Source organism: Rhodopirellula sp. MGV (genome assembly GCF_002251265.1).
Classification (GTDB): Bacteria; Planctomycetota; Planctomycetia; order Pirellulales; family Pirellulaceae; genus Stieleria; species Stieleria baltica_A.
The window spans coordinates 57,672-115,342 of record NZ_NPDI01000040.1 but is presented as its reverse complement, the minus strand read 5'-3'; the positions used below and the strand labels follow the sequence as shown (position 1 = coordinate 115,342).

The following is a 57,671-nucleotide window of genomic DNA, read 5'->3' as shown; positions in this document are numbered from 1 at the left end:
CTTCCATGCGAAGCAAAACGTCCAATGCGCTTTCACGAGCGGCGACGGTTCGAAGGCGTGCCAACCGTAATGCTTCCGGGTTGCCGATATGACCGGCGATGGCATCAACCGGGTCGCGTCGCCAGACGTCGGCGGTCGGTGCGCTGCAGTAGCGCTTTAGCAATAGGTCCAGCGATTGGGTGTCCATGTTGCTGCCGAGCGCGACGCGGACACGTTGCAGTTGGTACAGTCGCGGCATGGTGATCAGGTTGCGACGTCGCAAACGCGTGTTGGTCGCAAAGTTGATCAGCTGGCCGACCGGTTCTTCCCACGGACGAACGATGGTTTTGCCGTCCGCGATGATTCCATTTCGGGCGGCCAATCGGGCCGCGATGTAAAACCCATAAGCGTCCAATCTCGGTTGGGCCACGTCGCGTCGAACAGCGATCGCCTTCGCTTCGGCCAGTCGGGCGTTAGCACTCGTCACATCACCCGCGGTGATTGCGGCATCTGCGGCAGCCAGAAGGCTATGGAGGGCGGCAAGACGCGATTTGCGGATCAAGTTTGCAGCTGCGACCTGGGCAGATTGTTGGACCAACACCGCATTCGATTCATCGGCGCAACCGGCGGCCAATTGGAGTGCTTCGCCAATCAATTCGAAGTACCCAAGCGCAGCGGCTTGGTTGACAACTTGGATACAGATTGGCACCGCCGCGGCTGGTTTGTCGGTGTCTGCGATTGCCGATGCCGCGCACAAGCCGACGATGGGTGCGAGGGAGTGGACCCGGCCCATTTCGTTGGTGACTTTGGTCGCGTCGCTGATCGTGCGTTCGTCCTCCATCGCGCCGAAACGTTCAGCCGCTCGCATGCAACCGATCAAGTTCATCGCGATCGGTACGTTCAGCCCGGCAGGATACTTGGTGCTGTCGATCACCTGAGTCGCCAGGGTATCGTTTTCGGCCAAGGGGCCGAGAATGATCCGGCGTCGATACGATGCCAAAGCCAAGCCGCGCATGACTTCGACCATATCGATCGTTTTGATGTTCAGTTCTTCGATGACGCCGGGCTTTTGGAAGGTTTGCTCAGTCAGCTGTTCACCGGAGTAATACTTGACCGAACGGGCGAGCGGCGCGAGGTTGACCGCTTTGGCATCGGGCCAAAGGTACTGCGGCGTCGCCTGGACGGATTGACCCTGCAAAACCTCCGTCCAAACGGGGCGAGCCAGCCAACGTTGGGCGCGATACCGAATCGCGATTTTGAGCGCCATATCGACACTCGCCATCGCCCCTTCCAAGTCACCCATGTAATACTGTGCTTCGGCCATCATCGCATACACGGGAATGGCATCGATCCAGTGCCCGTTGATATCGCGGCGTGTACGACCAATTGCAAAATCAAACGCATCGACAGCCGCTTCCAAATCGCCGGTGCGATAGATTTCCAACGCGGCGTAGTACTGCGGCGAAGGGTAAGAAACGCCGGTCGGTTCGATGCCCATGCTGGGGCCCAGCCCGGCACCCTGGCCAAAACTGATACTCGGGACAGCAGCAATCGTGACGATCCAAGCGATCATTCCGAGGGCGAATTGTCGGCAGGTTTTGCTAGTCACTGTGTTTCCAATCACTTTGTGAGGTTTCCAATCACTCTGTGCGGCTTTGTCTTTCGCATCGGCCCAAGCTCAAGTCACGAAGATGCGTCCAACGCGACACCGTTGAACTTGAAGCATGTTGAACGGCAAACGTTCGGCCATTCAATTGATGAAAAATACATCCCCGTTTGGGAATCGCGAAACGATAAGTGGCGTCATCGGAGATGGAAGACGCAACGACGTTACTGAATGGAGGTCGCCAACGAAACGGAACCAAGCCGATTTAACGTCCCGGACAACGTTTTGAAATGCGACAACGTTTCTGTAACACAAGGAATAGAAAAGGCGAACGATAAGGTTCGAACCTTCATTCTAGGCCATTGTTAGCAGCATAGCAAAGAAACTAGCCCCCTCATTTGGCTGGCAATACATGCTGGTGATCAACTGTGCCGTTTATCTGATCGCTTCTTAACGCGTCAGTTTTTCACGACTCCAGGATTCTTCTTCGAAAAAATCGATCTTGCCGCTGGCAATGTCATAGACCGCCCCGACAACGCGAACATTTCCTTCGACAACCGCCGCCGCGATCGCATCGCTGCGACGTAGGATCTGTTCCGTCGCCATCAAGACATTGCGTTTGACAACTTCATCGACAAAGGCATCACGCTGCGATTCTGGCATTGCTAGCGATTGACGGCATTCTTCTTCGGTCACGCAGGTCGCGACTTCATCGACGATCGCCCCCAGATGCCCACACCCGGTCGCCTCGGCAACATCGACACCGCGTCCGACCAGTTCAATACTGCTCGTGACGGCGCCACAGCGAGTGTGTCCGAGTACCAACACCAATTTGACTCCGCTGACGGCCACGGCATATTCCAAACTGGCGATCGTTTTGGTTCCAACGATATTTCCCGCCACGCGAATGCTAAACACGTCGCCGATCCCTTGGTCGAGGATCAACTCCACAGGCACACGAGAGTCGATGCAGCTAAGCACCGCCGCGAAAGGATTTTGGTCCAGTCGTGTCGCATTGATTTGGCGACCAAGATCGCGAGTCAATCGCTGCCCTGTATGAAACCGTGCGTTACCTTCGCGAAGCATCATCAAAACTTGTTCGGGGCTGATGCGTTCTTTCAGTTGTCGTGTTGCGTAGTCGGCGAATAGCACTTCGTCACGTAACTTGTATTTTTCGCGAAAACCACGAAGCGAAACCTTAATGCCGCGCGCCGGTGCGGTCGCCGATTTGAATTCACGGATCATGCTCAGCACGTCCGGATCGATGTAGTCGGAATGCGTCGCGTCGATCAATAAGTTGCTGTTGGGTTTGGCATCGGAGAACAGCTTGTCGAGCGCACCGCGATTCAAAAAACTGACTTGAGGGGCAAGCTCGATATAGGTCACTTCGCCGTCCAAATGCGATTCGATCACACGTCGAAGCGGGTGGCGCAAGTTGCTGTTGAGGATGAATAACGCACTGGTCGTTAAACCGATCAGGATACCGATCAATAGGTCTGAAAATACGATCGCAACAAGCGTGATGATAAAGGGCAAGAACTGGTAGCGACCTTCGCTCCACATCTGTCGAAACAACGACGGACTGGCCAACTTGAAACCGGTGACCAAGAGGATCGCCGCGAGGGCAGACAGCGGAATCAAATTCAAGTACTGCGGGATCAACACTACGCTGAGCACAAGCAGCGTTCCGTGAAAAATCGTGCTGACCTTGGTTTTGGCACCGATCCCGACGTTCACGCTGCCACGCACAATCACACTCGTCACCGGTAGCCCACCAAGCATTCCCGAGACAATGTTGCCCGCACCTTGTGCGAGTAGTTCGCGGTTGGCCGGAGAACGGCGACGTAGCGGATCCAACTTGTCGACCGCTTCGAGGTTCAGTAGCGTTTCTAAAGAAGCAACAATCGCGATCGTTACTGCGGCTCCATAGACGGCTGGATTGAGCAGCGAGGCAAAGTCAGGAAATGTCAAGAAACCTGATAGGTCACCAAGTGATGTGGCGACGGGAATCTGGACCAAGTGATCTGACCCGATCGCCCAGTTGCCACCTAGCGAAAGAAAGAACAGGTGCAATGAAACTCCGAATAGCACCGCTGCCAGTGGGCCTGGCACGATGGACTTGCGGAGCGGTTCGACGCGCTGCCAAAGCACCAGCAATCCGACCGACAACATTCCAACCGCTGCGGCGCCGAGGTGAAAATCGTCCAGCACCGAAATCAATTCACTGAATGTGTTCTCACGGTCCGGTTGTTCGAACGACATATCGCCTTCGGGGTCGCGGTCATGTCCGACCACGTGCGGGATCTGTTTCAAAATCAGGATCACCCCAATCGCAGCCAGCAGTCCCTTGATCACGCTTGACGGAAAGAACGCCGAGAGCGCGCCGGCTTTCATTGCGCCCATTCCCAACTGCAAGATGCCAGCGATAACCACTGCCAGCAAAAATGCTGGCACCGTGCCGCACTTTTCGACTTGAGTGATGACGATCGCGGTCAGGCCAGCCGCCGGCCCGCTGACACTGGTATGTGACCCGCTGATCGATCCGACCACGATTCCGCCGACTATGCCTGCGATCAGACCGCTCATCAAAGACAACGCCCCCGGTTCGCCAGTCGCACCCGATGCCAGTGCAATCCCCAAGCACAGCGGCAGCGCAACCAGGGAAACGACGAGCCCACCACGGAGGTCAGCAAGCAGCGTTCCGGAAGAGAATGGCGTTGGCGGCAAAGCGACTGCTGCCGAATCGTCAACTGATGCACACATCTTCACACACCGATAAACCGAGTGAATTGGACAGCGACATCATAGTGTTTCTTCTCGAGCTTTGTCCGGTTGGGGGGCGAAGGGCGTCACCGGATCGCCCGGCCCGATCAATTGGCGTTCAATTTCCCCGTCCAGCAAGACGCAAATTCAGATCGGTACAGCGTTTGCATCCTCTCGAACGCGATTTATATCAGCCCGAGAGCGATCTGACGGAAAGCAAACTGAAACCGAACGATCTGCTTACCATCATCTAACTTTTGTCTGAGGTCCTCACCATGACGCTTTCACCGCGACGAATCTTTGCCTTGCCCGTGATCGCTTTGCTCTGCTTCACAAGCAACTCCTCGGCACAGAACACCGCTTATCCAGGAACGACTCGGGAGGTGGTTATCACTCCGGCGGGAGACATCGTTGTTGCGCTCGACGCGATTGAAAAAGATCTCGACAGACTTCAACGAGAACCCGTTGCCGCGAGTACGATCAACGGACGGCCGGTATTAGGAGTCGTGGTGGAGGATTCGCCGCTCGGCGTCGAAGTCGTTTCGGTGGTCGAAGGCAGCGCCGCGGCTCTTGCGGGCCTGATGCAGGGTGACAAAATCATCGAGATCGATCAGTTCGAAATCGAGCTGCCGACGGATATGAAGCGGGCTGTCGAAATTCATCCGACAGGAAAAAAGATGCGGCTCAAATGGATCCGTCACAATCGTGAAATGGATCATGAAATTGTCTTTGTCGCACCTGCGATCGAAGATGTCGTCGAAAGGCCTGCGGTTGTGCAAATGCATCATGACGAATTGCACCACGAGATCGCCGAACTGCGTCAGCAAGTCCGTGTGTTAACACAAGCCGTCAAAGCACTCGCGATGCTTCAGCAACAGAACGCGGTGATTCAATAGGACGCTGTACCGAGGAGCGTTTAATGCTCGTGTCCTACAGGACTGGGCCGACGGTCCATGGCACGAATTCGTGATCGCCAAAACCATTGCGCTCGCTAGCGGTTGTTTCGCCGCTCGCAACCCGCAACGCGAATTCAAAAAATTCGTCGCCGAGTTCTTGAATCGACTTCCCAGCGACGGCTTCACCGGCATTCAGATCCATGTCGTCACGCATGTTTTCAAACAGTTCGCTGTTCGATGCGATCTTGATGACGGGCGTTGGCTTGCACCCAAAGCAGCTTCCGCGACCGGTGGAGAAAAGAATCAGGTTCGCACCCCCGGCAACCTTTCCGGTCACGCTGGATGGGTCGAACCCTGGTGAATCCATGACGACCAACCCAGGCGTGTTGACTCTCTCGGCGTAGTCATAGACTGCTTCGAGCGTTGTACTGCCGCTCTTCGAAACGGCCCCCAGTGATTTTTCGGTGATCGTGGTCAAGCCACCTGCTTTGTTGCCGACTGATGGGTTGTTGTCCAACCGTCCGCCATAGAAGGCGACATAGTCTTGCCACCAACGGATCAAGTCGACCAATTTTTGACCAACTTCAGGCGAACGGCTGCGGTCGCAGAGCAAATGTTCTGCGCCGTACAGTTCAGTGGTTTCCGAGATGATCGAGGTCCCACCACAGGCAACGACACGGTCGGAAACCGCCCCGATTGCCGGGTTTGCCGTGATTCCGCTGTACCCGTCGCTGCCCCCACACTCGACACCGATCATCAAGTGCGACGCATCGACGGTGGTGCGCCGGACCTCGTTGGCTTGGTCGAGTAGTTGTTCGACCAGGCGTTCGGCCCGGTCGATCGTCACCGCCGAGCCGCCTTCGGTTTGCATCGTCAACACCGGAACACGTTGGTCGCGCGTCAGCGTTGTTCCGTCAGGCGCGTGAAGCGGAACGACGCCATGATGTTCTGCTAAGTACCCGGTCGTGTTTTGTTCACAGCCCAGCCCGATGATCAAGCGACCGCCTACGTTGGGATGTTGAGCATAACCCGCCACCGCTGTTGCAATCATTTGATGTTTGCGACCACCAAGTGCGAGTGCACAACCGGTGGTATGCGTCGCGGCAAAGACGCCATCGACGTTTGGCCAGCGTTTCATCCGATCGGGATCGAAACGTTGCACAACTTTATGACAGACGGTTGCGCTGCAGTTCACTGTCGACAACACGGCGACGTAATTGCGAGTTCCGACTCTGCCATCAGGACGTACGAAGCCTTCGAAAGTCCGGCGGAGGGGAGTCGGTGCTGGTGGTGGCGAGGTTTCGGTGACCTTCTCAGTTACGTCGTGATGGTCCACCAAGTTATGGCTGTGGACGTGGCTGCCAGCGGCGATTGTGGTGCTGGACTTGCCGATCGGTTGGCCGTATTTAAGCACCGGCGTGTGGACGGGAATTTCGCAAACGGAAACTTTATGACCACGTGGGATAATCGATTGTGTTCGAAAATGATGTGACCCAAGACTGACATCGGTGCCAGCGGAGAGATCGGCAACAGCGATTGCGACATTGTCGCTTTCGTGCAGCAGGATCAAGTTGGGAGGGGTGTGGGGAGCCATTTCGATTCGGGAGGCGGGATGATTGGCGAAAAGGGGCGTGTCACCTCGGTCCCGTGTGGTTCCGATCGCCACGCGCTAGGCTTATATTCCCGCAATTGGTGCCTTCATGCCAGGGCGCCACAATCCAAGAGTTCAATCTCATAGCGACCCACCAACGCGATCGGACGACCGATGAAAATCCACGAATTCCAGGGCAAGGAACTGTTTCGAAAAGCCGGGGTGCCGGTTCTGGAGGGCATCGTCGCCAAGACGCCCGAAGAAGCGGCCCAGGCCTACGACAAGCTCGGCGGCAAAATTGCCGTGGTCAAATCTCAAATCCATGCCGGCGGCCGAGGAAAAGGCACCGTCATCGATAACCCCAAGCAACACGGCGTCGTGCTGTGCAAAAGCGCCGACGAAGCTCGTGCGGCCGCCGAAGGATTGCTGGGGAAAAAGCTGGTCACGATCCAAACCGGTCCCGAAGGCCAAACGGTCAACCAAGTCTTCGTCGAAGCAGGCTGCGACATCGCACGCGAATTGTACCTGGGTATTGTCCTGGACCGCGGCGACAAGAAACCTGTCTTGATGGTCAGCACCGAAGGCGGGATGGAGATCGAAACGGTCGCCGAAGAAACCCCCGAACTGATTTTCAAAGAGCACTTCGACCCACACGTCGGCTTGGAGCCTTACCAAGTCCGCAAGCTTTGCAAGAAGCTAGGCATCACTGGCGCGGCTGCCAAAGCGGCGTCACGCTTTATGCCCGCCATGTGCCGTTTCTATGTCGACTATGACTGCGAGATGGCCGAGATCAACCCGCTGGTGATCACCGGCGATGATCAAATGGTCGCCCTGGACGCCAAGATCACCTTCGATAACAACGCACTGTACCGTCACCCAGAACTCGCCGAGTTCCGTGACTTGAGCGAAGAAGAGCCCAGCGAAGTTCGTGCGACCGACGCCGGACTGAGCTACGTCAAACTGGAAGGCAACATCGGCTGCTTGGTCAACGGTGCCGGCTTGGCGATGTCGACGATGGACATCATCAAGTACCACGGCGGCCAGCCAGCGAACTTCTTGGACGTCGGCGGAAGTGCCAACGAAGAGCAAGTGACTGAAGCGTTCCGCATCCTCTTGTCGGACCCCAACGTCAAAGGCGTCTTGGTCAATATCTTTGGCGGGATCGCTCGCTGCACCACGATCGCGGCTGCCGTGATCGCGGCCAGCAAAACGGTCGGATTTAAAGTGCCGTTGGTCGTTCGACTCGAAGGCACCGAAGTTGAAGAGGGACGAAAGATGCTCGCCGAAAGTGACGTCGACATCATTACCGCGAGTGACATCACCGATGCCGCTCAGAAAATTGTGGCAGCGACCGGGGTGTAATCCTTCCCGCGGTCCTCTGGTTTATGACAACGACAATACACACTTCGCTAAATGCATAAGATTCAATGAGTATCCTAATCAACTCCGACACCAAAGTGATCTGCCAAGGCATTACCGGAAAGGCCGGTACCTTTCACAGCCTTGGTTGTCGCGACTACGGCACGAAGATGGTCGGTGGGGTCACTCCCGGAAAAGCTGGCCAAGATGTCGACGGCATCCCAGTGTTTGACACCGTCGAAGACGCGGTCAACGAAACCGGCGCCAATGCCACGATGATTTTCGTCCCGCCGCCGTTCACCGCCGACGCGATCTTGGAAGCCCTCGACGCGGGCATCAAAGTCATCGCCGCGATCACCGAAGGCGTACCGGTCATCGACATGGTGCGTGTTTATGAAAAAGTCCGCGCCAGCGACGCCGTTTTGATCGGCCCCAACTGCCCCGGATTGATCACCCCCGGCGAATGCAAGATCGGCATCATGCCCGGCTACATTCACCAGCCCGGCAAGGTCGGTGTGATGAGCCGCAGTGGAACGCTGACGTACGAAGCCGTTTGGCAAACGTCGTCGCTGAAGTTGGGCCAAAGCACCTGCGTCGGTTTGGGTGGTGACCCGATCGTCGGTACCAGCTACATCGACTTGCTGAAGCTGTACCAAGAAGACGACCAAACCGAAGCGATCTTGATGATCGGCGAAATCGGTGGCTCGGCCGAAGAAGAAGCGGCTGCCTACGTCAAAGAACACGTGACCAAACCCGTCGCCGCGTTCATCGCCGGTCGTACCGCACCTCCCGGCAAACGCATGGGACACGCCGGCGCGATCATCAGCGGTGGCAAAGGAACGGCAACGGAAAAGGTCAAAGCCCTGGAATCGGCCGGCATCGTCGTCGCACCGACTCCCGCCGACATGGGCAAAGCCGTCGTCGAAGCGATGGGCAAGTAAGACGTCGCAAGACGATCTTCGAACCATGCAGCCAAGCTTGGCGCAAGAGCAACGCTCTCGCGCCAAGCTTTTTTGTTGATCGCGTTGGGGCATGTCTGTTTTCGACTCCGGAGGACGCATCCCAATCGATTCGGACCTCTGTCTTTGACTCCGAAGGGGGCCACGTTGGTAGCTTGGGGCGGGAGCCCCAAGACCTCGTCGAGCCATCAATCATTCGCCCCGGAGGGGCCGTCGTCGGTCTTGCAACGAACCACCGTCGGCCCCTCCGGGGCGATGCGCTCGCGGGTGACACGCAACTCGGGGTTAACACCCCGAGCTACCCAAGGCGGCCCCTCCGGGGCGATCAATCGTGCGTCGTCGTTTGACGAATGCGGATTGGCGGCTGATCTCGCGAACTCCGTCTCAATCGAACACACGCTCATCCTCTCCGAGTCGACGTGTTTCCGTTGCCCCTTTATCATGGGCCGCTCCCAATTTCATTTGACGCGAACTGAATCAGACAACCATGGAATATCGACGGCTTGGACGCAGCGGAATTGTTGTGAGTGACATCTGCATGGGAACGATGACGTTCGGCTTGCAGTGCGACGAAAAACTGAGTCACGAAATCTGTGACACCGCTTACGACGCCGGGATCGACTTCTTCGACGCCGCCGAACTGTACCCCGTACCGCCATCGGCCGAACTGTTTGGCGTGACCGAAGAAATCGTTGGCCGCTGGATCAAAACCAAGCCTCGCGAAACCGTCATCGTCGCCACCAAAGTCACCGGGCCCGGACACGGTTGGTTCAAACCGCCCGTCCGCTACGGTAAGACCACGCTTGACCGGCATCAAATCTTCAAAGCATGCGAAGACTCGCTGCGCCGATTGGACGTCGACTACATCGACCTTTACCAAACGCACTGGCCAGATCACGGGATGCCTTACGAGGAAGTCCTGGGGGCGTTGTCAGACCTGCGCGACGCAGGCAAGATCCGTGCGTTCGGAGCCAGCAACGAAACCAGTTGGGGCATGATGAAGGCGTGCTGGACCGCGGACGTCAGCGAAACTTATCGCTACGAAACCGTGCAGAACAATTTCAGTCTGATCAACCGCCGCTGTGAAAGCGAATTGGCACAGGTCTGTCGTCAAGAAGGCATCTCGCTCCTGCCGTACTCGCCACTGGGCGGTGGCGTGTTGACTGGCAAATACCAAGATGGGCCGCCAGAAGGCGCTCGCTTCACCGCGTACCTAAAAGGCGACGCCGAACGGCAACTTCGGATGGCCAAACGCTTCGTGAACGACCGCACGCTCGAAACGACTCGTCGGTTGACGGAGATTGCAACGGACATCGGCACCACCGTCACCGCACTGTCGGTCGCATGGAGTCGCCAACATGACTTCGTCGGCTCAACCATCATCGGTGCGACATCGGTCGAACAGCTCAACGAGTCACTGGAAGCGAAAGACTTGATCCTCGACGACGAAACACTAGAACGTATCGACCAAGTCGACTTCGAAATCCCAACGCCGATGACAGAAGACGGATTGCGTCGTCTGTAAACAGCTTTGTCGCAATAGACCGCGATTGCGATTTGGGGCTGGGACTCGGCTTGGGAAAAACACTGCTGCATTGAACGTTGGTAAAATCGAACGTTGGTAAAATCAGCGTAACGAAAAGCGTTGGTTAGACGATCCTGCGTTTCCCTTCCCTGCTCTACCCCGCCCCGCCTCAGGTTTTCGACATGAACCGACTCGCCGTGCTCGCGGTCTTGGTCGCAACGTTCGCGTTGCCGGTGAACGCGCAAAAGAAAAAGGCTGCGAAAGACAAACCGCAGCCGGATCAAACGGTCGTCTACAAGTCGGTCGGCGAGGTGGATTTAGAGCTACACCTTTTCGAGCCGCCAAAAGCGTCAGATCCGACGCCACGTGCCGCGATCGTATTCTTTTTCGGTGGCGGATGGGTCGGCGGCAGTCCCTCGCAGTTCTACGGTCAATCGCGGGCCTTGGCCGATCGTGGGATGGTCGCAATCTGTGCCCAGTACCGCGTCAAGAAACAACATGGCACCTCGCCAAAAGAATGCGTGGCGGACGGCAAGTCTGCGATTCGCTGGGTACGCGCCCATGCCGACGAATTAAACATCGACCCGCAGCGCATCGCCGCCGGCGGTGGCTCGGCAGGCGGGCATGTGGCCGCAGCAACCGCAACGGTTGATCAGTTCGATGACCCGGCAGACGATCTGGCGGTCAGTTGTCGGCCAAACGCGTTGGTGCTGTTCAATCCCGTTTATGACAACGGGCCGCAAGGTTATGGATACGACCGCGTCAGCGAGTTCTACGAAGCGATTTCGCCACTGCACAATTTGGACGCCGATGTCCCACCGACGATTGTGTTCCTGGGAACCAAAGACAAGCTGATCCCCGTCGAAACGGGCGAGGCGTTCCGTGACAAGCTGACGGAACTGGGCGTACGCAACGAACTGCACCTCTACGACGGCGCGCCGCACGGTTTCTTCAATTCGGGCGATGCTTATGAAGATACTCTGGCCAAAGCGTCCGAGTTCTTAGGCTCTCTCGGGTACCTCGAGAACTGAACGTTATTTAGACAGAGAACGCCGAGATTGAATCGACCACTTCAGCAGTCGTTCGCCGTAGCAGCACAATTTTTATTGTCGGCTGCTTTGGTGTTGTCGATCCGGTGGAAGCCGTTTCCGGTGTTGGCATTCTTGCTTGGCGCACCGGGAATGGGGCTCGCCGTCTGGGCTTGGTTCACGATCGGCTTACGCAACATTCGCATCCACCCGTCAGTCACCGAACGGACAGAGCTTGTAACCAGCGGCGCCTACCGTGTCGTACGCCATCCGATGTACAGCGGGCTGCTGTGGTTCACCGCCGCGACGTTGGCATCACCGCTGGCGATCAGTCGCTGCCTGATGTGGGGCGTCTTGGTGATCGTGCTCGTGCAAAAGTCGAAGTTTGAAGAACAGCAGATGCAGCAGCAGTTTCCAGGCTACAAGGACTATCGCAAGCAAGTCGGTGGGCTAGTCCCTCTATCGCCGTTTGCTTCACGAAAGTAGCGCAGCAGCAAAAAGCAACGAAGGCAAAACACACGAAAGGCTTATCGTGTGGAGATCCATGCGTGAATTAACCCGGCTTGGAAAAACGGCGTCGCGTTTTCAAAGCCGGCTGACTTGATGATCGACGTGACTTCGTCGATCGGGCGGACAGCGACATCGTTGACGTAAGCCTTCCTGATACGTGCGACGACGGCTTCATCGTTGGTGCTCATCGCCAGCATCCGCATCCAACTTTCAAGCAGCACGTCGTAGTCGGCGGCGGCTTGATCGCACGATAGGTCGGAACTGGCAAGCAGTCCGTTCGGTTTTAATCGGCTGGCGATTTCGGCAAAGAAGGCTCGTCGATCGTCGCGGTCCAAAAAGAATTGCGAGACCAAGAAGCTGGTTGCCGCATCGTGTTGTTCGGCCATCTCAAGCGTTTCCAAGTAGCCGTGATGGAAGACGCAGCGATCTGCAAAGCCGCCTGCTTCGGCACGCTCGCGACAAAGTTCCAGCATCTCGCCCGACGGTTCGACGACCGTGAAGCTCCAGTCCGGTTGCGCTTTCGCAAAGTGCTCCATCTCGGCGCCCGTGCCGGCACCGACGCAAAGCACGCGCGAGTTCTCAGGCAGTTCGGCAAAGTGTGAATCCAGCAGCAGAAATAGGCAGTTGCGAATCGCTTCCGTTTTCGCCCACTGTGCGTCGTAGTTTGCAGCTTGTTGATCAAACAGGTCGGTCAATTCTTCGGGAGTCATCGGCATCTTGTCGAAGCGGGAAAGGCATCGTTACGAAGGCAGTCGCCCGCTATACCCAGCCGAGAAAGAAGTCTTACACGCCCAATTCAAGGTAGTGGATCTTGTTAAAGATCCGGGTGTGTTGGAGCGGGATTTTTAACAAAATCCACTACGAGAGAGGCGGGTGCGGGGTGAATTGCAAATTGCAAATTTGGAATTGCGAGGCAGGTGGACAGCTCGCCGGTTGCTGGTGATTTATAGTCTTCCAATTTGCACATTGCAATCGATTCGTGCGTCTCCGGTTTGGCGCGAGGTAGTGGATCTTGTTAAAGATCCGGGCGTGTTGGAGCGGGATTTTTAACAAAATCCACTACGAGAGAGGCGGCTGGTGGGACGATTGCAAATTGCAGTCTAGACTGGGTTTTGCCGCAACCATTTTAAGATCATCAAATTTGTTTCCTCCGGTTTTTCTTGCTGGATCCAGTGGCCGCAATCCAAGTTTGCTACATCAACCCTTGGGACAAATTGCGTCAAATTCTTCGATTTGGGGATCGCATCTTGGTCTCCGTAGATCATCAGTGACCGATGACGAATGACCGGATCGATATCCGCCAAAATCTGCCAGTTGCGGTCAAGATTTCGATACCAATTGATACTCCCGGTGAACCCGGTCGATTCGAATGCGGAGACAAATACCTCTAATTCAAGGTCGCTCATCAACGGATCACCAAGTGGAATTTCTGCTTTGGCGAGGTTGATCAAAAACATGCCGGCTTCAGGTTCTTGCGGCGGTACATTTTGACGATACAAGTTGCGTAAAAATCGATGCGTGTTGTCGCTGAGTACTTTGTCGGCAACGCCGGGTTTTCGATTGAAATGGACGAAGTAGTGGTCAACACCAAACATCTGCTCCATCAACTCGATCCAAGGAATGACTCCACGCTCTTGGTACGGCAAGCTGAGATTGATCAGTCGATTGATCCGAGCAGGATGCATTAATGCCAGTCCCCAGACAACCATCGCACCCCAATCGTGACCAACGAACGTTGCGTCTCGATAACCGTAGTGATCAAGGAGCGCCGCCAAGTCGTTCGTCAGATACCTGATGTCGTAGGCGGTGGTCTCAGTCGGTCGAGTCGAATTTCCGTAGCCTCGCTGATTTGGGACGATCACGTGGTAGCCTGCCGCAACAAGTGCTGGAACTTGGTAGCGCCAAGAGAACGCGTGTTCTGGCCAACCGTGGCAGAGCACGATCGGGTTTCCAGCATTTTGCTGTCCCGCCTCGAAAACTTCCAAATGGATATCGTTTAGCGGGACAAGAGTGGGGACGGGGAAATCGGTAGGATCGAACACTTCAGCTCCGGCCATTTAGTTACGAATGATTGCCAACGTGTACGTGATGGCTTTGATGCGATCGGGTGACTTTACACGACCCTCCTGACAGCCTACTGTCAGCAGCATTGCGAGAATTCAGAGGTTTCGTTTTCACCGAGTAGTGCATTGCGTCGTGCGGATCGTCTTTTTCGGATTGTGGAGTACCTCAAAGCACGCCGGAATGCGGTGACTGCGAGCGAGTTGGGGCAAGAGCTTGAAGTTGGTGTTCGGACGATCTACCGCGACATCGCCGACTTGAAAGCGTCTGGCGTACCGCTGACCGGAGAAGCGGGTGTAGGCTACCTAATCAATCCCGACTATGTCGTACGCCCACTCTTATTCGACGACGAAGAGTTGGAAGCACTCGCCCTTGGTGCGCAGATGGTGCAGAGCTGGGCTGACCCAGCGATGGCATTGGCGGCTCGAAAGACACTCGACAAGATCACCGCGGTGCTACCGGATGACCTAGGTGAAAGCATCCGTCAAGCGACTTCTTTTTCATACCCTAGTCCAAGTAAACCTACTCTTCAGATCGATTTTACTTCCCTGCGGCGCGCAATCCGCACCCAACACGTCGTTGAGATTTCCTACGTCGACGGTGTGGGAGCGGAGACGATTCGAAAGCTTCGGCCGCTCGGGTTGACTTTTGTCGCACCGATCTGGTTCTTGGCGAGTTGGTGCGAATTAAGGAGAGACTTCCGCAATTTCCGCATCGATCGCATGCAATGGATGGAAGTCTTGGACGAAGTGTTCGTCAGCGAAAACGACAAGACTCTTGAAGCGATGTATCGGAAAAACGAGAAAGAGTTCAGGCAATGACACGCAGAGATCACCAGGTTTCAAAGTAGTGGATCTTGTTAAAGATCCGAGTGTGTGATGGAACGGGATTTTTAACAAAATCCACTACGGGAGAGGCGGGTGGAAGGAGGATTGCAAATTGCAAATTGAACGTTGCAAATTTGGAATTGCGCGGCAGGTGGACAGCTCGCCGATTGCTGGTGATTTATTTTCTTCCAATTTGCACTTTGCAATCGTTCGTGCGTCTCCGGAGTGACGCAAGTAGTGGATCTTGTTAAAGATCCGGGCGTGTGTCAAAGATCCGGGCGTGCTGAAATCCGGATCTTTGACAAGATCCACTACGTTTAGTCGCTGGCGCTAGTCGACGTTTCCTCGCAGGATGTCGAGGCGGTTTTCGGGTGCGTCAGGGGATAGAAATTCGGGAATCGTTTGCTCGGTCCTCGCCGGGCGGGCGAGGAATTCGACGGGCCATTCGGTCATCCGCGATTCTTGCACGTGCACGTATTGGCCTTCTTCCACTTCGTCGATGTATTGACGTTGCAAGATCAATGCGACAGGCGATTCGGCTCCGAGTGTCGCTTCCGAAAACGCTCTCGCATCGCGGTAGCAACGAAACACGTTCACGCAATCGTCGGCGTCATCACTGTGAACCCAGACTCGATATTCGAGCACGGCATCCCAGACAAGCCCGCCGCCGGCAAACGTCTCTGTTTCAAAGAAACCGACCAAGTCTTCATCGAGAACCGGGGGATACTCTCTATCGTTCATCGCAAAAGATGAAGGCATTAATTCCTTCATCGACCAGGGGTGCATCACGCGATTACAGGGAAGCGGTCAACAGGAAACGCTACCCGGCGGGCATTAGAACTGATGGGGGGGCAGCGTGGTATCTGGGAAAGCGACGAATTGGTGTAAATTGTTTGCCCGGTGACCGGGAAAGGATCGTCCGCCGCAACGTCTGCAAAGCCAGCCAGAATGTATTTGCCGAAGCTGATCAGATCGGAAACGAGTTTTACGCCAATCAGAATGCACGCTACTGCGGAGCCAATCATCCAGACTCCGGAGCAAAGTTGGATCAGCCGACGTACGTTTTTGATAAACAGCCGACGGCGACCCTGAAGCTTCTTTTCGCTTCGTTTTAGCGTGCGAAAAATCGTCGTGCGTCAGAGGGCAAGTCTAGAAACATGAATCGGAACGTTTGATTGCGAACGAGTTCATGGTGGCAATTGGAGAGTGGCGATGAACGAAGGCGTGCAACAGGTTGCTAAAGTTTGCCTTGATAGGCATCGCGAAGGATTTGCACCGTGTGCCGAACACGCACGTGGCTGCCCTTTTGTTGCAAGTGGTTTTCGATCTGTGTCATGCATCCGATGTTACCCATTGCGACCAAGCTCGCACCGGATTCGATGACACGGTCAGCCTTTTGTTGGCCAAGCGACGCAGCGATTTCTGGTTGATCGATGTTGTAGGTACCGGCAGAACCACAGCAGAGATGGCCGTCGCGTACTTCGACCAGCGTGATTCCCGGAACGGACTTCAGCAGGTGTCGGGGTTGTGCACGGACGCCTTGTGCGTTGGCAAGGTGACAGGCGTCGTGATACGCGACAGTGATCGGCTGTGTCGGTTCGGGGATTGGTGCCAGTTCCCCGAGCGACGCCAAGTAGACTGATACGTCCATCGTTTGTTTGGCGAATCGCGAGGCTGCTTCTTCGTGCTCGGTGCCTTTCAAGATCAGCGGGTATTCATGAATGCCGCTTCCACATCCGGCCGCGTTGGTCACGATCGCGTCAAAGTTTCCGGCGAACGCTTTGATGTTTTCGATTGCCATCTTTTGGGCGGCTTTCAAATTCCCAACGTGCCATGACAACGCGCCACAGCAGCCTTGTCGTTGCGGCACGACGACTTCGATGCCGTTGCGGTTGAGAACTTCGATGGTGGCGAGGTTGATGTCAGGGGCGAGAACTTGTTGTGCACAGCCGGCCAACAATGCGACCCGTCCACGCTGCTTCGTCGTTGCGGGATAGACGGCATCGAGTCGCTGGGCGGCGGGTAATTCATCTGGCAATAAATCCAGCATCACCCGTAAGGCTTCGGGCAACAGTCCAACAATCGGCTTGGCAAGCTTGCCGGTTTTGGCTGCCAAGCGAAAGCGATTCGGAAACGGAAGCGTGAGTTGTGCCAGGGTTCGTTTGATGCGATTGCCAAGCGACCGTGGTTGCTTCGATTGATGCAGTGCACGAAACGGGCTGATCAAGTCGCCGTAGGGAACTTCCGAGGGGCATGCAGGAACGCATCCGAGGCAACCCAAGCAGGCATCGAGGTGCGGTGCTGCGGAGTCTAGCGGGATGGTGCCTTCGAGCACTTCCTTCATCAAGATGATCCGGCCGCGGGGCGAGTCGGGCTCGCGTCCAAGTTCTTGATAGGTTGGGCATGCGGAAAGGCAAAACCCACAATGGACGCATTGGCTGACCGCATCGGCCATCACCGGACCGAGTGCACCATACTGTTCGCGATTAATCTCGTGTCGCATCTCTCAGAACACCAATCCGGGAAAACGATCGACTCGATCAATCGCATGTTGAACGGCGAGGTCAATCGGCTGTGTTAACGTCGGACCGATGACTGGTTTGGTTGTGACGTGTTGCGGATCGCAGATAACCAATCCGGCACGCTGTAGTTGTGAGAGTTGTTGTTCCAACGCAGGCAGCAACGTCCCGCGAATTGCCAGCCAACAAACCGCACCCGCGGCACTGACATGAAGTCTTGCGTCGCCGCGATACTCCTGGGACTCACACCATTGGGCTAACTTGCCAGCTGACTGCAACGAAGAAGGAATCTTGCATGTCACACTGTCCTCGACCGCTGGCAGAAGATCCAGCTGTTGCAGACGTTGCCAAGGCGATTCTTGTAAAGAGTCGTCGGCGGCGGAGAACGGCGGCGAGGTTGACAACGTTCGCTGGATGTCGTCGACGATTTGTTTCGCGATCGCTGCGGTCGCACCGATGCGAATCCAGATCAACTTTGCGTTGGCGTCGTAGTCGATCGCGTCCAATTCCCAGCGGCCGCGGGCAAGGTCAGCGACGGCTTTCATTGCGGCTTCGTGATCGGTGCAGGCCAACGAAAATGAATGCAGTTCAACCGGTTTGGGAAACACCTTGAACGTCAATTCGGTGAGCGCGGCCAAGCGTCCGCAGCTACCGACAAACAGTTTGGGCAAATCAAAACCGGCGGCGTTCTTGACGACTCGGCCACCGGACTTGATCAAAGTCGCGTCACCATCGACGAAGGTTGCCCCCAAGATGAAATCACGAAGGCCACCATAGCGATGTCGGCCGGGGCCACTCAGTCCTGCCGCGACGGTACCGCCCAGCGTCGCACCCGAATCAACGAGCAACGGGTCAAAGGGCAGGTATTGTCGCCGGGTTTCGAGTTGGTCGCGAATTTCGGCAAGCGGCGTACCCGCAAAAGCTGAAAACGTGAACTCCGACGGTTCGTACTCGGTAATACCGCTCATCGCTTGTGTCGAAATCAATACCGCGTCATCGACTCGTGACAATGGCGGCTTGGTTTGTCGTCCGACGCAGAGGACCTTTTTGAAGTCACCGATCGCTTGGCGAAGCTGTTCCGGCGAGTCGACTTCGATGGGGGATGAGCTGAGCGAGTCAGATGATGCTTGGTTTGGTGTGCAGGTCGGTTCTGGTGCCGCGGCATCGCCACTGGGAAACATCTTGCCGGGGTTGGCAATGTGTTTTGGATCGAAGGCCGCGCGAACGCGGTGCATGACGTTCATTGATGCGGGGTCGTACATCTGGGCGAGGTACTCGCGTTTTTCGATGCCAACGCCATGTTCGCCGGTGATCGATCCACCCATCTCGACGCACAGGGTCAGGATGCGGCCAGCGAGTGCTTCGGCTTGTTCGAGTTGCCCGGGGATGGAATCGTCAAACAAGATCAGCGGGTGTAGGTTGCCGTCACCGGCGTGGAAAACGTTCGCACAGCGGAGCCCGGACTCGAGGGCGAATTGCTGGATCTTGACCAAGGCTTCGCCAAGTCGCTTTCGTGGGACGACGCCGTCTTGGACGAGAAAGTCCGGGCTGAGTTTGCCGACGGCAGAGAACGCGCTTTTGCGTCCGGCCCAGATCGCGCCGCGTTGTGCATCGTCGGCGGCGACGACGGTTTCGAAAGCGTTCGTGCCGGCGATCACATCATGCAGTTGCTGTTTTTCCAGTTCAATCCGCTCACGTGGGCCTTCGAGTTCGACGATCAGTGCGGCTTCGGCACCCTTGGGGTAACCGCAAGCAGTTGCCGCTTCGGCCGCTTCGATGGCCAGTGATTCCATGATCTCCATCGCACCGGGAAGTAAGCCCGAATCGATCACCGCGGACACGGCATCGCCGGCGTCACGAAGTGCGTGATAGCCAATCAAAACCGTGTGAAAACATTCGGGCTGTGGGATCAACCGCAAGGTGATTTCCAAGGCGATCCCGAACAAGCCTTCGCTGCCGACGAACAGTCCCGTCATGTCCGCACCGAGTGACTCGACCGAATCGCCACCAAACTCGGCGATCTCGCCTGTTGCGGTGATGACTTTCATGCCGATGACATGGTTACTGGTCATGCCGTATTTCAGGCAATGTGCGCCGCCGGAGTTGAATGCGATGTTGCCGCCGATGGTGCAGATTTTTTGACTGGACGGATCGGGGGCATAGTACAGTCCATGCGGCGCGGCGGCCTGAGAGACGTGCAGGTTGATCACGCCGGGCTCGACGACGGCGATGCGGTTGTTGGGATCCAGTTTCTTGATCGCCCGCAGTTTGTTTAGCGAGATGACAATGCCGTCGGAAACGGGCATCGAGCCGCCGGACAGACTGGTCCCACTGCCGCGTGCGACAAAGGGCAGATTGTGTTCGGCGCACCAGCGAACCGTACGAATGACTTCGTCTTGTGTTTCGGGGATCACAACGCCCATCGGGCGTTTACGAAACGCGGTCAGTCCGTCGGATTCAAACGCCGCACAGTACGACGGGGCTTCGCTGACGCGACCGGGAGGCAAGATGGCCGCAAGCGTGTGCAGCGGCGAGGTTAACGCAGGCATTTATCGAGTGCCGCCAACAAGGTCAGAATATTTTTCTCTGCCGCCGATTCACCCATCAAGCCAATTCGCCACGCCTTGCCGGCGAAAACGCCCAGGCCGCCGCCGATTTCGATATCGAAATCGGTCAGCAAGCGTTTACGGATGGCGGCTTCGTCGATGCCGTCTGGCACAGCGACGCAGTTCAGTGTGTGCAGCGAATGGTCGGGAATGTATTTCAGGCCCAGCGATTCGAGGCCTTCGCGAAGCAGCAAGTGCATGTCGCGATGTCGTTCGATACGCTCGTCGAGGCCTTCTTCAAGGACGATGGCAAGTGCTTCGCGGAGGGCGTAGACCATATTGATCGGCGCGGTGTGATGGTACGCGCGGCCGCCGCCACCGGTGTAGTAGTTTTTCAGCATCGTGACGTCCAGGTACCAACTGCGGACTGGCGTCTTGCGGGCGTCGATGGTTTCCAAAGCACGCGGCGAAAATGAAACGGGCGAGAGGCCTGGCGGGCAGGACAAACATTTCTGCGTGCCGGAATAGATCGCGTCGATGCCCCAATCGTCGACGCGGACGTCGTGCCCGCCGATGGATGTGACGGCATCGACGACTAGCAGCATGCCGGCTTGATGAACGATTTCGCCGACGCCGGAGAGGTCTTGTAGCGCGCCGGTGGATGTTTCGGCATGAACGACGGCTAGCAATTTGGCGTTTGGGTGGGCGGCGACCGCATCGGCGAAGTGCTGTTTTGAAAACGACTGGCCCCAGGGAATCTCGATCGCGTGCACTTCGGCGCCGCAGCGGGTCAGGATGTCTTTCATGCGTCCGCCGAAAACGCCGTTGACCATCACGATCGCTTCGTCGCCGGGTTCGATCAGGTTGACCATGACCGTTTCCATGCCGGCCATCCCGGTCCCCGAGACGGGGAACGACAACGCGTTCTCGGTCCGATAAACTTGGCGGATCATCTCGCAAGTTTCATCCATGTACCCGATGTATTGCGGGTCCAAATGTCCGAGAGTCGGTGACGAAATCGCTTTCAAAATTCGGGCGGGAACGGTACTTGGACCGGGGCCCATTAGTAAACGTTGACGCGGATTCAGGGCGGCGGGCATATCGGGCGAATGAATGGACAGGCGGGATGGGGAAGATCTGCTGCGTGATTGCTTGGGGCAGCAGCGACGGGCGATTCTACGCGATCGTGCTTGTCGCTGCAGCAAGTTCACAGGTGGAAGCGGCAGATCTCTGAATGAATCGAAGAGAGGATCAATGGTGCCCTATGGCAGACAACGAAAAACGTATGATCGAGTTGGAATCCCAGCTTGCCCACTTGCAACATCAGTACGACGTATTGAATCAAGTCGTTGTGGAGCAGTCGCGTGATTTGAATCGAATGAAGGTTCAGGTGTTGAAGTGGGAGCAGGAATTGGACCGTCTGAAGAGCGCGGTCGAACCACGCGGCGATCTGGCAGATGAAAAACCGCCACACTATTGATCCCAAGTCACGCATCCTCGAATCACTTGGTTCCAACTTGCGACCGCCGAAGTCAATGGCTGACGCGGTTTATCGCTCAAATGCGATGGGCTTGCTCCATTATTCCAAGGAAACCGGGACTCTGGGGTGCATTTGGCTGAACTGTTCAATGCCGTCAATGGTGATGTTGGTGTTGCCCACATGAAGCCAGTCGAGGTTTGGCGACTGCCCCATTGATACGAGCGAGCGATCGTCGATTTGGCTTGAGAGCACCATCATGGAATGCGTCTTTGTCAACTCGACGGGCGAGGGCGCGTTTTGGAAATTGAATTTGCAATCGGTGAAGGATAAAAAGGTCGGCAACTGGCCCAGTAGACGCATCGCTTGGTGATCCACCGTGGCGTGCATGATGTCGATGGCTTGCAAACCGCATTGGTTAAGTTCACATGGGCCATAGACAAAGCTTGGGTTGATCAGGCAGAGTGATTCCAGCTGTGGAACATCGGCTAGCGTGCGTAATAGTTCGTCATCAACCACTGCATTGGTCAGCCAAATCCGCTCCAGCGAATGGAGAGCGTGAACCCGTTTTGAGAGTGGGCGCCCTTGGCAGTCGAAGTGCAAATCGACCAGGCCGCTGAACTTGGTTAGTTCCGAGATCGCGTCATCGTTTAGGTAACCTTGGTCGGCATGAAACGTCCAAAGCAACTGCTTGTTTTTGATCGCAGAGATTGCTTCGACATCGACGTCAAACGGTTCGCCTGTGGCGGAAGCAATGCCCAGCCAACGGACTTCGTCGAGGCACCAACGTTTGACATTCTTGCGGTTAAACGATTGCTGTTCGATCGCGGCGCGATGTGCCCGTCCGGACCAAGCTTCACCCAAGACGTCGACAATGGGGGCAGGTAAAAACAGCCCCTCTTCATCGAGACGCCACATGCCGATGGCGACTTGGCCGCCGGTGTTGCGAATGTCATCGATCATCTGTTGACGAATCTTCATTCGCTTGGTGCCCATGCTGTAACCCGACATCATGATCGCGATCGCGGCGGCGGCGAAAAGCGTCGATAGGATCGAGATCTTGGTTTCGCGAAACAGGATTTTTTGCATCGCGATCCAAGCGAGCCCAAAGAGCCCCATTGCCATCAAGGTAAATCCGAAGGTCAGCCATCCGGATGGGAGCATGCAGATAACGCCAAACAAAGCCGTCATCGAGATACCGATCACACCGAATAGAAAACGGTGGTGCATGAAATAGTCACGCAGCGATTTGTCGAGTGATGTGCGATGAACGACCCAGGCAACTGAGAGCAAAATCGTCAAGATGAGTGCGACCCAGTACACGACGAGCTTTTGCCCGACGTCGATTCCCAAAATCGGATTACCCAGGCCAAAGTAGCGTTGTTGGACGGTCGTTAATAGTTCGGGCGAAGCATAAGGTTTAACCGTTGCCGGTGGCGGACTGTGGTGTTGGTCCAGAATCGCGGAACTGTCGCTATAGAGTCGCGTTTGGTCGAACTGTGGTGTCAGTTCATAGGTCGACTTTGCAACCTGAAACGTTTTGCCATGATTTTTGACCAAGGTGACTTGGTGCGGGAACCAGCGTCCCTGTTCGTCTTGTTGGAAGGCATCAACATTGGTGACCAAATTTTCGACTGCGGGGACAAACGCCGGGGTTCCGAACTCCATTCGAATCGGAATGTAGTTTCGGTCGCGGGCAAGGTACAAATCGCAATAGAGAATTTGCCCATCGCGTTCCATCGTTGCGAACCAACTGACGCGATCGCAGGGGTGCCCGTCAATTTCGGCGGACCGGATTTCAATCCCGTTGATCTGATAACCGAACGCAAACACATTTTGGACCGACTCCGGCGAGTAAAGCCAATCGATCGAGGGCGTGTAGTGAGTGCTGGTTAGCGTGATGTGGGGGCAGACGTAATCAAAGCGGTTTTCGAATGATCGAGCCACACGAGATTCGGGGCCATTTACCACACCGTGAGTGCTGCGGACGCGAGCAATTGTTCCGTCGAAACAGCAGCGGATTCGGCGGTCAGCGGGCGACGTTAATTCGGTGCGGTATTTCTCACCCAAGCGAAGCATCGCTTCGCAGGTCGTCTGTTCTGCATCAACCTTGTTCCACTTGGTGTTGAGAGCGTCGTCGTAAGTCGAGCGAGCAACCTTAGGGTATAGCGCTGTTTCTTTGCGGACGCCCCAGCTTTGATAGTTTTCGGCAGCTTGGGAAAGCTGGGCTGTTAGGCGTGCGAATAACTCTCGATCGTGTTCGCTACGAAAACGATCCACGAAGCAATTCGTCGGTGCAGTTGGCGGCAGCGAAGGCGCGATTTTGGTGGCGATAGGCTTCGCTGGGATCAACGAAGCGATCAGATCCCGCTCGGCAGCACAGAGCAACTGTGACGCGGGAGTTGAGACCAAACCGACATAGATCGAGAAGAATATCGCGATGCATTGCTTAGCGTTCATTCGCATTGGCTCAGCTCTCTCAGTTGTGATGAGTCTTTGTGAGGCGTCGCTTGTTAGCGGGATCAATGTAGCGAATTATGAAGGTCAGTGGGGTGGGTAAAAGCTCGTTAATTTTAGGTAATTGAAAAGCAAGCTCCCTTGTGGCGAACATTTACCTGCGCGAACATGTTGGGGGAAGCTTCCTAAAAAGCCCAGTAGGTATATTGCCCCACGTGATCACCCGTCGATCTTGCGTGGTCTGTAAGCCTTGCGCGTTCAGCATTGGCGTGTCCAATCGGTGATTGCCAAAGAACCTTCTAACCTTTGCCTTCTAACCCTTGTGCGACGAATCAAATGTCTTCTGTGACTGAACCGACCACCGATGCAGAGGCGGGCAGCGGGACTCGCGCTGAACTGACACTGCGAGCGATTCTCTTAGGGCTCGTGTTGTCCGTTGTGATGGGCGCTGCCAACGTTTATGTCGGTTTAAAAGCCGGTATGACTGTGTCGGCTTCGATCCCAGCTGCGGTGATGGCAATGTTGATTTTCAAGCTGTTCTTCAAGCGATCGAGCATCTTGGAAGCCAATCAGGTGCAAACTTGTGCATCAGCAGGTGAGTCATTGGCAGCGGGGATTATCTTCACCATGCCTGCGATGATCTTGATCGGGCATTGGCAGGAGTTCGATTTTTGGACCGTCTCGATGGTCGCGTTAACCGGTGGCTTACTCGGTATCCTTTTCATGATTCCGATGCGTCGCGTCTTTGTGGCAAACAATGACGAGTTGCCTTATCCGGAAGGCGTTGCTTGCGCGGCAGTGCTGGAAGCTGGAGAGGCTGGGCAGCATGGGGCGGCGCAGCGACTGGTTGCCGGTGGTGTCCTGGGCGGCCTGTTCAAAGTCATCGCCGGCTATTTCGGCATGGTGACCGAAACACTGCAGACGGCGATGGCTAGTGGCGGACGGATCTTTTACTTCGGCGGCGACTTGTCACCGATGTTGGTCGCGGTTGGGTTTATTGTCCGATTAAACGTTGCGGTGCTGGTATTCATTGGCGGGACGTTGGGATGGTTGATTGGGATCCCATTGATCGGTGAACTGGGTGAATCGGAATCGGCGATCGATGGTGCGTGGCGAATCTGGAGTACTGAGGTTCGCTATGTCGGCGTCGGTGCGATGGTGGTTGGCGGATTGAGTTCGTTGATTGCAGTCCGCGCCGGATTGAAAGCCGCGGTGGTCGAGCTTTGGGGTGGATTTGATCGGCAGAAGGCGACGCCTTTGGCTGGTGAACGTGATATCCCATCGGGCGTGATCATTTTCCTCGGACTGCTCTGCACCGCGATGTTGGCGATCGTGAATTATCGCTTCACCGGTAACGTTGGCGTCACCGTATTGGGGACGGTGGTGATGTTGGCGATGGGATTTTTCTTCACCGCGGTCGCGAGCTACATCGTGGGCTTGGTCGGCAATTCGAACAGCCCTGTTTCGGGAATGACGATCACGGCGGTATTGGTTGCCGGCGGCATGTTGTGGCTTTACGGCTCGTCCGGCACCGAAGCGATGGTGTCGACACTTGGTATTGCAGCAATTGTTTGCTGTGTCGCGTGTACGAGCGGCGATGTCTGTAATGATTTGAAAACCGGTTCTTTAGTTGGGGCCGCTCCGTTCCGGCAACAGATGATGCAGATTGGCGGGGTGTTTGTTGCCGCGTTTGTCATGGCACCGGTGTTGACGTTGTTGCATGAGAACACCGAAGGCGGGATTGGCGGGCCGAACTTGTCAGCGCCGCAGGCGAGCTTGTTCGCGTCATTAGCGAAAGGATTCGCCGGGGAAAGTCAGTTGCCGTGGAACCTGATTGGAATCGGTGCAGTCGTCGGCGTCGTGATTTTGGTGATCGATGAGATCTTGAAAAGGAAGTCTAAATTTCGAGCGCACCTGATGCCCATTGCGGTGGGGATGTATCTGCCATTCGGGTTGGCTACTCCGATTTTGATTGGCGGTTTAATCGCATACTTCACCACACGCCGCACGCCGGAAAAAGATCACGATAGTGTGTTGCACCGTGGGATTCTGTTTTCATCAGGTGTGATAGCCGGTGAGGCGTTGACGGCGGTTGGATTGGCCGGGTTGGCTGCGGTCGGGTACGCCTCGTACGAAGCGGAGATGTCCGAATCAGCGAAAACGATGTTTTCAATTGTTGTCGCGATCGTGATTGTCACCGCGTTTACGTTGATGGCACGTCCTGGTCGCGAGACAAGCGAAGACGTTAAATCGTCCTGATCGTGAAAGTGACGCCGCTGGTTTGCGTCACTTGTTGAGGGCGGTCGGGTTAGAATGCACTCACAGCCTAGAGGATCCTGGGCTGATTGAACCATTCCCCTGCCCGCTTTGGAGGCGGAGCGATCATGTCTACCCACGGTATTGTTGCGTTCCTAGCTTGTCTTTCGATTGGCTTGTCAAGTTCCGCGTTTTGTTGTGCAGAAGAAGCCAACATCTTCGACGGTAAGACACTTTCTGGATGGCAGGTCAAACCGTCCGAAGACACCGTGGGGCATTGGAAGGTTGATGACGGCATGATCATCGCCGAGAACCCGAATGAGAAAGGTTCGATACTTTGGACTGAAAAGAAGTTCGCTGACTTTGAAGTGGAGTTGGAGTATCAGACTCCATCGGAGTACTACGATACCGGCGTGATGTTGCGTGGCGAAAGTCATCAGGTTCAGATCGGTATTTCGGGCAGTCTTAAAAAAGACATGACCGCGTGTATCTATGCACCGGCCGACAAACGCGGCAGCTACCCGGCGATCAGCGACAAGGTGGCCAAGGTCCATCGCGTGGGTCAGTGGAATCACTTGCGAGTCATTATGAAAGGCAAGCAGATTCAGACATTCCTAAATGGCGAGCCATTCGTCGACTATGACGCCGTGACAATTGCCGACAAAGGTCCGATTGGTTTGCAGTTGCATGCCGGGCACCACATGCTGATCCGATTTCGCAATTTGAAAGTGACTGAGCTCTAGCAGCCAGCTGGTCTTCCTACCTGCCTTTTCAATTTCCCACCCTGAGAGTCTTTCGTATGAGAACTCTGTACGCATTGTTGGGCGTGGCCGCTGTAATCTTTGCATCCGGCACCGTGAATCAAGCTACCGCGCAAACCAACCTCTTGCTGATCACCGTCGATGACATGAGTTGTGATTCGGTTGGTGCGTTCGGATGCGAGCTTGAAGGCACGACACCGAACATCGACGCGTTAGCCGCCAGTGGGCTGCGCTACAATTATGCCCATGTGCAGGTCGGCAACTGTTTCCCGTCACGCAATGTGATGTGGTCCGGTCGCTATCCACACAACACCGGGGTGGAAGGGTTTTATCAAGTCCGCGATGCGTCGCATCCGCACTTGGTTGATCTGATGAAGAAAGGCGGCTACTACGTCGCCATCCGCGGCAAGGTATCGCATTCGACGCCGTATCAACCGTATGGATGGGATGACGATTTAACGACCTTGAATGGCGAGGCTCAGGACATGAAAAACCCTGAGTCCTACTATCGATCGACGAAGCACGGCATTCAATCGGCGGCCGATCAAGGAAAGCCGTTTTGTTTGAACATCAACATTTCGGATCCACACAAACCTTTTTATGCGATGGGCAAGAAGGGGCAAGTGGTTCCCGATTCCAATGTCCCATCGCGTGTTTACACAGCCGACGAAGTACCGATCCCGGGATTCTTGTTTGATGATCCCGACGTGCGATTGGAATTGGCGCACTATTACTCGTCAGTTCGCCGGGCCGATGACTGCGTCGGTCAAATCATGAAAGCCCTCGCCGAATCGGGACTGGAGGACAACACTGCAATTGTCTTTTTGTCCGACCACGGCATGCCGCTGCCGTTCGCCAAGACGGCGCTTTGGCATCACAGCACGCGTACGCCATTGATTGTCCGTTGGCCAGAAGTCACTCAGGCGGGCGAAGTCGACCGTGAGCACATGGTATCGGCCGTTGACCTATTGCCGACGATTTTGGACATCGCCGGATTGCCACAGCCAGGCGGTTTTGATGGACGAAGTTTTGCGCCGACGTTGCGTGGTGAGTCGCAGTCTGGTCGCGATCAAGTCTACAAAGTCTATAACGAGAATTCCGGCGGAAACCGCAGCCCCATGCGGAGCGTCCAGTCGAAACGTTTTGGATACTTGTTCAACGCGTGGCCTGACGGGAAACGTGTCTTTCGGACAGCGACGACAGGGACATTGTCGTATCGGGCAATGGTGAAACTCGCACCGACCGATCCGGAGATCGCAAAGCGGTTGGAGCTGTTTCAGCATGGCGTTCGAGAGGAGTTTTATGACTATGAAAATGATCCCAATGCGTTGGTCAATCTGATCGATGATCCGCGTTACCAAAGCGAGATTGCCGAGCACCGCGCTGCAATGCGACAGTACATGGAATCGACCGGCGATCACATGCTGCAAGCATTTGACAGTCGCGAGGACGATGCTTTGGTCAGTGAGTATGTCGAACGCAAGCAAGCGGAAGCCGACGCAAGGCGAGCCGGCAAGAATCGTGGCAATCGCAATCGCGAAGAGGACGCGGAGGAAAGCGATGAGGACGAAACGAAGCCCAAGCAGGATCGTTCTCTGTTTCGGATGAACGTTCCTGGTCAGGCCAAGATCGGCGAAGATTATGTCGTGGTACTTCGTCACCGATTGCCAGAGGACCTAGGCCAGCAAAGTTTTCATGTGACGCTGAAAGACGACGAGGGCAAACGCATCGAGCGAATCGTCAAAGAGGCGTCGGGGGACGGTCGTTTGGAATTTAACTTCAAGGTTCCCGAATCGATGGCTGGTAAATCGGTCTCCGTAGCGGCGTTCGTCGGCGAGTCGTTCCAAACCAATCGTTTGTACCTGACAAAGGGCGACGTCAAAGTCGACTAATCACGGGGGTTCAACGTCTCGTCCTCCGGATTCCCCTCAACTGTGGGCGAGACGGAAACCGATTGTATTGGTGAACAATCGAAAGCGGTGAAAGCGTGGCTAGACTGCCACTTGGGGGCATGATGAGCGTCACGATACTGATTCATTCGGAAGAACACGTTCGTTACGCAGCTGATTGGGGGCCCGTATTCGCCGAATCGCTCGACGCCCCAATCAAGCCGCTGGTGGTCGGCAGCGAACGGGAAATCTTGCGGCGTCACGCTCAGTCCCAACTCGAAGAACACTACAAACGCCAAAACCCAAATGGCACGACCGTCGCGACGGTGAACGAGTCGCTCGACGGTGTGTTTCAGTTTTGCGTAGAACACGGCACTCGCGTTCTGGTGGTCCTCCATGCAGAGCACCACGAGGAATGGCAGCGGGAGCTATTCGAAGCGTCGACCTTTCCCATCGTGTGGTTGAACCCGTCGGCACTTCCGCCGACTGACGAATCGCACTTGGTCGGCGGTTTCGAAACACAGGCTCGCACGATCAATCGCGTTTGCATGCGGTTGCTGGGGATGCGGCCGAAGCGGTGGGCGTTACATTTGCCACCGCCCGTCGACATGGAATTCGACCAGCGGTTGGATGTGGCGCGCCAGGCCTTCGACCAGCAGAGCAGCCATCCGGAAACTCTGGTGTTGATTTATATCGAATCGACTTCCAAGGAAAGCATTGTCTATCGGTCCGCTCTGCGACTTTTAGATCACGATTTTGGTACTTCGGTGGTGTTGGTACGCGAAGGCGAGTCGATCGTTCCAGGCTTGGTTACACGATTTCGACGTTGGACCGATTCAGTGATTCCGCCGTTGACTCGGTCGGAGCGAATTTCGCTTCAGGAGGACATCGAAAGTGGTTCGAGGCCCAGCGTCGAGTTTCTGGGACTGATTAGCGCTTCGAGTATGTTGGCCGCGTTTGGGCTATTGCAAAACAGCGCTGCGGTGATCATCGGTGCGATGTTGATTGCACCGTTGATGACGCCGATCTTAGGGGCCGGTCAAGCGATCACGCTTGGTAATCGCCCGTTGTTCAAGACCGCGTTTGCGGCGATCGGACTGGGGTTTGTCGGAGCGATGTGTTCCAGCATTGTATTTGGCGCGTTTGTATTGCTGTTTGACCAACCCGATTTATCGCCCGTGCGTGCGACGGAAATGTGGGCACGTTGCAATCCCTCACCGATCGATTTTTGTGTGGGGCTGATCGGCGGCATGGCGGCGGCGTATGCGCGGACTCGCAGCCACCTTTCATCGGCGCTTGCCGGTGCGGCGATCGCGGCGGCGTTGGTGCCGCCGATTTCTACCGCCGGGTTGCAAGTGGTGTTTGGGATATGGGAGCCGGTTGCCGAAGGGCGCCCGGTGGTGGGGCCGATTTTGGTTGTGGCAATTAACGTACTGACCATCATGGTCGGCTCGTCGTTTGTGTTGTGGGTTCGCGGGTTGCGAACGAGAAACGCGAATGACGGTCGGCGAAAAGATCGTTGGGAAGCACGGGCGGTGGTGGTGTTGGTGCTGGTGATTCTGCTCGCGTTGGTGGGAGTCTTGAACGTCTAGGCAGCCGAGGCGTTAGCGGAAAAGCCTCTGCCTATTTCGACTTCGCTCGGTGAAATGAAAGAACCGTTTTGGGCAGAGTGACATTTGGGCAGTGTGACAAATGACAACAGCCCGTGACACCGAAGTGCCACGGGCTGTTATCGATCGGAACGATTGTTTCTGTCGTCGCCGCTGCCGGCGAATGGGTTATCGCCGGTCGCCCATGAATCGGAAGACGAAGTACAGCAGCGTCATCACTGCTTGCAGCGTTCCCGCGACATAGGTCAGCGCAGCCGCGTTCAGCACCTTGGCGACAAAGTGTTCTTCGTTGGCCGAGATGATTCCGTCAGCGACTAAGTGGTGGCGTGCACGATTGCTGGCGTCGAACTCGACCGGCAGATTAACCAACTGGAAGAACACCACCGCGCCGAACAGCAGGATACCGGCGAGCAGAAGGATGCGTCCGAGCGGGATCGACGAGAGCATCAAGCCGATCGAAGCCAGCAGCACACCGGTATTGCTGCCGAAGTTTGCAGCCGGGACCGCTGCGTTTCGGATGATGAGTGGAGCGTAGTTTTTGGCGTCTTGGAACGCGTGACCGGCTTCGTGGCAGGCCACGCCAACGGCTGCCATTGAGCGTTGGTTGTACACGCCGTCACTAAGACGAAGCACTTTGGCGCGCGGGTCGTAGTGGTCGCTTAAGTGACCTGGGACGCGTTCGATCCCGACTTGGCTGAGGCCAGCCGCGTCCAGCATTTGGCGGGCGGCCTGTGCGCCAGTCATTCGTGCGGGGACTTGTGACATCGACTCGAATGTCGACTTGACCCGCCACTGGGCGAACATCGCCAGCAGGAGTGGCGGGAGGACGAACAGGAAGTAAACAGGGTCGAAGATTAACATGATCGATCGCTATTGAATCGGATTTGTGTCGGAGTTGACAGAAACTGTGATTCGGCCAGGTCAGTGCAATCTTTGGACCAAAATTCAAAAGTGCAAGCGGAGGCCGGACGCCGATCGGGAGGATAGCGTCAATGGATGAAGACGCTCGCTGGGCAGAAACAATTGGCGGCCTGATGACGGCGAAACCAATGGGGACAGCTGTGTCTGCCATTTTGACGAAACACGCTGGCACTCAGGTTCGGCCTGGTGGTGCCAATTCGCAGTTGGGGGGGCTGCTGGGTGTCTGGGGGCGAGGGAGCCGCCGTCTTCAGGATTCGGCATGATCGCTGGGGAAGCGGTTTAGTGCGGCGATTCGCGGCTTTTGGATCCAGGTCATCATAGGATTCTGGGGCTTGGAACCGCGGTCCAAGGGGCGACTGGCACGCCTTTTGCTCTCCCGCACCGCTGATGATTCGAACTGTCAACTTGGCGACGCCGAAGCATGGTTGTCGCGAAGCGATTTGGAGTAGAAAATCGTTGCCACCACGCCGTCGGGAAAGTTCCCCGGCGAAGTGTGAGACGCACACAAGCTCCCAGTTCGACTGCGTATCCGGGACGGAGAAGACCGCGATTGGTTTTGTCCCAGAGAAACATACGACACAGTCAGTCACATTCCCCGCACTTTACAAAAGGTATCCGCAACCATGGCGACTGCCACGAAGAAGAAGGCATCCGTTCGTCTGCAACCAATCGGCGAACGTATTGTGGTCAAGCGAGAGGAGAGCGAAGCAACGACGGCCGGCGGCATCGTTCTGCCTGATTCCGCGAAAGAAAAGCCAGCTCGCGGAACGGTCGTTGCCGTTGGCACAGGAAAGTTGCTCGATGACGGCAGCCGCAGTGACAGCCAATTGTCCGAAGGCGACAAGGTTCTGTTCAGCAGCTACGCCGGCGAGACTGTCGAAGTCGAGGGTGTCGAGTACCTGTTGATGCGTGAAGATGACGTCCTGGCGGTCATCGGATAAGACCTGCCGAGTCATCGCGACAAGATCCAAAGCATTTCTCAAACCAAACAAACTAGCTGAATATTCATGGCAAAAATCATTGCATTCGAGCAGGAAGCACGCGAAGCGATTCGCCGCGGCGTTTCCAAGCTTGCGCGGACTGTTAAAGTCACCTTGGGCCCCAAAGGCCGCAACGTCATCCTGCAAAAGAGCTTCGGTAGCCCAACGGTCACCAAAGACGGCGTGACGGTTGCAAAGGAAATCGATCTGGAAGATCCCTATGAAAACATGGGTGCCCGGATGGTTCGCGAAGTGGCCAGCAAAACCAGCGACGTCGCTGGTGACGGAACCACGACTGCGACCGTGATGGCAGAAGCGATCTTCAACGAAGGTTTGAAGGCTGTTGTCGCTGGCGTGAACCCGATCCAAATGAAAGAAGGGATCGAGACCGCCGTTTCGGACATCACCGAAAAACTGCACTCGATGGCCACCAAGGTCAAAGACCAGTCGGCAATGGCTGACGTCGCAACGATCGCCAGCAACAACGACCGTGAAATCGGCGAACTGTTGGCTGACGCGATGAGCAAGGTCGGAAAAGACGGCGTCATCACCGTCGACGAAGGCAAGAGCCTGAAGACCGAGCAAGAGTGGGTCGAAGGGATGCAGTTCGATCGCGGCTACTTGTCGCCTTACTTCGTCACCGACAGCACCAGCATGGAATGCGTTCTCGAAGACGCTTACATCCTGGTCTTCGAAAAGAAAATCAGCAGCATCAAAGACATGGTTCCGATGCTGGAAAAGGTTGTTCAACAAGGCAAGCCATTGTTGATCATCGCCGAAGACGTTGACGGCGAAGCGTTGGCCACCCTGGTTATCAACCGCCTCCGCGGAACGTTCAACATCTGTGCCGTCAAGGCTCCTGGCTACGGCGATCGTCGCAAAGCCATGATGGAAGACATCGCGATCCTGACCGGTGGTCAAGCGATCTTCGAAGCTCTCGGCATCAAACTCGAAAGCGTCGACCTGCCACAACTGGGCCGCGCCAAGAAGATCATCGTCGACAAAGACAACACGACGGTCATCGAAGGTGCTGGCAAGAGCGCTGACATCAAAGCTCGTATCGACCAAATCCGCCGCGAAATCGAAAACAGCACCAGCGATTACGATCGTGAAAAGCTGGAAGAGCGTTTGGCAAAGTTGGCCGGTGGTGTTGCCAAAGTGAACGTTGGCGCCGCGACCGAAAGCGAAATGAAAGAGAAGAAGGCTCGCGTCGAAGATGCCCTTCACGCAACCCGTGCTGCTGTCGAAGAAGGCATCCTGCCAGGTGGCGGTGTTGCACTGCTTCGTGCCAGCGCCAGCGTCAAGCCAGCTGACGAACTGACCGACGACCAAAAGGTCGGTTACAACATCGTCCTTCGCGCCTGCCGCGCTCCGCTGCACATGATCTCGACCAACGCTGGTCAAGACGGTGGCATCGTTTGCGAAAAGGTCGCCGCGATGAAAGGCAACGGCGGATACAACGCGTTGACCGACACCTACGAAGACTTGGTCAAAGCGGGCGTGATCGACCCGACCAAGGTAACTCGTACCGCTCTGGGCAACGCAGCCAGCGTCGCAACCTTGTTGCTGACCAGTGACGCCCTGATCGCCGACAAGCCAGAAAAGGGTGCCAAAGGCACCGGCGGCGACCACGACATGTACTAAGATCGCCTAGCGGGAAACCGCAACGCATCAAACAACGAAACGCCCGGAGTTCTGCTCCGGGCGTTTTCTGTTTGCCTCAACCTCCGTAGCGGATCTTGTCAAAGATCCGGCCCGTTTCCTCAAGTAGTGGATCTTGTCAAAGATCCGGGGCCACCAGATGTGTCTCACCAAAACACCAGTGAAGGCTGCCAAGCGAGCGCCATGCTGACACGTAGGGACTTCGGCAATCAATTCGGCCTGCGTGCTGGATAGCGTCACGCCATTGATGGTGTCCTTCGCTTGGATCGAAAGTCGACGGAGCGGCGGTAGCGACGCCGGCCCTCCGGGGCGATTGCTTGGTGGGGTTTTTAATTCTCGGGGCTTCTGCCCCGAGCTACCAAAGCCGGCCCCTCCGGGGCGAGCTTGGTATGATTGATTCGAATCGCGCCGCCTGCTTCTACAGCGACGGCAGGTTTGACTCTGGAGGTTTCTGCGTTGTTTGCTTGGGGTGGCAGCCTCGAAATTGCTTGGAGGCTTGATGAATCATTCAGGATCCAGAACAGTGCATGATCAGCGGGGGCCGTTGAGGTGGTCGTTGAAGACGATGCTGGCCTTGGCGGCGACGGTCGCTTGGTTGTGCGGTGCGGTTGTTCTGGCTAATCGTCTCGATTCATTGCGACCATCGGGCGGCGAATGGGTCACCGCTGCGGCTGTGATAGTCACGATCTATTACTGGCGGTTCCACATCGCGACCTCATCGACAACGCGAGTCGTGAAGGTCATCGCGTTTGTTGCGATGCTGCTTGGGTTGCTGCCTTATCTCTATCTGTATTCCGGGCTTCTTGCGGATTGGTCCCGCATGCCGGTCTCGAGATGGGTTGGAGATCCGGTCTGGGTGTATGCCATTCCGGCGTGCTCATTTATGGCGTTTGATCTGAGGAAAGATCCACGTCGATTAAACGCCTATTTGCTCGGAAGCATCGCAGAGGTCGTTGTCATCGTTCCGGTTTGGACGTACGCCTGGATTATCGTGCAACAGCGGTTGGGGTGGTGGTGGATGTAGTGTGGCATTCAAGCCTTGGGAATTCTGAAAGGCGATTCACGGACAGTCGATACGAACTGTTACGATGGAAGGCACCATCGCAAACAGATTGATTCGTCGAATCGTTCTCAAACTTGAGGCTGCTAAAATGGTGATAAGATTTCTCGCATTGTTCCTATTGGCGTTGTTTTCGGTCACCTCTAACGCGCAAGGTCCTAAAGGAACGTTGACGTTTCTACAGCCTGGGGATGATTACACGATTCGGTTTTCCGGTGATGTCGACCTCTTTACAAAGAGCAAGAGCAGCGTTGCTTACGGACAGACTTCCGATGGTCAACGGATCCCGGTGACGACGAGCATCAAACACACCGTGACGACGTTTCGAGTGATCGAGCTCGGGCCATCGCAATGGACGCTGTTGGAACATCCGGCGGTATTGACCGAGGCGGGCGTTTGGAACAGGAAACTTGCGTCGGCGGCAAAGCTGGTGCCCGCGACAATTGAGAAACTAGAGGAAACCGAAGAGGGGCAGAAACGCCTGGAAAAGCTTCGTCAGTTTTCGGAAGAATCGGTCGAGACGTCGAGAACGTGGGTCAACCTTTCACACGCGATTGCCATTTCACCGTTGCCGGAAACGGATTCTCAACCACGATTGTCGTTCGACATCTCGGTATCTCGAGCCGAGGCGAAGTAAGCGCGAATGGTAGGTGCCATCGTTGATCGTGAATCGAATTCAAACGTTGATTCTCGGTCGCGATGCCGGCCCGTCCGGGGCGATTGCATGGTGGGGTTTTTAATTCTTGGGGCTCCCGCCCCGAGCTACCAAAGACGGCCCCTCCGGGGCGAGTGATCAGGGTTGCGGCACGCACTGAGCACTCGCCAGAAAAGTCTGGTTGATTGGCGTGTCCCACCGTCCGTTATCTTGGCGGCGGGTGAATTGACTCCCGAGGAGTCCGCGTCGGTAGCTCGGGGTGGCAACCCCGAGACCGCGAGACAAACCGGACCGCTCGCCCCGGAGGGGCCGGCGGCGCAAATTCAGCGACTTGTGGCTGGATTTCGAGATGGCAGCTTTTGTTCGGCGAATGCTGCGGCGATGCCGCCTAGTAAACCGGTCAGGTGCCCGTCCCAGGAAACCTCACCGCCGAGTGGCAGGATGCCCCAGAGGATCGTTCCGCCGAATAGGATGCCAACACCGATCGCGACCGCCACGGAAAGCATTCGTTTGTGCAAGAAACCGCTGGTGATCAACAACCCGATCAGGCCGAATACCAATCCACTGGCGCCGATGTGAATGGCGCCGCGTCCGACCAGCCAGAGCAGCCCGCTACCCAACAACGCTGTCATTCCAATCACTGGCCAAGGGTCGCGGCGTGTCCCGCTGACAATAAACAGCAGCAGTGCTAGCGACGCCGTGTTGCGGAAGAGGTGCACGAAGCCGTCGTGCAGAAACGGCATCGTCAAAATGCCAGCGAGGCCCCACAGGGATCGCGGCACCAATCCCCATTGATTCAGGTCGTAGGGGATCGTCGCGTCGACGACACGAACCAACCACATCGCCAACAGCAATGCCCCGATCAGATACGCATTGCGATGAAGGTTCTGCATCCCTGGTCAGTTGCTTTCGGGCGCTGGCGGAAATGGCTTGATGTCGTGAGCTCAAGTCGATCGACAGGCCGCTAGACGCCGACTTCGCGGCGCAGCATCTCGATCGCTTGGGCCATCGTTGCGGTGTCGATCTCGTGAACGTTGACGCTGTCTCCAACGCCTCGCAACATGGTGATCGTCAAGCGGCCGCCTAGGTGTTGACGGAACTCTTCGAGTCCAACCAATAATCGGTCCAACGGCGACAACGCTTCGTGCCACAGCGACATCCCCATCGATTGCAAGCACTGGCAAGTGCGACGCACGTCTTCGATCGGAAAGCCGAGTTTCAGGTGTGAGTAGAAACAGTCAATCGCGACGCCGATGCCGACCGCTTCTCCGTGACGGATTTCGTAGTTGGTGATCGGTTCCAGTTTGTGTGCCGACCAGTGTCCGAAATCTAGCGGGCGTGCTTCGAGCATTTCGAATGGGTCGCCGCCTTCGGTGATGTGTCGCAAATGCAGTTTGCAGCTGACCGCGATCGCACGGGTCACGACGTCCATTTCGCGCTCGCGAATCCCGTCGGCGTTTTCGCACAGCCAGTCGAATTCACTACGGCTTTTCAGCAGCGCTACTTTCACCGATTCGCTGAACCCGCTGACGAAATCGCGCTCGGGTAACGAATCCAACAGGGCGGCGTCGTTAATCACCGCCCAAGGGACGGCAAAGGTTCCGACCCAGTTCTTTTTACCGAAGTAGTTGATCGCGTTTTTGACACCGACGCCGCTGTCGCCTTGTGCGAGCGTGGTCGTCGGAATACGAACCAAACGAATGCCGCGGTGTGCGATTGCGGCCGCATAGCCGACGGCATCCAGGAACGCGCCGCCGCCAACCGCGATGACATAGCTGCGACGGTCCAAATCGTGGTCGTTGATCTTGGCCAGCACCGCCTCGACGCCGGCCGAGTCGTTTTTGATGGTCTCGCCGCCTTCGAGCAGCATGGTGTGATCGACCAAGCGGATCGAGTCGGCGTCTTCGAGGTTGGATGCGATTTCTTGGACGTGATCGCTGGAGGTTGCGACGGCACGTTCGGCGATCAGCAGCACCTTGGCTGGGCCGGACCCGCCAGGTTGGAGGACGTCAAGCAGCACCGAAAAATCGTCGCCAGAGAGTTCGCCCGTCGTGCGGACCCGATGGGTGAACGGGACCGAAAAAGCGACGTCCTGGTTCAGTACGTGGTCGTCGCTGGTGGTCCCGATCGGTTCACGGCCGAATCGTTCGTGGTGCGGAGTGTCGTTGTGTGATTCGGTTCTGGCCAAGTCGTTTCGTCGTAACATTAGAACGTAAGGTCCTGCCATCCTCGCCACAGCCAACGCAGCGACTCGGGAAAGATCGCGCCACCGTGGTTTCCGTTGTGGGCGCCGGTGCCAAATACCAGTTTGTAATCGTAGTCAGCGAACTCAAGTGCTTTTGCCATCTGTTTGTTCGCTAATGGCCAATTACCGTGCTGGTTATCGAGGTCGTTTTCGCCGTCTTGCAAAAAGATTCGCAGTGGTTTCGGTTTTGTCTTGCGAATGAGTGCGGGGTAATTGTGTCCGCCACGAATGTTCACGAAGCTCCCAATGTGACTGGCCGCTTTGCGAAATTGGTCGGGGCGGTGCCAGGCGACTGAGAAGGCACAGATCCCCCCCGAGCTGTTTCCACAGATTGCGCGGAGGTCGGGGTTTTTGCTGATGACGTAGTCCTTTTCAACTTCGGGCAAGATTTCGGTCAGCAAAAATTCAGCGTAGTCACCGTTCATCGAATCGTATTCGACACTTCGGTTTTCCGGCTGCGGTCGCCAGCCACGGGTTTCCGGCAACTCGCTGCGATAGCCTGGATCGATCATCACGGCGATCGTGATCGGCATGTCGCCTTTGGCAATCAAATTGTCGAACACCACCGGGACGCGGAACTCACCGGTTTTGCCTTCAAAGGCATGCCCGTCCTGGAACACCATCAATGCGGCGGGAGTCTTGCCGTCGTACTGGGCAGGAACGTAAACGCTGTAGCGACGTTTGGTTCCGGGATAAACCTTGCTTTCCAGCCACGTGTGCTGTGTCACTGTGCCGTGCGGGACTGCATCATCGATTTGCGATTCCGGTCCAAGTTCGTAGGGGACGGGATCGGCAGCGCACAGTTTAGGTGACTGCGGCAAAATCACGGCGCCGAGGCAGATTGCACAAAACAGGCGAACCCATTGCGAAGGCAGCGGCTGGGGTGGGGCCGACCACCAGCTTTTTGGCGGGATGTTCATTGAGCGTCGTCAAAGAGGAGGGCTTGAGGCGGAGAGATCCGCGGAGGGTCCTAACATGATAGCAAGGAAGTCTCGAAGCTGGAAACGAAGCCGCCGATCCGAGCCACAAACAGAGACACACCTAGCAACGATCAGGACGCAGCAACCCCTCGTCATTGGTGGGGGAGTGTTGGATCTCCGTTGGGGAAATCCGTAACCGCACTTTCCGCCTAACTCGACTTTTTGCTAAGCCAACACTTCAAGAAGGACCAGGACGGTTTTTTCACCAACGGATTGTGACTCATGAAAGCGTTTGGCGTTCGACTCGCCGCAGGGATTGTGACCATTTTGACGGGCGCCATTATGGCTGCCCAATCACAAAAAGAGAAACTCGCGGCAACAGAATCGGCATGGACAGAGGAAAGTGTTCCACCTGCGAAGACTGTCATGCCAGTCGGTCTATCGGATCTCGATGCGAACGATGATCAGTCCAAATCTGCCGAACCGTCAAAGTCGCTGGTGGCAGGGTTGCTGAAGGCAGCGCCACTGAAGGCAGCGGATTCTTCGGAAGCGTCGTCCTTGCGGCAGTTCTCGGCGGCCATGCCCAGCATCTCGGACGGCGATTCGTCGGGTGAACACAACGCGGCCAGTGAATCGGCTGACAGTTCGGTCCGATTGGTCCAGCACACCGATGCGGCGGCGGGTGATACCGGAGAACATTCCGCGAGTTCGGGTCCGTCGATGGCGTTGCCTGGCGGAACGCTTGGTGCAGCACCTATTCATTCCAGCGGAGCCGGTTCGGCGTCTGGCCCCAGCATGCAATTGCCGGGGTTTGATGACATGCCTCCGATGGACGCCAACTTTGACGAAGACGAAGCTGGCTTTGCTGGCGATGTCGCGATGACCAATCAAGGTGCCGTCCAAAACCCCAACGCTCCGCGGATGTTGGGAACACCTAAAATGTCCTCGGTACAGTTCGCCGATACTGCGTCACCGGCCGCGGCACCACAGGCTGAACAAGCTCGCGCCAGACAATCCCTCGCTGAGCAACCATACGCTGGACCAACACAGTTCGGCAACGAACCGGTCAATGATCTGCGTTCGGGTGATGCCATGAATGCCGGGACCGGTTTTGACGCTGCGGGCGGCCCCGCAATGATGGGATCGCCATCGATGCATCAGGATGCGGCGATGTATGGGGACGTTTCTTATGGGGATGACTCAGCATACGCGAACAACTCTGACCTGGATCCGATGGACACGCCTGGACTGGCTGATACGGCCGATCCGTCCTCGGGCAGCCCTTCGTCGATGTTAGCACCCGTATTACCCGGAATGGACAACGACGCGGCTCGTCTTGCCGCAGCCCCATCGAGCACCATTCGAATCAATCGCGATCCGGTCGCTCAAACCCAAGTTGGCAACAATGTCGATCGTGCCGCTGCGGCAACCATCGGATTTGCGTCCAGTCCAAAAATCGTGGGTGCTGACGGAAGCGAATCGGCACCCTACGCACAAACCGGTGGTCAATTCGAAATCCCGTCGGATGCCGGACTGCCACCGATGCCAAATCAATCCATGCAAAGCCAGCCAGCGTCCGATTATGGCGTTGCCGGTGCGGGACAATCGTTTGGTGGGCAGGGTGGCTATGGCTTGCCTGATCAATCGATGCAAAGCCAAGCGGCACAGAATCTTTCTGTCCCGAACATGCGAATGGGTAACGCCCAGACCGCGCCGATCGGTGGCACCCCAATGCCGACCGACCTCTACGGCAATCAAGGGAGTGGCCAATCGCTGCAGCCGGTGTCGCCGTCGATGAATGCTCAGCCTTTGCCGCGTTTGCCAAACAACACGGCGATGAATGATTCAGTTTACCAGCCAGCCGGATTCAAACGGCAACCCGCCGGTGCAGACGCTCCGATCGGTTCAACTCTTGCATCCCCAGGTGAACGAAGTCTTGATGGACCTCAAGCTCCCTCGGTGATCATCGAAAAGCGAGCTCCCCAAGAAGTCAAAGTTGGCAAGCCTGCTTCGTTCGTGATCACCGTCCGCAATGTCGGAAATGCAAAAGCGCTGAATGTGCAGGTCTTCGATCGTGTTCCCACCGGAACTGTACTGACTGACGCCACACCACGTCCGAGTCCGCAATACCAGCCCGAGTTGTATTGGGAGTTAGGGGACTTGGAAGCAGGTCAAGAACGCACCATCACGCTTCAGCTAACGCCTCAAGAAGAAGGCGAGCTAGGCAGTGTCGCACGAGTCGCGTTCCAAGCGGCCGCGTCGGTACGGACCGTCAGCACACGTCCTGAACTGAAGATTGTTCAGAAAGCACTCGAAGAGGTGTTGATCGGACAACAGTTGGAAATCGAATTGGAAGTCAGCAACCCCGGAAGCGGTGCCGCAACCGGCGTGTTGTTGCAAGAAGACGTTCCCGAAGGTTTGGTGCACCCCGCCGGAAAGCAGCTCGACAACTTGATCGGAACCTTGCGTCCCGGTGAAGTCCGACGTCAAATCTTGCGAATGAAAGCGGTCAAGCCTGGCGTGATTCAGAACACGATTCGCGTCAAAGGCGACGATGGATTGGAAACGTCCCACTCGATTGCCGTGAATGTGATCTCGCCGGACTTGCAATTGACGCTGGCCGGACCGTCACGCCGCTACTTGGAACGGCAAGCGACCTATGAATTGCGAATCGATAACGTCGGTACCGCGGCAGCGGAAAATGTCGATTTGAGTTTGCAATTGGACCGCGGATTCACGTTCGTCAAAACCAATTTCGAAGGCCAATACGATCCGACCCGCCACGCGGTGTTCTGGTCGCTGGAAAAACTGCCTGCCGGCGAGTGGGGCAAAGTCGAAGTGACTTTGTTGCCGGTCGAAGAAGGCAACCGTGTATTGCACAGCGAAGCACGTGCGGACCTCGGCGTTACAACCTCCGCCGAATCGCAAGTCGTTGTCGATTCGCTTGCCGAATTGACATTCTCGATTGCTGATACGGCCGACCCGATCGAAGTCGGTGGCGTGACCACCTACGAGATTCGCGTATCGAACACCGGTTCGAAAGACGACAACAACGTCAACGTCGCGTTGCAACTTCCGCAAGGGATGACGCTGGTCGAGCAAGGTGACTACACCGCGCAAGGCAACGGCGTGATCACGTTCTCGCCACGAGGTTTGTTGAAAGCCAATGACGAAGTCGTCTACCGGGTCAAAGCACAAGGTGTTGCACCGGGACGTCACTTGGTCAAGGCGATCGTGACCAGCGACCAATCGAACGTGCCGGTCACCAAAGAAGAAAGCATCATGGTCTACGCCGACCAGTGATGACTGTCGAGTGTCGCTATTCGCTCCGCGAAAGTAGCGTTCTCTTCCCTGCTTTGCCGAGCAAAAGACGTTGTAGGGACAGAACAGGATTGAAAATCGACAGGCCACTCGCTGCCACTTAAAAAACGAAACGATCGAAGCGGTGAAAACTGCTTCGATCGTTTTTTGTTTAATCCAGTCGGTAGGTCGTGCTTGGGATGCTGTTGTTTTGGTGACGCTACAGCGCGGCGGCTTTCTTGGGCGTCAAGTCTTTGATCAGGCGATGGATCAGGTCGTCGACCGTAATCCCGTCGGCTTCGGCGGTGAAGGTCGGAACGATGCGGTGACGCAGCACCGGTAGTGCCAGGGTTTGCACATCATCGAGCGTGACCTGCGGGCGTCCTTGCATCAACGCACGGGCTTTGGCCGCCAGGACCAATTGTTGACTCGCACGCGGGCCGGGGCCCCATTCGATCAGGTCTTTCGCCCAAGACGCACATTGTGGATCGCGCGGGCGGACGGACCGCACCGCGTCCAGCACCCAGTCTTTGACATGGGGTGGCAGCGGCACGCGGCGGACGGTCTTTTGGAACGCGACGATCTGTTCGCCAGTGACGACGGCTTGGACCTCCGAATCGAAAGTCGACGTGGTGCGGTCGACGATTTCGGATTCTTCGTCACGTGTGGGATAGTCGACGACGACGTGAAACAAGAATCGATCGCGTTGTGCTTCGGGCAGCGGATAAGTGCCCTCTTGTTCGATCGGGTTCTGCGTCGCAAGGACGAAGAACGGTTCTTTCAGCGTGTACGTTTTGCCGCCGGCGGTGACCTCGTGTTCCTGCATCGCTTCGAGAAGTGCCGCCTGAGTCTTCGGCGGTGTCCGGTTGATTTCGTCGGCGAGCAACATCTGGGTAAAGATCGGTCCGCGTTCGAAGAGCAGCTTGCGGCGCCCCGTGTCGGGATCTTCCTGAATGATGTCGGTGCCGGTGATGTCGCCCGGCATCAGATCGGGGGTGAACTGAATGCGGTGAAAATCTAAGTGCATCGATTGGGCGAGCGTTCGGATCATCAACGTTTTCGCCAAACCCGGCACACCTTCGAGCAGGCAATGACCGCGAGACAAAATCGCGATCAGCAGCTGTTCGACCACATCGGTCTGTCCAACGACCACCCGTGCCACTTGGTCACGGATCGCTTTGCATGATTTGACCAGTTCCGATGCCAGCTCGGCATCGTTGGGATTGGGCTGCGAATCTTGGGGATGGATCGGAGGAGGCTGAACCATGCGGGCGTTCCTAAGCAAATCAAATGGTCACGACAAACGGTTGGTTGCTTGATGCTACCGTCCACTATTGTAAATCCTTCGCGGCGGCGGCGAACGTTCGGAAAGTTCGATGTGGAGCAGCTTTGCCTAAAATCACAGGCTTTCGGCAGAAACTCGGTCGCTCGGATTGTGAAGGTGCAATCTTTGTTTGCCGGTCGCCTCTGCTTACCGTCTGGTCGCCCCACCGCTTTTTTGTTGCAATAGACAAAAGCGATTTGCAGTCTCCGTCGGGACGTCGCATCGCCAAGCGAGTCATCGTTCGATTCGGGGTTTAGCCTTACCACCCACTTGCTTCTGTTTGGCACATGGCATCGTTGTACGTCGTCCGAGGTCGAGATCAGGGAAAGCATTTTGTGCTTTCGGGGCAAGTGGTGCGCATCGGAAGAGACACTGCGAACGACGTACAGCTACTTGACGGCGAAGCATCACGGCACCACGCCGAGATCAGAATTGACGGCGAAGGCGGCTGCACCCTGATCGATCTCAACAGCAGCAACGGCACTCAAGTCAACGGACGCCCTGTCGGCGAACAGCGTTTAGCAAGCGGTGACCGGATCGAGATCGGCGGCACGTTATTGATCTTTACCGGCACGGGCCAACCCACCGCGGTCGATGCGGCTCATGGAGTCGACATTGTTCGCCACGGCGGTGCGGCTGATGCCAGCCGAATCGTTTCATCGTTTGTCCGCCCGACGTCACGTCCGAACGTCATCCCCTTCCGCGGTGAAGGTCGTGGCGAAGGCAACCGAAGCGACATTCAAGGTGGCGAGACGATCCACGGCGAATCCGGATCCTCGGTGATCGCCGAGGAGTCGCCAAGGTTCGAGACCGCTTTGTCTGAAAAATCAGACGAGCCGATCGACGGTTCGATCAGCACCTTGACCGACACGGACCGATCGTTGGAAGTGATGTACCTGACGGCGCTCGCCGTGGGACGCACCGATGACTTGAACGAGTTGCTTGATCGGATTTTGCAACTGGTATTTGATTGGGTCGATGCGGACCGCGGGTGTGTAATGCTGCGGGATGCCGAAACTGGCGAACTGCGTCCCGCCGCGCGATGTGATCGCCAATCAACTGGTTCGCCGCAGCATGAGGCGCCAATCAGTATCAGTAGCACGATCTTGGATTATGTACTCGAACGTGCCGAAGGCGTGCGGACGAGTGACGCCAGCGATGACGCGCGATTTGATGCGGCCGCGTCGATTGTCCAAGGCGGCGTGCGCGAAGCGCTTTGCGTGCCACTGCAAGGTCGCTATGACATCGTCGGTGCGCTGTATATCGACACGTACACTTCGCCAGGCCAGATGGTTCGCCGCGGCAGCACACATCGCTTCACCGACGAACACTTGCGTTTGATCACGGCGATCGGACACCAAGCCGCACTGGCAATCGAAGACACGTTCTATTACTCGGCATTGCTGCAAAGCGAGCGGTTGGCCGCGATGGGACAGACGATCGCGACCCTGTCGCACCACGTCAAAAACATTTTGCAAGGGATCAGCGGTGGCAGCTATTTGATCGAGTCGGGACTCAAGCGAGACGATACCGATGCGGTTCGCCGTGGCTGGACGATTGTCGACCGCAACCAGGAACGGATTTCGAACCTGGTCCTCGACATGCTGACGTTTTCCAAAGAGCGCGAACCTCAAAAGGTCGACGCGGATCTGAATGAAACGGTCCGCGACGTTGCCGAGTTGATGCAAACGCGGGCTAAGGAATCCGGAATCGTTCTGGAAACCTGTTTGGCGGATGCGATGCCGGAGGCCTTTTTTGATCCAGACGCACTTCACCAAGCGATCTTGAATCTGGTGACCAACGCGATCGATGCGGTCAAAGAGCAGCACGGGGCGGCGGATGCGGATTCGGAAGCGAATTCGTGTGCCGGCAAAGTTGACTTGAACACCGCGTACGATGCTGAAAACGGTTGGATCGTCGACGTGATCGACAACGGACCGGGGATCGCCGAAGAAGACCGGCAGCGTGTGTTCTCGCTGTTCGAATCAAAGAAGGGTGCGAGGGGCACCGGATTGGGGTTGCCCGTTAGCGCCAAAATCCTGAAGGAACACGGCGGCGACTTAACGATCGTGGATTCCCCCACGGGAGTCGGATGCTGTTTTCGAATGATTCTGCCGCCGGCTACCTGACCGCGGCGACTTGAATGCTGCCATCTTTCAACCGCACCTTTGTTTGCATAGCATGTGCTGCATGAATATTACCAAGATGCACGGCGCCGGAAATGATTACGTCTATGTCGACTGTTTTGCACAGGACGTCCCGAGCGACCTTCCCGAACTGGCACGTCAGATCTCGCACCGTCATTTTGGTGTCGGCGGCGACGGCCTGGTGCTGATTCGCCCCAGCGACGTGGCTGACGCGCGAATGCAGATGTTCAACGCCGATGGCAGCGAAAGTGAAATGTGTGGCAACGCGATTCGCTGCGTCGCAAAGTACATCTACGATCACGGCATTGAGGCCAGCAAATCGCTGAAGATCGAAACGGGCGCTGGTGTGTTGGATTTGGAATGCGAAACCGGCGATGACGGTTTGGTGTCTCAAGTTCGTGTCGACATGGGCGCGCCCGAATTGGTCGGACCGAAAGTCCCAACAACAATTACTGGCAACGAAGAAGGCCATGTGATCGACGTTCCTGTCGAGTTTGAAGGCCAGACATTCAAGGTCACCTGTGTCTCGATGGGCAACCCGCACTGCGTGATCTTCGTTCCCGAAGCCACCGACGAATTGGTGCTCGGACTGGGACCGAAAATCGAGGTCGATCCGCGATTCCCCAATCGCATCAACGTTGAATTTGTCGAAGTGATCTCCCGCAGCGAAGTTCGCCAGCGGACTTGGGAACGAGGTTCGGGCGAAACCTGGGCTTGTGGAACCGGTGCATCTGCCGTTTGCGTTGCCGGTGTGCTATCGGGCCGTACCGAACGAACGATCGTCAATCACTTGCTCGGCGGCGATCTGACGCTGACTTGGGACGAAGCCAGTGGCCACGTGGTCAAGACAGGCCCTGCGACCGAAGTCTTTTCCGGTCAATGGAATTGGTGAGTGAATCGGTTGTGAGTGGCGGATACGATTTCGACGACGGCGATTCAAGTTTTGCTGACAGCGGCCCCAGCCAGGCGGTTTCGGTCAGCGAGCTGAACCATCATCTCAAGGCAGTGGTCGAAGGAACGTTCCCGTTGCTTTGGGTGGCCGGTGAAGTTTCGGATGTGTCGAAGCCACGCAGCGGACACATTTACTTCACGCTAAAAGACGACGACTCGCAAATTCGTGCCGTGATGTGGCGCAGCGTCGCGTCAAAGCTGCGGTTCGAAATCGAAAACGGACAGTCGCTGTTGTGTTTCGGTGGACTGGAGGTTTACACGGTTCGCGGTACGTACCAGATCGTCGTTCGCAAGGTTGAGGCCCAAGGTGTCGGTGCGTTACAGGTCGCGTTCGAAAAGCTCAAGGCAAAGTTAAACGCCGAAGGCCTGTTTTCACTCGAACGCAAATCTCCGCTGCCAACACATCCACGTCGCGTCGGATTGATCACCAGCCCCAGCGGTGCGGCGGTGCACGATTTTTTGGTGTCGGCGCGGCGGCGAATGCTGGACGCCGAGATCTTCGTTATCCCGGCGCAGGTTCAAGGACCCGGTGCGGCCGAAACGATCGAACGCGGGTTGCTTGCGGCCGCGATGATCCGTCCAAAATTGGACGTGGTGGTCGTCACGCGTGGTGGCGGCAGTTTAGAAGACTTGTGGACGTTCAACGAAGAACGCGTGGTCCGTGCGATCGCCAATTGCCCTGTCCCGACCGTTTCAGCGGTCGGTCACGAAGTCGACGTGACCTTGTCGGACTTGATTGCCGACATGCGGGCGCTGACGCCGACCGATGCGGCGACACGGGTTTTTCCTGATCGAGGCGCGACAGTCGGCCGCGTGCAGGAATTAGAAATGCGAATGCACCGCGCTGTTGCACAACAATTGCAACAGAAACGGATGATGCTGGCCTCGTTGGCGAAGCACCCAGCCTTGTCCAAGCCGATGGACATGGTTCACTTGCGGTCGCGCCAAGTCGACGAGTTGGATCAGCGTGCAAAGCAAGCGATCGAACGAAAGGTCGAGAAATCAAAAGCGTCGGTCGGGCAACTCGCTGCAACCTTGTCTGCCTTGTCACCGCTGTCGACGTTGGCGCGTGGATACAGTGTCACGTTGGATCAGGACGGTAAAGCGATCCAAGACGTCTCACAACTGGCGGTTGGTGACACCTTGCGAACGATCGTCCGCAAGGGCGAGGTGCGTTCGACGGTCACCGACGTCGACTCAGACGGCGCAGCGAATTAGTGCGTCTGGCGAATTGTGTTAGGCAGCCCGTGGGTGTGCCTTTTCATAAACCTGACGCAGGCTCGCAGCGCTGACGTGCGTGTAGATCTGTGTGGTGGCCAGCGACTTGTGGCCGAGCAACTCTTGGACGCTGCGGATATCCGCGCCACGATCGAGCAGGTGTGTTGCGAAGGAGTGGCGGAGCGTGTGGGGGCTCGTGCGTGCGTCCAGTCCGGCAACGGCGAGATGTTTTTCCAGCATCCGGCCGATACTGCGGGTGGTCAGTTGATTGCCAAAGCGATTGACAAACACCGGCGCGGCGGTGCCCAGCGAGTTTGCTTCGGCACTACGTTCGCGTTTCGACGAGTAGACCTGAATCGCTTTGATCGCGAATGATCCGAGTGGGCAGATGCGTTCCTTGCGGCCTTTACCGCGAACACGCACGATGCCTTCGTCCATGTCCAGGTCGCCGTCTTGCAGTCCGACCAATTCGCTGACACGTAATCCGGCGGAGTACATCGTTTCCAGGATCGCACGATCACGCAAGCCATCGGTTTTGTCGGCCGGAGGTGCAAGCAGTAATCGGCCGACTTCGTCGTCGGTCAGAACGTGTGGTAGTTTGCGTTGGCGACGCGGGTTGCGAAGCGGTTTTGCGGGATTGCTGTTGGCGATCCCTTCGCGCATCGCGAATTTATAAAAGCTGCGAAGTGCGGCAAGCTTGCGTGCGATGCTGGTGCGAGCGTAGTCGGCCTGTTGCAGCGCCGCTTGGAACGCTCGCAAATCTTGTGGCTGGAGCTCGGCCGGGTGTGGGATGCTACCGCGCGTGGATTCGAGCCACTCGACGAATGAGAACAGGTCTTCTCGATACGACTTGATTGTCAACTCGCTCGCGTTGCGCTCGTTGACCAAGTAACGCAAGAACTGTGCGATGGCCGAGTTCATGGAATCCTTTCAAGAATGGAGTTGCCGACTGGTTGTGCGGCGATGCCCTGCGTGTGAACTACTTAAAGTCCTCCAGTGACAGGTTATCCAGTTCATTGTCGATCATCATGTCTTCATCCGTCGGAACCGCATCGCGGATCTTTCGGCTGAGCATTGCGGCGTCGTACCATGAAAAATCCAGTTCCGGATTGGCCGCATAGCGAGCCAATTGGCGAAGGGTTTGGTCACGATTCGCGTCATCAAACAAGAAGATGAATTTCTCTTCTCCTTTGACGAGAGCCAGAACGTTTATTTCTTTGTCCATGAAAGGTATCGCCAGAGGCAAGACGACAATCGGTAACTTGGTTTTCGATCGAACGCATCGGAAGATTTCGTCCGTGTCGGAAGTAAGGCATCTGGTCCTTATCCAACGCTTCAGAAACAGATCGCCCGTTCCTTACGTGGATATCGGCAGGCCGATGTGTGCCCAAACAGGCCGCTTGCACGCATCGGGCTAGGTCGAATGGTGCCCCTGCGTCTGTTCGTTACGAGTGCCACGGTCGACCGAAGTGTGTCATCCGTCACAACCGTTCAACTTCAACACCTGATCAGGTCTTGGCAAGCTTCGAAGCTTACCCCGCAAACGCAAAAAGCAGCGTCTGAATCACAGACGCTGCTTTGCGTGTTTTCCCTTTCCTGATGCCGGGCGATGCGATCGCGGAATCGACATCGCCTAGCGGTTGTAATAGATCGGCACAACGTATACCGAAGGTTGAACATATCGGCTGTGCATCATCGGGATTGCATTCCAATTGGGACGCAGCGGTTCATAGCCGTACCACAGGTTGCGTTCCATGCGTTCGAGCCGTTGCTTTTCGATCAGTTGGGCGCGAGCTTGGCGGAGTTCTGCGACGGTCGGTTTGTCGTAGGAGCGATCCGACGCACTGGGGACATCATCGACCAGCGTTCGCACTGGTTCCAGTTGCGGTTTCTGGACAACCGCATCGGGGGCTTGGCGAATTGCGGCGGCCGGTTGGGACTGGTGCATTACCTCACGCGCATCCGCAATCGTGGCGGATGATTGAGGCTGGGCACCGAGGTCGAGTGTAGCGGGAGCGTCATTCCGCTCGGTTTCCGATCGTTCGTCGGCAAACATCGGAAATTCTTGAGCAAAAACATCGCCGTCATAAAGCGACGTTTCGAACAGTCTCGGGGCTGCCTCGTTTGCTTCGTAAGTGCCCGGTTTGGGATACTGAGTTTGTGTCCCTTGCGTCGGCGCTTGCGCACTAGCGGCACTGGTCATGCACAGGGTCGCAGCAGCAGCGACAGCAAATCGGCGAATGCGATCAATTGAGGTCATGTTCATTGCGGGTGCGGATTGCAGATGCGGATAGGTTTGATGGAGGGATGGCCAACGTGCCTATCGGCACTGGGCGGCGCTTGCGCTAATTGATTTCGCGTTTCGGAAAACAATTCAGTCAAGTGCAGGACCGGTCATGCCGGTTTTTTCGCAATGAGGGTGTTCAGATCCCCGTTAAGTCGTTTGAACAAAGAATTCTGACTGCCGGGTATGGTGCAATCGCCCGATCGTGCCAACAATCGATGGTGCAAATCAGGTTTCCAGTTTTTCCCACCTACTAAAGTTCCTAGGCAAATGAAGAAAGTTCTTTGCAATCTGCTCGGAATCTCGACCGTCGCTTTGGCTCTCGTTTCAATCGGTTGCCAGCCTCCAAAACCACCAGCTCCAGAAGCTACGGAAGAAGCGAGCGACAACACGACCGCAAACACCACCGCAGCGGCTGAAACTCCTGCTGCTGAAATGCCCGAAGCCGAAGAAGCCGCTGAAGAAGCTGCTGAGTAAGGCATTCGAAATTCATTTCGAACTTGATTTCGCCTGTCGGATGACGTGACCCGATCGCCCGTTCGACAGGGAAATCAGTTTTTCTAGATTCGGCGTGTCGCCCGACCGCCCTCCCCCGCACTTCTTTCGGCGGGGTTTCTCTGACGTCGCTCTCTAAACGTCGTTTTTTTGGCACTTCGATTCGTGTCATGTCTTGCAATGAGGCACTGTTTGAGAAGCGGTTCTCATGTCGTGGGTGCACAAATCACTAGGGATTCCATTGCCGGCTGTGGTAAACTGCGGGAAACCGTTTGCAATCACTTCCTCAGACCCCGTTTCGAAATGCGCCGATTCCGCTTCCGGCCGTGGCTTTTGCTTGCGTCTCTCGCGTTGTGCTCGATCGGATCCTCGAACACCTTCGCCGTCGATGTCGAAATCGAATTGAGCAGTGGTGATAAAGTTCGAGGACCGTGGGATGCAGCCAGTGGCGAGACGATTACGATCGGTCAACCGCCAAAAGTGATCGAACTTTCACAGGTCACACAGCTTCGCCCGCTCGATCCTGAATCGACGGGGGTTCCTCCAGCAATGGAGGTGACATTGGTTGACGGATCAAGCATTCGGGCCAATGAAGTGACGGCGGATGGCTCGACTGTGAAGGTCAGTCCGAACCGTCAGGCAACGATGAGTTTCGTTCTGAATGCAGTGCGTGGCATCCGTTTTCGTCCTAGTGCCGCGAACACCGATCCCCAGTGGTTGGGATTGTTTGAACGAGAGCTGCGATCGGACTTGTTGGTGATTCATCGTGGCAATGCACAATTGGATCCAGTCGAAGGCGTCGTTTTATCGATCGATGACAAGATGGTTCTCTTTGAGTTGGATGGCGAAAAGATCGAAGCGCCGCTCGATCGTTTAGAAGGCGTCATCCTTCGGAACCGAACAGAAACGAGAACTTCGAAAGTTCGCCTGGAAGACATCAACGGGACTCAGTTGGTGGTAAGCCGCATGGAGGTGGAACCCGCAGGCGAATCCGTGCGTTTAACGTTGGGCAGCGGCGTCCAGCATGAATTGAAGATCTCGCAAATCAAACGCATTCAATTCGCCAGCGGCACTCAGTTGTTGACCCGTCAAAAACCTGCGTCGCAGACGATGAGTCCTTACTTAAAGACCAACGTTTCCGAGTCGCTCTTTGATGCGTGGTTTGCACCTGCTTCAGAAGGCGATGACTTGTCAGCAGTCGCTGGCGGAAGTGTCGAATACCGCGTCGACGAAGGATTCGAAAACTTGGTCGGCAGTGTCGGTCGGGACCCGTCTTCCGAAGGTCAAAGCAAAATCAAAATTCAGATCGCTGTCGACGAGGAAGTTGTTTGGGAGCAGGACCTGGCCGATGATTCGATCGTCGGGTTTCGGCTTCCCGTGACTGGTGCGCGACGTGTCAAATTTACGGTTCTGCCAACCCCTGATGGGGACGTCGGTGATCTCGTTCGATTCTACAAACCACGATTGCTGAAGTGAGAACGATGCTCCGTTTTGAATGCTTTTTGGCATCGCTATTCATGTTGTGCGGGATGACGCTGGCAGACGCTGCGGAACCGCTGACATTGCCGAGTGATCTCGTCGAACTGGAACAAGCACGCGTTGCTGCTGTGCAGCGTGCGATGCCAAGCACGGTGTGTGTGTTTGTTCCCGGTGGCGGCGGAGGAGGCAGTGGCGTATTGATTTCGCCAGACGGTTACGCGCTGACCAATTTTCACGTGACCAGTCCTGCGGGAACCTTTATGCGGTGCGGGTTGAGTGATGGGCGTGTCTATGATGCTGTCTTGGTTGGTCTCGATCCGGTCGGTGACTTGGCGATGATCAAGCTGCTCGGACGGGATGATTTTCCCGTTGCGACGATGGCAGACAGCTTGGAAGCTCGCGCTGGCGATTGGTGCATGGTGATTGGTAATCCGTTCTTGTTGGCAACCAATTTGCAACCGACGGTCACATGGGGAATGCTCAGTGGCGTGGGGCGTTATCAGTATCCATCAGGCACCTTGCTGGAATATGCCGACTGTTTACAAACCGATGCGTCGATCAATCCGGGGAATTCCGGAGGGCCGATCTACAACAGCAAAGGAGAACTGCTTGGCATCGTTGGTCGTTGTTCGTTTGAAAAACGCGGTCGAGTCAATGTCGGTGTCGGCTATGCGATCTCGATCAATCAAGCCAAGAATTTTCTCGGGTATCTACGCAGCGGCCGTATCATTGACCATGCGACGTTGGGAGCGACCGTGTCGACCGATAGTGATGGCAGCGTCGTGGTCAGCAACGTGTTGGAATCGAGTGACGCCTATCGCCGCGGTCTGCGGTTCGATTCCGAGATCCTTGAAATCGATGGTCGCGTCGTAACCTCGGCAAACGACGTTCAAAATATTCTGGGTACCTTGCCAAGCGGTTGGCGAGTGGAAGTGGCGTTTCGTGAATCCGGCAAAACCGTTCGGGTACCAATTCGATTGATGGGGGTGCACCGCCGCGACGAGTTGTTGTCAAAAATGGAGTCCGCACTGCCGCCTCCACCTCCGGTTCCTGATGAACCGGAAGACTCAAAAGATGGCGACGAGAACGCGGAAGGTGAGACAAAGCCGGGCGAAAAGGATAAACCAGACGACGCTCCTAAATCACCGAAGCCCACGGCGCACGGTCACGGGGATATTCCCGATGCGGCCGCAGAATTGATCGTCGACCGGAAAGGCTATGCGAACTATCACTTCAATCAGGTCCAACAAGATCGTGTGATGAAGCTGCTTCGCGACCAAGCACCGTTTAGCGATTCCGATTTGTCCCAAAAGAAACAACGTTGGCAAATCAAGGGTTCGAGCGGTACCGGCGACCCGGTGGTCGTTGATGTCGCCGACGAAGATTTGGCACTCACCATCGCCGGGACTCGGATGACCGCGGCGAACCCGTCGGAGCTGTTTGAAGCGGTTGATCAAGACGCGGTTGGCGGGATCTTGGCCGCGTTTGATGCGTGGCGAAAAATCGTGGAACTCGGACCCGAACAGTTTGGCGAAACCTACTATCACGGAACCATGCCGCTGGCTGGACAACGTCCACTGCGAGATTGCTTGATCGGGCTTTACGGAGGAATGGAAATCCGTTGGCTATTGCATCCGGAAACCGGAGTGCTCGAATGCATCGAAGTATTTGCCGATCGGGACTCCGATCCGGCAGAGCTATGGATCCATCAGCAAGACGAAAACGTTTATCACGTCGAACTGAAATACGGATTGGAACTGAAGCTGTCGCTCCTCATCGAGCAGTGGGATCAAAAGGAGGCAGCAACGCCATGATTCGATTCGCAGTAATACTTGCCATGGCGACTTTAATCGCCACCGGGTCAGCAGTCGCACAAGACAATGACGTTGCGATCTCACGTAGCGTTCAGCAGCGGATTGCCAAGGTTTACGGTGCCGGAGGCGTTCGCGGACTCGAAGCGTACCAAAGCGGATTTGTGGTTTCGCCGGAAGGTCACATCGCAACCGTTTGGAGCTATGTGCTGGACGTCGAGCCGATCGTGGTCTTGGACGATGGACGTCGGTTCGAATCTAAAATCATTGGGATCGAGCCTTCGCTTGAGTTGGCGATTTTGAAGATCGAAGCCTCTGAATTGCCTTACTTTGAAGTCGGCAAAGAGCTGAAAGCAACATGGGGCGATCCTGTTTTAGCAGCCAGCAACCTGTTTAACATTGCCGCCGGAAATGAATCGGCCAGTCTGATGCAAGGCGTGATCAGTGGCATCACGAACCTGGATGCGCGACGCGGCGTGTTTAAAACTCCTTATCGTGGCAAAGTGATGGTGTTGGATTTGATCGCCAACAATCCTGGTGCTGCCGGCGGTGCGGTGGTGGATTCCGGCGGCCAATTGGTCGGGATGCTGGGCAAAGAGCTTCGCGATGCCAACACCGGGGTTTGGCTGAACTATGCGATCCCGATTGATGCACTGCGAAAAGCGATTGGCGACATCATCGCTGGACGTGCGACGACGGCCCCGCCGGATGACACGCCGGTGTTGCCGCGTGATCGTTCTCATAACCTGACGACGTTGGGATTGGTTTTAGTCCCCGACATCTTGGAAAGCACGCCCGTCTTTGTTGATACCGTCAAGAAAGAGAGTGCTGCGGCAAAAGCAGATCTGCGACCGGACGATTTGATCCTGTTGCTCAATGGCGCCCGAGTGGGTGACCAAAAAACGTTTACCGAATTGCTACGGCGGATCGACCGACGCGACGCAGTCTCGTTGACCATTCAGCGTGACAGTGAAGTGCTGCCCGTCCGACTTGTTCCCTAAGAGAACACTTGCTGTGAAATCTATTTGTCTTTCTCGTTTGCAGTGTTGGTGCGCGTTCGGCTTGATGATCCTGTTCGCGTCGTCGCTGCCGGCACAAACGACGACGCAGCGTCAACAGATGGCGACTGCGATTCGCAATGCCGCCAATCGTGTTTTACCCGCGGTCGTGTCGATCGAAGTGGTCGGCGTGGCAGCCGCGGCGGCGGGTTCCGATTCCAGCGAAGTGGCCAGCGATGCGCCCTCGTGTGGCGTCATCGTCGATGCATCGGGATTGATCATCGCATCGGATATTATCTTGCGTCGTCCCTCGGCGAGCGTCCTGGTCGTCTTGCCCGACGAAACGCGACTCGCGGCGAAGGTCGTCGCTCGAGATCAACACCGAGGGTTGGTGTTGTTGCAGGTGAAAACCAACGCTCCGTTGACCGCGGTCGAATTGCCCGGCGAAGTCACCACACCGGTCGGAGCTAGCGTCATCGCCGTCGGACGCTATGGGACCGATCAGTCGCCAATGGTCAGTAGTGGGATCTTGAGCGCAAGTGGGCGACTCGAAGGCACGATGTTGCAAACCGATGCACGTGTTTCGCCGACATACTATGGCGGTCCATTGATCGATCTGTATGGAAATACGATCGGTATTCTCGTGCCTGCGGTCGCTCCCGGGGGCGCCCCCGATGACACCAGTTGGTACGACAGCGGAATTGCGTTCGCCGTGCCAACACCGGTGCTGGCTCAAAAATTGATTCGACTGCGTGAAGGCACTGATATCCAGCAGGGCTTGATCGGTATCGTCCCACGCTCGAAAGACCCGTTGGAGCAAGACACCGAATTGGCTGCCGTACGCGTCCGCTCGCCCGCCGAAAAAGCCGGTATCAAAGCGGGGGATACGATCATGGCGGTGGCCGGCCAACCGGTCACCATGTTTCAAGAGGTCAAGCAAGCCTTGGGACCATATGATGCCGGTGACGAAATTGAAATCCGTTACAAACGTGATGGACGTGAATCTTCGGTCCGAGTCACATTAACCGATTCGATCCCGCCGCTGCGTCCGCAATCCATTGGCGTTTGGGCCGTCGAACGAAGCGGCGAAACCGGTGATGATGATGACTCGGCGGTCGAGGTGGTCGTAGCCGATGTACTGCCCGAATCGCCCAGCGATGGCAAACTACGTGAAGGCGACGTGATTCAAGGAATGAATGGGGCGTCGATTGATACGCTGGCAACACTGCGGCGAAAGCTGGTCACCGCCGAACCCGATGCCGAGATCACGTTGGACGTCGTCCGCGAAGGCGACGCAACCCAGATCAGCTTGACACCGCGATCGATCGCAGGTGAGCTGACCCAGCAGGCTCTTCCCAAATGGACCGAGGAATTACCAGCCGATAAGAATTGGGGAACCAAGGAGCTACGTTTACCAGACGTTTCCAACCTTGGTGCTTACACCGCGCCAGATCCAGACGCGATGCGTGACGGACTGGCGTTGCTTGTTGTTCTGCTTCCTCCGGAGCAACGAGACCCCAAGGAAGCTCTTGCCGATCTGTTGGACGTTGCCTACCAGCAAGGCGTCGTGGTGTGCGCAATTTGCAGCGAAGACGATCAACGCTGGCAGCCAAAAGAAATCGACGTGGTGTCACGCATGACCACGATGATGGCGCAGCGTGTCCAGGTGGGGGCGACCGCGATCGCATCCCTGGCGGCTGTCAAAGGTGTGAAGCCCACAGCAGCCGATTCGATGGTCATCGCGATGGCACTTTCGGACCGAAAAAACTTCGACGGTATCGCGGTGTCCGATCAAGCACGTCCGCCGGCCGTCCGGCTACGTGAAAACGAACCTGACCGTTCTTTGCAAATCTTGCTGCCAATCAAAAGCGTCGACGAGGGCCCAACGTGGCTGACTCCGTTGGCGGACTCGGGCTACCCTGTCACGATCGGTGGTGAACTGCGATTCAAGGATTTATTTCGCTGGGCCCGATTGTTGCAGACGATTTAAGATAAACTGGCAGCCCCATCGTTGATGATCCCGCCTCCTATCCAACCTTGTGCTGCCGGTATGAAACGTTCGCTTTTCAACTTGCCCTCTCTCCTCAAGCAGTCGTTGCTCACACTGCTTTGCTTGGGACTGACCACGACCTCTGTTGCAATCTGTCATGCCGAAAGCGGTGTGCTGGAATTCCCGGCCAAAGGTGACAGCCACGGCAAAGTTGTCCTGGTCGCCGGTGATGAAGAGTACCGTACGGAAGAGTCGATGCCGATGTTGGCAAAGATCTTGTCCGTCCATCATGGCTATGATTGTGTCGTGCTGTTTTCGATGAGTGCCGATCAGTCGTACGTCGACCCAAACAATTCACAGGGTGTCGTCGGTTGGGAGCAACTCGATGATGCCGATCTGATGATCATCGGTACTCGATTCCGACAGCCATCTGCTGACGATGCCGCTCACGTCACCAAGTTCATTGATGCCGGTAAACCAGTGGTCGGGTTTCGTACCGCAACGCACGCTTTCAACGGAAGCGGTAACTTCGGTGGAAAGCTTTCCTACGGACAGTTCGGGCTGAATATTTTGGGCGAGCAATGGGTGAACCACCACGGACAGCACAAAGTC

General features: G+C 56.2%; 45 protein-coding genes (2 of these 45 cut by a window edge). 27 read left to right on the top strand and 18 right to left on the bottom strand.

The window, feature by feature from the left end; translation table 11 throughout:
* Positions 1 to 1,588, bottom strand: the 5' portion of a protein-coding gene (locus tag CGZ80_RS14540) for a CHAT domain-containing protein (RefSeq protein WP_143543933.1). Its footprint begins 1,400 nt before the window's first position; 1,588 of the gene's 2,988 nt are visible here — the first part of the coding sequence; it begins with the start codon at positions 1,586 to 1,588; its stop codon lies beyond the left edge, outside the window.
* A gap of 447 nt (positions 1,589 to 2,035) precedes the next feature.
* Positions 2,036 to 4,348 carry a SulP family inorganic anion transporter gene (locus tag CGZ80_RS14530; protein ID WP_094415613.1) on the bottom strand — a complete coding sequence of 771 codons (2,313 nt, stop codon included), beginning with the start codon at positions 4,346 to 4,348 and terminating at the stop codon, positions 2,036 to 2,038.
* Between the two features lie 275 nt (positions 4,349 to 4,623).
* Between CGZ80_RS14530 and CGZ80_RS14525 the strand changes: the two genes are divergently transcribed.
* Positions 4,624 to 5,244, top strand: coding sequence for a PDZ domain-containing protein (locus tag CGZ80_RS14525; RefSeq protein ID WP_094415611.1), 621 nt, complete (start codon positions 4,624 to 4,626; stop codon positions 5,242 to 5,244).
* Between the two features lie 34 nt (positions 5,245 to 5,278).
* On the opposite strand, the gene CGZ80_RS14520 is transcribed toward CGZ80_RS14525, so the two are convergent.
* Positions 5,279 to 6,838: a UxaA family hydrolase gene (locus CGZ80_RS14520; protein ID WP_094415650.1), complete on the bottom strand. Its 1,560-nt coding sequence runs from the start codon at positions 6,836 to 6,838 to the stop codon at positions 5,279 to 5,281.
* Positions 6,839 to 7,009: 171 nt separating this feature from the next.
* On the opposite strand from CGZ80_RS14520, the gene sucC reads away from it, so the two are divergent.
* The 5 genes from sucC (at position 7,010) to CGZ80_RS14490 (ending at position 12,192) form a co-directional block, all read left to right on the top strand.
* Positions 7,010 to 8,197, top strand: coding sequence for an ADP-forming succinate--CoA ligase subunit beta (gene sucC, locus CGZ80_RS14515; RefSeq protein ID WP_094415609.1), 1,188 nt, complete (start codon positions 7,010 to 7,012; stop codon positions 8,195 to 8,197).
* A 65-nt stretch (positions 8,198 to 8,262) separates the two neighbouring features.
* Complete coding sequence (gene sucD, locus CGZ80_RS14510) at positions 8,263 to 9,135, top strand: succinate--CoA ligase subunit alpha (RefSeq protein WP_094415607.1); 873 nt, start codon at positions 8,263 to 8,265, stop codon at positions 9,133 to 9,135.
* A gap of 505 nt (positions 9,136 to 9,640) precedes the next feature.
* Positions 9,641 to 10,678 carry an aldo/keto reductase gene (locus CGZ80_RS14500; protein WP_094415603.1) on the top strand — a complete coding sequence of 346 codons (1,038 nt, stop codon included), beginning with the start codon at positions 9,641 to 9,643 and terminating at the stop codon, positions 10,676 to 10,678.
* Between the two features lie 182 nt (positions 10,679 to 10,860).
* Entirely contained in the window at positions 10,861 to 11,709 is an 849-nt protein-coding gene (locus tag CGZ80_RS14495) for an alpha/beta hydrolase (RefSeq protein ID WP_094415601.1), read from the top strand.
* 27 nt (positions 11,710 to 11,736) lie between these two features.
* Complete coding sequence (locus CGZ80_RS14490; protein WP_094415599.1) at positions 11,737 to 12,192, top strand: methyltransferase family protein; 456 nt, start codon at positions 11,737 to 11,739, stop codon at positions 12,190 to 12,192.
* Between the two features lie 41 nt (positions 12,193 to 12,233).
* Here the strand turns inward: CGZ80_RS14490 and CGZ80_RS14485 are convergent, their stop codons facing one another.
* Both CGZ80_RS14485 and CGZ80_RS14480 read right to left on the bottom strand, forming a co-directional pair.
* A complete protein-coding gene (locus CGZ80_RS14485) occupies positions 12,234 to 12,932 on the bottom strand; it encodes a class I SAM-dependent methyltransferase (protein ID WP_198953696.1) in 699 nt (232 codons plus the stop codon).
* 384 nt (positions 12,933 to 13,316) lie between these two features.
* Positions 13,317 to 14,273: an alpha/beta fold hydrolase gene (locus tag CGZ80_RS14480; protein ID WP_198953695.1), complete on the bottom strand. Its 957-nt coding sequence runs from the start codon at positions 14,271 to 14,273 to the stop codon at positions 13,317 to 13,319.
* 132 nt (positions 14,274 to 14,405) lie between these two features.
* On the opposite strand from CGZ80_RS14480, the gene CGZ80_RS14475 reads away from it, so the two are divergent.
* On the top strand, positions 14,406 to 15,098 hold the full coding sequence (locus CGZ80_RS14475) for a helix-turn-helix transcriptional regulator (protein WP_094415597.1): 693 nt from the start codon (positions 14,406 to 14,408) through the stop codon (positions 15,096 to 15,098).
* Positions 15,099 to 15,434: 336 nt separating this feature from the next.
* Here CGZ80_RS14475 and CGZ80_RS14470 read toward each other — a convergent pair whose 3' ends face one another.
* Positions 15,435 to 15,845, bottom strand: a complete 411-nt coding sequence (locus tag CGZ80_RS14470) for a GCN5 family acetyltransferase (RefSeq protein WP_094415644.1) — start codon at positions 15,843 to 15,845, stop codon at positions 15,435 to 15,437.
* Between the two features lie 8 nt (positions 15,846 to 15,853).
* Here CGZ80_RS14470 and CGZ80_RS27980 point away from each other — a divergent pair, with 8 nt between their 5' ends.
* Positions 15,854 to 16,219, top strand: coding sequence for a hypothetical protein (locus tag CGZ80_RS27980; protein WP_146042965.1), 366 nt, complete (start codon positions 15,854 to 15,856; stop codon positions 16,217 to 16,219).
* 122 nt (positions 16,220 to 16,341) lie between these two features.
* Here CGZ80_RS27980 and CGZ80_RS14460 read toward each other — a convergent pair whose 3' ends face one another.
* From CGZ80_RS14460 to CGZ80_RS14450, 3 genes are read right to left on the bottom strand one after another with little or no spacing between them, the layout of a single operon-like run.
* Positions 16,342 to 17,607 carry a (Fe-S)-binding protein gene (locus CGZ80_RS14460; RefSeq protein ID WP_094415593.1) on the bottom strand — a complete coding sequence of 422 codons (1,266 nt, stop codon included), beginning with the start codon at positions 17,605 to 17,607 and terminating at the stop codon, positions 16,342 to 16,344.
* Between the two features lie 3 nt (positions 17,608 to 17,610).
* Positions 17,611 to 20,172, bottom strand: a complete 2,562-nt coding sequence (locus CGZ80_RS27975) for an FAD-binding oxidoreductase (protein WP_158222695.1) — start codon at positions 20,170 to 20,172, stop codon at positions 17,611 to 17,613.
* Entirely contained in the window at positions 20,160 to 21,269 is a 1,110-nt protein-coding gene (locus tag CGZ80_RS14450; RefSeq protein WP_094415591.1) for a pyridoxal-phosphate-dependent aminotransferase family protein, read from the bottom strand. The genes CGZ80_RS27975 and CGZ80_RS14450 overlap by 13 nt, the downstream gene beginning before the upstream one ends.
* Positions 21,270 to 21,433: 164 nt before the next feature.
* Between CGZ80_RS14450 and CGZ80_RS14445 the strand changes: the two genes are divergently transcribed.
* Positions 21,434 to 21,649, top strand: coding sequence for a SlyX family protein (locus CGZ80_RS14445; RefSeq protein ID WP_103296352.1), 216 nt, complete (start codon positions 21,434 to 21,436; stop codon positions 21,647 to 21,649).
* Between the two features lie 99 nt (positions 21,650 to 21,748).
* Here CGZ80_RS14445 and CGZ80_RS14440 read toward each other — a convergent pair whose 3' ends face one another.
* Positions 21,749 to 24,112, bottom strand: coding sequence for a hypothetical protein (locus tag CGZ80_RS14440; protein ID WP_143543931.1), 2,364 nt, complete (start codon positions 24,110 to 24,112; stop codon positions 21,749 to 21,751).
* 327 nt (positions 24,113 to 24,439) lie between these two features.
* Here CGZ80_RS14440 and CGZ80_RS14435 point away from each other — a divergent pair, with 327 nt between their 5' ends.
* The 4 genes from CGZ80_RS14435 (at position 24,440) to CGZ80_RS14420 (ending at position 30,601) form a co-directional block, all read left to right on the top strand.
* Positions 24,440 to 26,362, top strand: a complete 1,923-nt coding sequence (locus CGZ80_RS14435) for an OPT family oligopeptide transporter (protein WP_094415585.1) — start codon at positions 24,440 to 24,442, stop codon at positions 26,360 to 26,362.
* 125 nt (positions 26,363 to 26,487) lie between these two features.
* Positions 26,488 to 27,102: a DUF1080 domain-containing protein gene (locus tag CGZ80_RS14430; protein ID WP_094415583.1), complete on the top strand. Its 615-nt coding sequence runs from the start codon at positions 26,488 to 26,490 to the stop codon at positions 27,100 to 27,102.
* A gap of 56 nt (positions 27,103 to 27,158) precedes the next feature.
* Positions 27,159 to 29,012: a sulfatase gene (locus CGZ80_RS14425; RefSeq protein WP_094415581.1), complete on the top strand. Its 1,854-nt coding sequence runs from the start codon at positions 27,159 to 27,161 to the stop codon at positions 29,010 to 29,012.
* Between the two features lie 95 nt (positions 29,013 to 29,107).
* Positions 29,108 to 30,601 carry a DUF389 domain-containing protein gene (locus tag CGZ80_RS14420; RefSeq protein WP_143543930.1) on the top strand — a complete coding sequence of 498 codons (1,494 nt, stop codon included), beginning with the start codon at positions 29,108 to 29,110 and terminating at the stop codon, positions 30,599 to 30,601.
* Between the two features lie 186 nt (positions 30,602 to 30,787).
* Here CGZ80_RS14420 and CGZ80_RS14415 read toward each other — a convergent pair whose 3' ends face one another.
* The gene (locus CGZ80_RS14415) at positions 30,788 to 31,480 is read right to left on the bottom strand and encodes a zinc metallopeptidase (protein ID WP_094415577.1); all 693 of its coding nucleotides are present in this window, start codon (positions 31,478 to 31,480) and stop codon (positions 30,788 to 30,790) included.
* 683 nt (positions 31,481 to 32,163) lie between these two features.
* Between CGZ80_RS14415 and groES the strand changes: the two genes are divergently transcribed.
* The 4 genes from groES (at position 32,164) to CGZ80_RS14395 (ending at position 35,879) form a co-directional block, all read left to right on the top strand.
* Positions 32,164 to 32,481, top strand: a complete 318-nt coding sequence (gene groES / locus CGZ80_RS14410) for a co-chaperone GroES (protein ID WP_094415575.1) — start codon at positions 32,164 to 32,166, stop codon at positions 32,479 to 32,481.
* A 66-nt stretch (positions 32,482 to 32,547) separates the two neighbouring features.
* Positions 32,548 to 34,164: a chaperonin GroEL gene (gene groL / locus CGZ80_RS14405; protein WP_094415573.1), complete on the top strand. Its 1,617-nt coding sequence runs from the start codon at positions 32,548 to 32,550 to the stop codon at positions 34,162 to 34,164.
* Between the two features lie 574 nt (positions 34,165 to 34,738).
* The gene (locus tag CGZ80_RS14400) at positions 34,739 to 35,206 is read left to right on the top strand and encodes a hypothetical protein (protein ID WP_143543929.1); all 468 of its coding nucleotides are present in this window, start codon (positions 34,739 to 34,741) and stop codon (positions 35,204 to 35,206) included.
* A 127-nt stretch (positions 35,207 to 35,333) separates the two neighbouring features.
* Positions 35,334 to 35,879: a hypothetical protein gene (locus tag CGZ80_RS14395; protein ID WP_143543928.1), complete on the top strand. Its 546-nt coding sequence runs from the start codon at positions 35,334 to 35,336 to the stop codon at positions 35,877 to 35,879.
* Positions 35,880 to 36,220: 341 nt separating this feature from the next.
* Here CGZ80_RS14395 and CGZ80_RS14390 read toward each other — a convergent pair whose 3' ends face one another.
* From CGZ80_RS14390 to CGZ80_RS14380, 3 genes are all read right to left on the bottom strand, one after another.
* The gene (locus tag CGZ80_RS14390; protein WP_094415566.1) at positions 36,221 to 36,790 is read right to left on the bottom strand and encodes a rhomboid family intramembrane serine protease; all 570 of its coding nucleotides are present in this window, start codon (positions 36,788 to 36,790) and stop codon (positions 36,221 to 36,223) included.
* Between the two features lie 71 nt (positions 36,791 to 36,861).
* Positions 36,862 to 38,103: a 3-dehydroquinate synthase gene (locus tag CGZ80_RS14385; protein ID WP_094415564.1), complete on the bottom strand. Its 1,242-nt coding sequence runs from the start codon at positions 38,101 to 38,103 to the stop codon at positions 36,862 to 36,864.
* The gene (locus tag CGZ80_RS14380; protein WP_094415562.1) at positions 38,103 to 39,062 is read right to left on the bottom strand and encodes an alpha/beta hydrolase; all 960 of its coding nucleotides are present in this window, start codon (positions 39,060 to 39,062) and stop codon (positions 38,103 to 38,105) included. The genes CGZ80_RS14385 and CGZ80_RS14380 overlap by 1 nt, the downstream gene beginning before the upstream one ends.
* Positions 39,063 to 39,344: 282 nt before the next feature.
* Between CGZ80_RS14380 and CGZ80_RS14375 the strand changes: the two genes are divergently transcribed.
* Positions 39,345 to 42,365 carry a DUF11 domain-containing protein gene (locus CGZ80_RS14375; RefSeq protein ID WP_094415560.1) on the top strand — a complete coding sequence of 1,007 codons (3,021 nt, stop codon included), beginning with the start codon at positions 39,345 to 39,347 and terminating at the stop codon, positions 42,363 to 42,365.
* 217 nt (positions 42,366 to 42,582) lie between these two features.
* Here CGZ80_RS14375 and CGZ80_RS14370 read toward each other — a convergent pair whose 3' ends face one another.
* Positions 42,583 to 43,629, bottom strand: coding sequence for an AAA family ATPase (locus CGZ80_RS14370; protein WP_094415558.1), 1,047 nt, complete (start codon positions 43,627 to 43,629; stop codon positions 42,583 to 42,585).
* Positions 43,630 to 43,973: 344 nt separating this feature from the next.
* Here CGZ80_RS14370 and CGZ80_RS14360 point away from each other — a divergent pair, with 344 nt between their 5' ends.
* The 3 genes from CGZ80_RS14360 (at position 43,974) to xseA (ending at position 48,002) form a co-directional block, all read left to right on the top strand.
* On the top strand, positions 43,974 to 45,815 hold the full coding sequence (locus CGZ80_RS14360) for an ATP-binding protein (protein WP_094415555.1): 1,842 nt from the start codon (positions 43,974 to 43,976) through the stop codon (positions 45,813 to 45,815).
* 61 nt (positions 45,816 to 45,876) lie between these two features.
* A complete protein-coding gene (gene dapF, locus CGZ80_RS14355) occupies positions 45,877 to 46,725 on the top strand; it encodes a diaminopimelate epimerase (RefSeq protein WP_094415553.1) in 849 nt (282 codons plus the stop codon).
* Positions 46,722 to 48,002, top strand: coding sequence for an exodeoxyribonuclease VII large subunit (gene xseA / locus CGZ80_RS14350; RefSeq protein WP_233148426.1), 1,281 nt, complete (start codon positions 46,722 to 46,724; stop codon positions 48,000 to 48,002). The genes dapF and xseA overlap by 4 nt, the downstream gene beginning before the upstream one ends.
* Positions 48,003 to 48,020: 18 nt before the next feature.
* Here the strand turns inward: xseA and xerC are convergent, their stop codons facing one another.
* The 3 genes from xerC to CGZ80_RS14335 all read right to left on the bottom strand — a co-directional run bounded on the left by xerC (position 48,021) and on the right by CGZ80_RS14335 (position 50,268).
* Positions 48,021 to 48,923, bottom strand: a complete 903-nt coding sequence (gene xerC, locus CGZ80_RS14345) for a tyrosine recombinase XerC (RefSeq protein ID WP_094415548.1) — start codon at positions 48,921 to 48,923, stop codon at positions 48,021 to 48,023.
* Between the two features lie 58 nt (positions 48,924 to 48,981).
* Entirely contained in the window at positions 48,982 to 49,227 is a 246-nt protein-coding gene (locus CGZ80_RS14340; RefSeq protein WP_094415546.1) for a hypothetical protein, read from the bottom strand.
* A 408-nt stretch (positions 49,228 to 49,635) separates the two neighbouring features.
* The gene (locus CGZ80_RS14335) at positions 49,636 to 50,268 is read right to left on the bottom strand and encodes a hypothetical protein (RefSeq protein ID WP_103296415.1); all 633 of its coding nucleotides are present in this window, start codon (positions 50,266 to 50,268) and stop codon (positions 49,636 to 49,638) included.
* Positions 50,269 to 50,556: 288 nt separating this feature from the next.
* Here CGZ80_RS14335 and CGZ80_RS14330 point away from each other — a divergent pair, with 288 nt between their 5' ends.
* The 6 genes from CGZ80_RS14330 to CGZ80_RS14305 form a co-directional block, all read left to right on the top strand.
* Entirely contained in the window at positions 50,557 to 50,763 is a 207-nt protein-coding gene (locus tag CGZ80_RS14330; protein ID WP_094415542.1) for a hypothetical protein, read from the top strand.
* A 321-nt stretch (positions 50,764 to 51,084) separates the two neighbouring features.
* Positions 51,085 to 52,257 carry an NPCBM/NEW2 domain-containing protein gene (locus tag CGZ80_RS14325; RefSeq protein ID WP_158222693.1) on the top strand — a complete coding sequence of 391 codons (1,173 nt, stop codon included), beginning with the start codon at positions 51,085 to 51,087 and terminating at the stop codon, positions 52,255 to 52,257.
* Positions 52,258 to 52,262: 5 nt separating this feature from the next.
* Positions 52,263 to 54,074: a S1C family serine protease gene (locus CGZ80_RS14320; protein WP_094415537.1), complete on the top strand. Its 1,812-nt coding sequence runs from the start codon at positions 52,263 to 52,265 to the stop codon at positions 54,072 to 54,074.
* Positions 54,071 to 55,072 (top strand): S1C family serine protease, encoded by a 1,002-nt coding sequence (locus CGZ80_RS14315; RefSeq protein WP_094415642.1) that lies wholly within the window; start codon positions 54,071 to 54,073, stop codon positions 55,070 to 55,072. Before CGZ80_RS14320 ends, CGZ80_RS14315 begins: the two co-directional genes overlap by 4 nt.
* Before the next feature lie 13 nt (positions 55,073 to 55,085).
* Positions 55,086 to 57,059, top strand: coding sequence for a PDZ domain-containing protein (locus tag CGZ80_RS14310; protein WP_143543926.1), 1,974 nt, complete (start codon positions 55,086 to 55,088; stop codon positions 57,057 to 57,059).
* Between the two features lie 60 nt (positions 57,060 to 57,119).
* A protein-coding gene (locus tag CGZ80_RS14305; protein WP_094415640.1) for a ThuA domain-containing protein crosses the window boundary here: on the top strand, positions 57,120 to 57,671 show its 5' portion. Its footprint extends 531 nt past the window's final position; only the first 552 of its 1,083 coding nucleotides appear in the window; it begins with the start codon at positions 57,120 to 57,122; the stop codon falls past the right edge of the window.

Bases quoted from the DNA above. Each gene is read 5' to 3' on its own strand.
- CGZ80_RS14320 (WP_094415537.1), top strand. From the start codon at position 52,263: ATGCTCCGTTTTGAATGCTTTTTGGCATCGCTATTCATGTTGTGCGGG.
- CGZ80_RS14325 (WP_158222693.1), top strand. From the start codon at position 51,085: ATGCGCCGATTCCGCTTCCGGCCGTGGCTTTTGCTTGCGTCTCTCGCG.
- CGZ80_RS14460 (WP_094415593.1), bottom strand. From the start codon at position 17,607: ATGCGACACGAGATTAATCGCGAACAGTATGGTGCACTCGGTCCGGTG.
- CGZ80_RS14415 (WP_094415577.1), bottom strand. From the start codon at position 31,480: ATGTTAATCTTCGACCCTGTTTACTTCCTGTTCGTCCTCCCGCCACTC.
- CGZ80_RS14380 (WP_094415562.1), bottom strand. From the start codon at position 39,062: ATGAACATCCCGCCAAAAAGCTGGTGGTCGGCCCCACCCCAGCCGCTG.
- xerC (WP_094415548.1), bottom strand. From the start codon at position 48,923: ATGAACTCGGCCATCGCACAGTTCTTGCGTTACTTGGTCAACGAGCGC.
- groL (WP_094415573.1), top strand. From the start codon at position 32,548: ATGGCAAAAATCATTGCATTCGAGCAGGAAGCACGCGAAGCGATTCGC.
- CGZ80_RS14525 (WP_094415611.1), top strand. From the start codon at position 4,624: ATGACGCTTTCACCGCGACGAATCTTTGCCTTGCCCGTGATCGCTTTG.
- CGZ80_RS14340 (WP_094415546.1), bottom strand. From the start codon at position 49,227: ATGGACAAAGAAATAAACGTTCTGGCTCTCGTCAAAGGAGAAGAGAAA.
- CGZ80_RS14375 (WP_094415560.1), top strand. From the start codon at position 39,345: ATGAAAGCGTTTGGCGTTCGACTCGCCGCAGGGATTGTGACCATTTTG.
- CGZ80_RS14385 (WP_094415564.1), bottom strand. From the start codon at position 38,103: ATGTTACGACGAAACGACTTGGCCAGAACCGAATCACACAACGACACT.
- CGZ80_RS14440 (WP_143543931.1), bottom strand. From the start codon at position 24,112: ATGCGAATGAACGCTAAGCAATGCATCGCGATATTCTTCTCGATCTAT.
- CGZ80_RS14485 (WP_198953696.1), bottom strand. From the start codon at position 12,932: ATGCCGATGACTCCCGAAGAATTGACCGACCTGTTTGATCAACAAGCT.
- CGZ80_RS14430 (WP_094415583.1), top strand. From the start codon at position 26,488: ATGTCTACCCACGGTATTGTTGCGTTCCTAGCTTGTCTTTCGATTGGC.
- CGZ80_RS14450 (WP_094415591.1), bottom strand. From the start codon at position 21,269: ATGCCCGCCGCCCTGAATCCGCGTCAACGTTTACTAATGGGCCCCGGT.
- CGZ80_RS14335 (WP_103296415.1), bottom strand. From the start codon at position 50,268: ATGAACATGACCTCAATTGATCGCATTCGCCGATTTGCTGTCGCTGCT.
- CGZ80_RS14435 (WP_094415585.1), top strand. From the start codon at position 24,440: ATGTCTTCTGTGACTGAACCGACCACCGATGCAGAGGCGGGCAGCGGG.
- CGZ80_RS14500 (WP_094415603.1), top strand. From the start codon at position 9,641: ATGGAATATCGACGGCTTGGACGCAGCGGAATTGTTGTGAGTGACATC.
- CGZ80_RS14425 (WP_094415581.1), top strand. From the start codon at position 27,159: ATGAGAACTCTGTACGCATTGTTGGGCGTGGCCGCTGTAATCTTTGCA.
- CGZ80_RS14315 (WP_094415642.1), top strand. From the start codon at position 54,071: ATGATTCGATTCGCAGTAATACTTGCCATGGCGACTTTAATCGCCACC.
- CGZ80_RS14395 (WP_143543928.1), top strand. From the start codon at position 35,334: ATGGTGATAAGATTTCTCGCATTGTTCCTATTGGCGTTGTTTTCGGTC.
- CGZ80_RS14370 (WP_094415558.1), bottom strand. From the start codon at position 43,629: ATGGTTCAGCCTCCTCCGATCCATCCCCAAGATTCGCAGCCCAATCCC.
- CGZ80_RS27980 (WP_146042965.1), top strand. From the start codon at position 15,854: ATGAAGGCATTAATTCCTTCATCGACCAGGGGTGCATCACGCGATTAC.
- CGZ80_RS14520 (WP_094415650.1), bottom strand. From the start codon at position 6,838: ATGGCTCCCCACACCCCTCCCAACTTGATCCTGCTGCACGAAAGCGAC.
- dapF (WP_094415553.1), top strand. From the start codon at position 45,877: ATGAATATTACCAAGATGCACGGCGCCGGAAATGATTACGTCTATGTC.
- sucD (WP_094415607.1), top strand. From the start codon at position 8,263: ATGAGTATCCTAATCAACTCCGACACCAAAGTGATCTGCCAAGGCATT.
- CGZ80_RS14445 (WP_103296352.1), top strand. From the start codon at position 21,434: ATGGCAGACAACGAAAAACGTATGATCGAGTTGGAATCCCAGCTTGCC.
- CGZ80_RS14530 (WP_094415613.1), bottom strand. From the start codon at position 4,348: ATGTGTGCATCAGTTGACGATTCGGCAGCAGTCGCTTTGCCGCCAACG.
- CGZ80_RS14470 (WP_094415644.1), bottom strand. From the start codon at position 15,845: ATGAACGATAGAGAGTATCCCCCGGTTCTCGATGAAGACTTGGTCGGT.
- CGZ80_RS27975 (WP_158222695.1), bottom strand. From the start codon at position 20,172: ATGCCTGCGTTAACCTCGCCGCTGCACACGCTTGCGGCCATCTTGCCT.
- groES (WP_094415575.1), top strand. From the start codon at position 32,164: ATGGCGACTGCCACGAAGAAGAAGGCATCCGTTCGTCTGCAACCAATC.
- CGZ80_RS14330 (WP_094415542.1), top strand. From the start codon at position 50,557: ATGAAGAAAGTTCTTTGCAATCTGCTCGGAATCTCGACCGTCGCTTTG.
- sucC (WP_094415609.1), top strand. From the start codon at position 7,010: ATGAAAATCCACGAATTCCAGGGCAAGGAACTGTTTCGAAAAGCCGGG.
- CGZ80_RS14390 (WP_094415566.1), bottom strand. From the start codon at position 36,790: ATGCAGAACCTTCATCGCAATGCGTATCTGATCGGGGCATTGCTGTTG.
- CGZ80_RS14480 (WP_198953695.1), bottom strand. From the start codon at position 14,273: ATGGCCGGAGCTGAAGTGTTCGATCCTACCGATTTCCCCGTCCCCACT.
- CGZ80_RS14495 (WP_094415601.1), top strand. From the start codon at position 10,861: ATGAACCGACTCGCCGTGCTCGCGGTCTTGGTCGCAACGTTCGCGTTG.
- CGZ80_RS14360 (WP_094415555.1), top strand. From the start codon at position 43,974: ATGGCATCGTTGTACGTCGTCCGAGGTCGAGATCAGGGAAAGCATTTT.